Origin of the sequence: Flavobacterium sp. NKUCC04_CG (assembly GCF_019345525.1) — a bacterium.
Taxonomy (GTDB): domain Bacteria; phylum Bacteroidota; class Bacteroidia; order Flavobacteriales; family Flavobacteriaceae; genus Flavobacterium.
On sequence record NZ_JAHKRA010000008.1, the window covers coordinates 57,672 to 115,342 of the forward strand.

Below are 57,671 nucleotides of genomic sequence, written 5' to 3' on the forward strand. Positions count from 1 at the left end.
TTAGCGCTCGTTTAAATCTGTTTGATGGACAACGGCAATCGCAAAGAGAAAAGATTGCTCGCTTCGATATAGAAAATGCACAAATTTTAGTAGAGCGCCAGCGGCAATTTATTGAGACCGAATTGATGATGGCTTTTCAAACCTATTCTACCAATTTAGAACTGGTGAATTTAGAAGGAAAAAACGAGGAAATTGCAAAGCAAAATCTCGAAATAACTATGGATAAATTTGAAATAGGTACCATTACAACTATGGAATTTAGAACTGCCCAACTCAATTATGTCAATGCCGTTGTACGCAATAACAATGCACAATACCAAGCCAAACTATCCGAAGTTATTTTAAAGGTTTTGGTTGGTAAATTGGATATTTAACTTGACTGTTTCTATCGCTTAAGCCTGAGATAAATCTTATATTTATCATAAAACAAGGATAGCCCAGCTTTTTAGTCCGTCCTTTTAATATTTAAAATCTTAAATTTGTCCTATCTTATTTTATATTTAAAAATACATTCATGTTTCAATCTAAAATCTATTTAGCAGCCTTGTCACTAGCGTTTTTAAGCAGTTGTCAAGTTTCACAAATCCAATCTACAAAAACTAGCAATAAACGCGTAGTAAACGATATTGAATTAACCGGTAAGGTCTATTCTGCCGTATTTCATCAACGTGCTGCCGAATATCAAGCCTTATGTGTACAGGCTTTTAATGTGGCTACTACCCATTTAGATTGGGTGTTACAACAACAACATTCCAAACCCGTTGCTATAGTAACGGACATAGATGAAACCTTTTTAGACAACTCTCCTTATGCTGTAGAAATGGCTAAAAGAGGCCAGGTTTTTGATGAAGCAAGCTGGTTAGAATGGACGTCTAAGGGCGATGCCAAACCACTAATGGGAAGTCAGGACTTCTTTAATTATGCCGCTTCTAAAGGAGTAACCATCTTTTATATTACCAATAGAAATCAAAACGATAAAGCCGGTACAATTGCCAATTTAAAAAAATACAATTACCCAATGGCAGACGAAGAACACGTGATTGTACGCCAATCGGATTCCAGTAAAGAAACCCGCCGTCTAAAAGTTAGTGAAACACATGAAATCGTAATGCTTTTAGGGGATAATTTATCGGATTTTTCCAAAGCTTTTGATAAAAAAACCGAGGAACAACGTTCGGAAGCCGTTAGAAATAACGCCAAAGAATTTGGTAAAAAATTCATTGTATTACCCAACGTTAATTATGGAGATTGGGAGTCGGCCATATTCGATTATAAAAGAGATTGGACTCCTTCACAGAAAGACTCTATTTTCAACAGTAAACTAATAGGTTTTTAATTATAGCACTAAAAAAACGCAGACGACACGGAACCCCAATGGGTTCCGTGCTCTTTTAAAACGATCTGGTGGCATTATTCGATTTCAAAAATCGCCTGAATCTCCACTGCCGAATTAACGGGAATTGAGGAAGCACCAACAGTTGCGCGGGTATGTTTACCGCGTGATCCAAATACATCAATAACCAAATCGGACGCGCTATTCATTAGCGTGGCATGTTTCGAATAAGCTGCTGCAGTATTAAAGAATCCCGTAAGCTGCACGCATTGTTTAACGCGGTTTAAATCCCCACCAGTAGCATCCTTTAGTACAGCAATAACATTCAACATGGTTTGTTTGGTGGCTTCCTTAGCCTGATCTTCAGTTAAATCTTTTTCGATGATACCCGGATAGAGTATTTTACCATCTTTTAGTGCTACTTGATTAATGTAAACCAAATTTCCAGTGCGTACATAGGGAACATAACTTCCGGCTGGAGCCGGAGTAGCTGGCAAAGTGATATGTAATTCCTTTAAACGGCTTTCAACGCTAACATTTGCTGTATTCAAATTAGGTGTTTGTAGTTGCTTTTTAGTAGTCTCCATCGCTAAAGCAACAGCAACACGGGCCAAGGCTTCCCCTTGTAAACGCGCAAAATTTAGTTCGCTAGCAGTCGGTCTTTCGGCTGCCGGCATAGAAGCCAGACTCGTAGTTCCAAAAACCGTATTGCCTTGAGCGGTGTTTTTATCCATAGTGTCCATACCCATTATTCCCGTAGGAACTAAGATCATTCCGTGTACCGCTAGCGTACTCCAAAACGACATTACAGCTGCTTCACGACCTGCACCACTACCCGCACCCATAAATACCGTTGCGGGAACTCCTTCCAACTTCCGAGCTGTCCATATCTCTACAGATTGATCCAAAAAAGAACGCATAGCGCCACTCATATTGCCAAAGTGTACAGGCGAACCAAAAGCAATACCATCATACTGCGTCAAATCGCTTATTGTAGCTTCGGAAATATCGGTGTTTACATCTCTATTGGTTGTGGTAACTATTCGTTTTAATACAGCATGCGCCTTCGGGTTTGTATTAATTCCCTCAGCTATTGCTTGAGCTAATTTAAAAGTGGTTCCCTTTTCCGAATGAAAAAGTACCAGAATCTCCTTCTTATCTTGTGCCATAATCGTTGTAAAATTGAAGATAACTAAAGTTAATAGAATAAGGTTAAAACTTTTTTTCATGAATTATTGTGTTTCTTTTATAAGATACAATGATTACAAATACTTTGTACATCAATGTTTAGAAATACAAATTTCAACAATTTAACACGAGTAAACACTATGGAATTACGTCAATATATTATTCTAATGCGACAATGTAACCTACTGTTTTTTAATATAAAACAATTTACTATAAAAAAAAGTACAGTGTATAAACTAATAACACTCTTATAAAAAAATTAGACTTAGAAAAAAAACAATTTTAAAATGCAATTTTATTATATTTGAATATCTTCTTATAAATAAAAAACATGAAAGTTATCAGTAATAATATGAGTAGCTACGATTTCGAACAACCCGATTTTCTTTTAGCCGAAATCCCTATCAAAAACAATACGGTTAATGATGATCGTATTTGGGTTTATTGCAGTAAAACCTTTTCATTGATTGAATTTATACTTCAAGACGATTTCCTAGAGCGGACATATGTTGGTACACAAGCCTCTTTTATCTATAAAGATATTGATGGATACAAAGAAAACTGGATTGGAGTATACGTCCAAAACAATTGTGCTATGGTGGGTATTGATCAAAAGCAAAATTTAGTCGAGGCCTGGAAGTTTCTAGAAGAGTATTTTAAGTGGGAAGAGACTGAAGAAGAGATTTAAAAACCTTTTTTAGCCTTGAAAAATATAATTTGTAACTTTGTAAATAATATTTCGTGACGATATAATAATTCTAACTTTCACAACTAACTCACTTGCAAGTAAACCCCGATTTTTGCCATATTTCTGTCGACAAAAGTACCAAAGATGCTTTAGTGTGGCACGATTCTAATTGGAAATTTGGACAAAGTGCTCATCAACACAAAATGGGGCAATTGATTTATGTTCAAAGTGGATTTCAGTATCTCTACACTCGAGAACGCAGCTATTTATTACCACAAAATCACTGTGTTTGGATTCCTTCTAATTGTTATCATCACAGTACTTCTCCGAAGGAAAACGTTTTTTTAAGAACCATTTTCTTTGTTGTAAACGACCCGCGCGATTTTTACAAGGAAATTCAAGTTTTTCCAGCCCCAACTGTACTTAAAGAGATGATTTTATTTACGGAACGTTATTCCCGTATCGAAACATCCGATGAAATAGAAAACGCATTTTTAAGAGGACTCTTTCTGAGTTTACCCGATATGGTAGAAAGTACGATACCACTATCTATTCCTATAACTCAGGAAGTAAAGTTAAGAGAACTCCTCATTTATCTATTTGAACATCTAGACCAAACCATCAATTTTAGAAAACTTGCCATTGAATACGGATTTTCTTTGCGAACATTGGAGCGAAATTTTCAAGAAGAACTAGGTTTAACACCGACGAGCTACCTCCAAATGATTCGAATGATTAAAGCGATGGAATTACTGACCGATGGACATAAGCAAATAGGGGAAGTAGCTTTTCAAGTGGGATATAACAGTTTACCAACTTTTAGCAAAACATTTAAAGCCGTCTTTGGCCAATCGCCTAAATCCTATTCTTATCCACATAATACACCTGAGTTTTGAAATCGTTAATCCGTTTTAATTTTTAATAAATAAATACGATTCTAAAACAATATCCTTATTTTAGCTCTCGGTAATTTTTTGCCAACTTCTCTTTTTTATTTACAACAAATGAAGGATTATTACAAAATCTTAGGGGTTTCACGTACCGCTACAAGCTCTGAAATAAAAAATGCTTATCGTAAGCTCTCAATGTTGTATCATCCCGATCGCCATCATGGTGAAGAGAAATTCAATGGTTTATTTGTCGAAATCAATGAGGCCTATCAAACCTTATATAAGGAAGAACAACGAAGTCGTTACGACCTTTTATGGAAAAATAAAGACCGACCTAATCAATCCAGTTATCGGCCATATCAACAAGAACAGTCCTATATTCAACCGATAATTACGCAGTTTTTTGTCGATAAAATTTTCTTTACAACAGGAGATGTCGTTACCATAACTTGGCATACATTACATGCCGATTCTATAGAACTGCGCCCTTTTGGTTTTGTAAGTGCCCAGGGAATTAAAAAAATCAAGATCAATCATTCCAATCTCTTTTTAGAAATTGACATTATTGCTTTAAACAGCGTCTCGAAACGGTATTTTACAAGCAAAATTGTATTGGAAAATACCAGCCATCCCCAATCTAAAAATAAAGCAAAAAAAGAAAACCCATTATTTGACGATAAATATTCTTTGCGCAAAGAATTACTGTCCACAACAGGAAAGCTCGGTCGTTTCTCTTATTTTAAAAGAATGTTTTCTATAGTTTTTATTGCGCTTTTAATAAGTCCCGCAGTCGTTTTTCCCTTAGAACATTCCAGCATCCCCTTGACCATCTTAATTACCATCACTTTTGTTTTAGGTACCATTCAAAGTATTAAAAGACTTAACGCATTACAATGGAGTTGGTATTATTGTATCTTGTTTCTAATACCTTATGTAAATCTCTTAGCCTTGTTTTTACTAATTATAATCCCTAATTCTAAAAACAGCAAGTAATTTCCTATTGTTCGTTAAACAAAAAAACAGCAAAACCAATACTGATTTTGCTGTTTAAAAAATTATAACCTAGTTTTTTATAACTTTTTGCTAACTAACTAATTATTAATCATCAATTTTTCGGAATGAGTTTTTCCATTTACATCAAACTTTAAGAAATAAACACCATTGGCTAATGCCTGAACATTAATAGTATTTTCTCCTTTATTAATTTCAGTAGTTTTTATAACTCGTTTACCGAGCAAATCGTATAATTCAACTGTTGCATTACCATCAAGCTCTGCATTAATAAATACCGTTCCATTGTTAGCTGGATTTGGATATACTTTTAGACTGCTTGTAATTTCATTGGTACTAGCACTCATTCGCTCACCTATACCCACTGCATACCAAGCATTTTCTACAGCAATATATTCGGCAGAACTCTCTCCATATAAATCCTTAGCCGATAATAAAGCTCCATTATATGCATCCAAATAAGTAGCCTCACTAGTCAAATAAGTCGTGAGATTTCTATAAGCTATTCTTGCTGCCTTTTCTATGCCAATACCGTTAACGGTATAATTTTTATTTAAATCATTAACTCCACTTCCACCCTCAGTCAACAAATAAAACCAATGATTTTGAACACCACTGTTATAGTGAACACCGCCATAATCTTCATCAAGATTAGCAGGGTTAATCCAATATTGTCCTTGATACGTATTCGGATTGCGGAAAAGTTTTGGCTTAGACATACTACGCATAGCTCCTTCTCTAAGCATAATATTTTCACCTATAGTCCAATTGGGATTAATATTGACATAAAATTCTATAGCTGTTCCAAATATATCTGCGAACGATTCATTTAAAGCGCCTGATTCTCCATAATAGGCCAATCCACCTGTTCCGTTGTTTTCAACAACCATATGTGTAAATTCATGTCCTGCAACATCCAAACCAACTACTGGATTCATATAATTTGCAGTTCCGCGCCCATAAACCATCAGGTTATAAGGATGTGGAAAAGCCGCTGCGTTATTGGGAAAACCACTTTCAAACTGTTCACTTTCTAATACTACTGGGTTAAAGTAATTTTTTATAACACTTTGCTCACCATCATAGCTCAATCTATTAAACATCTCTTGATAATAATCATAGGTATGTTCCATACCCCAATGTGCATCTACTGCTGCATTCGATTCAAAATTACTCGTTGTACTAATAACATCTTTTGCTCCTGTTAGCAAACGACGCGGGCTATATTGTGCATCAGTTGCATCATAGGTTTCAATCTTCCGACCGTTATCTCTTAAGCGAAATCCTCCATCAAAACTATCAACTATAATATTCTGAACACCTTTATAAAAAGTTCTTCCCGTACCATTAACATCTGCATCATGAATTAAATTCACCTTCTTAATCACTTGACCTGTAGCATCATCAAGGTATACATTGACCATTACTAAAGGTTCAAATGAATCTATTCTAAGTTTTTTAACCAATTTAGCCTCTACTATTCCCTTGGCATTTTGAATTTTGGTAAAAACGCTAGTTATTGGATAATCTCCCTCAATCTCCTCTACTTTAAAAGCTGCTTTTGCTATAGCTAATGCACGCTCTGAACTCAATTTGGAAGTTGCATCTACATCTTTTAGGTCCATAACCTGACCGTTAATACTCTGAACAACATTAGCTTTTGTATGTACTAGTATCACGTCACCCTCTACAGCTACTCCTTTATAATAATGTTGAAATTGTGTACGGCTGTGTTTTAATTCGTCTGTACTTTCTTTGATTTGAACAAAAGTATGATCATCGTCTAAATCAAACATTTCCTTAAAAGAGCCGCTAACTTGATTAACCGTTAATTTTTGCCCAATCACACTCATTGAAAAAGATCCAAATCCATTAATTCTCAATGGTTTTTGCAACTTTAGCGTTGTTGTTGTTGTTGTTGTTGTGTGATTCACTGTTTCCAATCGATCACTTGCATGAGATTGTATAGGGCTAGCAAAGAACAAAAATGATATGTATAAAAAAGCTCCAACATTATTGAGCGATAAGTACTTTTTTTTCATGATTAGGACCAATTGTGGTATTTAATATTTTATATTTTTATTAAGTATTTATTAAAAAAAACTTCTTTTAAAACGCGATTATTCTAAGTTATTATAATTAAAAAACACACTTAACAATCATTTTGTATAAATGATGTTTTTACTACAATAAAATTACACTTATAAATAAAGTTTACCACTGCAATAACACTAATTAAATGTGAAATAAAAACAAAAAAAAGTTAAAGTTTATTATTACTTATTTATTTCACGTTCAGAACCTTATTTCTAAACTGTTTTTTTCACTGCACTACCGATTTACCTATAAGGAATCACGCTTTATTAGCTGTTATATTAAAAAAAACACTTGTAAAGTACCTTAAATCATTGCCTTTAACAATCCTAACTTAACATTGTTTACGATCAACACCAATACTTTCCATAAACAACAACTTATATAAATACTTCAATATTTTAAATAAAAAAACTAACTGAATCCTTATTTATATTTTAAAATTTTAAATATAAAAATACCTGATAAAAACGTAAATAAATTTATTTTAATAACAAAATGATAATAATCATAATACTTATCCATAATTAAAAAATAAGATATCACTATTTAACCAAAAAAAATATGTTATAAATAAAAAACAGTTTTGTACGAATTTTAACTAAAAAAATATTAACTTTATTGCTGTCAACGATAGGGAATCTATAAATTTTTTTTGGTGATTCGATTTTTTAAAAACAGGTTTACGACAATTAGTATGACTACATTTAGAAAGATTGCCTTGCTTTTTTTACTCCCCTCTGCATTAATTGCTCAAGCACAAACGGACTCTATTGCCCCCGTCAAAAAAAATTATCCTCAATTTCAGTTTAAGGGTCTATTTCAGGCACGATATTCCTCTGGTCTTAGCGAGGGAGTTGATTTAAATGGTTTGCATCATTCAGAAGGTGAAGTCACGCGAAATTCATTTGAAGTAAAAAGGATGCGGGTTCAAGTGAGAACGATTATTGGCGACCGCACCGAGGTTGTTGCATTGGTTAACTTGGCTGAATTTAAATCCGATCCGAAAAACAAAGTTTTAGAGAACGCCTATATTAAATATAGTTTTAGCAAAGCAGTTAGTTTTACCTTAGGTCAATTTCGTCCTTGGTTTGGAATTGAAGAAACCTATCCCGTTGACATCATCCGATCAATGGACTTCTCTAATCAATATTATGAATTTGGAAAACTCGGATGGACCAGTTTTCAAACGGGAATTTCAATGACTGGAACTTTAAACACCTCATATTTCCCTGTAACCTACGCTGTATCCGTAATGAACGGAAACGGTCGAAATCAAATTATGGACAGCGACAACGGCAAACATTATTCTTCTAGAGTCGTATTGGGGCTCTCCGAAAAATACAATATTAATTTCGGTATTAATGGTGGAATCGGAGAAGTAAACAAAAAACAAGTACACGCATACGGATTCGACCTCACAGCAGATTACAAATTTTCGGAACGCCTGATCCTAGAATCGCAATTTGTTGCCAAACAAGCCATCAACCAAAATATTTATTTTGCCATACCGGAAGTCGAAAGAAAAAATGCTTTAAGCGATTATCAACTGCGCGGATTCCATGTATTGCCTAATTTGAGATATGAAATTAAATATAAGAAATTGAGCGCGATCGAATTCTCTTGTCGCTATGAATATATAGATACCAATTATAAAGTCAATTCCAATTCGCGACAAACCATACTACCGATGTTTGGTTTAGAATTTTTAAAAGATTACGGCGCAAGAATACAATTGGGCATGCAAATCGACATTTACAAACACAACATACCCAACAGCACCACCTATGATAATAATCTATTGGTACTACAAGTTCAGAGTCGCCTGTAATATAAATAGTTATAACAAACGTATAAACCATGATGACCACCACAAACAACAACGGTATTCAAATGCTCTTGGCTCAATCCAGAAACAGATTTAACTGCTCTATGTCCAACGCGAATCGCCTAGTATTAATTGATAAAAACAGCATCTATGCAAACCTTAACTAGAAAAATCATTTTATGCTTTACAGGCCTATTTCTGTGTTTCTTTTTGGTGATTCACCTCTTGGGTAACTTACAATTGTTTCTACCCCCAGAAGAAGCGCATTTACAATTCAATGCCTATTCTCATTTTTTATCTGGAAATCCCTTGATTAAATTGGTGTCCTACGGACTATATGCCTCTATTATAGCGCATGTTGTTTATGCATTAATCATCACTGTACAAAATAAAAAATCAGGCGGTAACTATCAGAAAGACCAAAGAGGTCGTTCGAGCAAATGGTATAGTCGAAATATGGGTGTTTTAGGTACAATTATACTTGTTTTTTTAATTATACATTTTAAAAACTTTTGGTACGAATACAAGTTTGGAAGCCTTCCACTCGATGCAAATGGCAATCGAGATCTATATCAACTCGTAGTCGAAATCTACCAAATATGGTGGTATGTGATTATTTATGTTGTAGCGATGATCGCCTTGGGCTATCATTTACTACACGGTTTTTTTAGCGCCATCAGAACACTAGGAGTCTTTCATCCAAAATTTGTAAAAGGGATTCGATATTTTGGTATTTTCTATTCCTTAGCCATCAGTCTAGGCTTTGCTATCATTCCTATATATATCTATTTTACTAAATCCTAAAACCTAAACTTATTATTAAAGGCGGTTTAAAAAACACAAGCTTATGATATTAGATGCGAAAATCCCCACAGGTCCTTTAGAGGAAAAGTGGTCAAACTATAAAAAGAATGCCCAATTAGTTAATCCAGCAAATCGAAAAAAAATAGACGTAATAGTTATTGGAACTGGTCTAGCGGGTAGTTCCATAGCGGCATCACTCGGAGAAATGGGTTATAACATCAAGTCCTTTTGCTTTCAAGATAGTGCCCGACGAGCACACTCTGTAGCAGCACAAGGCGGAGTTAATGCTGCTAAAAACTATAAAAATGACGGTGATAGTATCTATCGAATGTTTGTCGATACTTTAAAAGGAGGAGATTTCAGATCCAGAGAAGCCAATGTATATCGTATGGCTGAATGCTCTTTAAATCTAATCGATCAAGCTGTTGCTCAAGGAGTTCCCTTTGGAAGAGAATACGGTGGTTATCTGAACAATCGTTCCTTTGGAGGTGTACAAGTAAGTAGAACCTTTTATTCCCGAGGTCAAACCGGCCAGCAATTACTGATTGGCGCCTATCAGGCTCTGATGCGTCAGGTCAACAAAAAGACGGTACAACTATACACCCGTCATGAAATGTTGGATTTGGTAGTTATTGACGGCAAAGCCCGCGGTGTTATCGTACGAAATCTCGATACGGGTCAAATCGAAAGGCACGCTGCACATGCTGTAGTATTAGCCACGGGAGGGTTTGGGAAAATCTACTATTTATCAACCTTAGCTATGGGATGTAACGGTTCAGCAATTTGGCGTGCACATAAAAAAGGTGCTTTGATGGCCTGTCCAAGTTGGACACAGATTCACCCTACCTCGCTACCGCAATCGGGAGATTATCAATCGAAGCTCACCCTGATGTCGGAATCGTTGCGAAATGACGGACGTATTTGGGTTCCTTTAAAGGAAAACGAAGAGCGCTTAGCCAATGATATACCCGAAGACCAACGCGACTATTATTTGGAGCGCAGATATCCGGCTTTTGGAAATCTAGCCCCTAGAGATATTTCTTCGCGAGCAGCCAAAGAACGCATTGATGCCGGATTTGGTATAGGCGCCTTAAAAAATGCCGTTTACCTCGATTTTTCTAAAGCAATAAAAGAACAAGGAGTTGGAAAAATCAAAGAAAAATACGGGAATTTATTTGATATGTATCATAAAATTACTGGAATTGATGCCTACAAAGAACCGATGATGATTTCGCCTGCAGCGCATTTTTCTATGGGAGGTCTTTGGGTAGATTACGAACTGATGACTACCATTCCGGGTCTATTCGCATTAGGAGAAGCGAATTTTGCCGATCACGGTGCCAACCGATTGGGGGCAAACTCTCTTTTACAAGCTTGTGTTGACGGTTATTTTATTGCGCCGTATACGATGGCCAACTATTTATCTACAGAAATTCACACCGGAAAAATTTCAACAGACCACCCTGCTTTTGCAGAGTCAGAACAAGCTGTCACCGAACAATTAAATCAATTTATTAACTGTAAAGGCAATAAAACGGTCGATTATTACCACAAGCATCTAGGGAAAATATTATATGATTATTGTGGACTAACTCGAAATGAAACCGGTTTAAAATCGGCTATTGAACTCATTCAAAAACTCCGCGCAGAATTTTATAAAAACGTACATATTCCCGGAGAGACTACTACAATGAACAACGAATTGGAAAAAGCCGGTCGCGTAGCCGATTATCTAGAAATCGGAGAACTGATGTGTTATGATGCCTTAACAAGAAATGAATCTTGTGGAGCGCATTTTAGAGAAGAATACCAAACTCAAGATGGAGAAGCCATGAGAAATGATGCCGATTTCCAATTTATCTCTGCCTGGGGATGGACTGGTAAAAATGCAACTCCCGAACTCAACAAAGAGCCTCTGGTTTTTGAATACGTACAACCCATTGTAAGAAGTTATAAATAATTTAATAAAAAGGAATTCGGAATCGTAATTTTCCTCAGACAAACTAAGGATGTTATGGGTCAATCCCTTTCAAAAATAATTACAATATGAAACTAAATCTAAAAATCTGGAGACAAAAAGATCAAGAATCAACCGGTAAACTTGTCGATTACCCATTAGAAGATATCAATCCGCATATGTCCTTTTTAGAAATGTTGGATACCTTAAATGAAAAATTGATATTATCCAATGAGGCTCCTGTTGAATTTGACCACGACTGCCGTGAGGGAATTTGCGGACAATGCGGCGTGATGATTAATGGCTTAGCTCACGGACCATTAAAAAATACGACAACCTGCCAACTGCATTTAAGGGAATTCAAAGATGGGGAGACCGTCGTTATCGAACCGTTCCGCTCTGGAGCTTTTCCAATAAAACGCGATTTAAAAGTTGACCGTGGAGCATTTGACCGCATCATTTCTTCTGGTGGTTATGTATCTGTTAACACAGGGCAATCACCCGAAGCGAACAGTATCCCTATTAACCATATCATAGCCGAATCCGCCTTCGATTCCGCAGCATGTATAGGTTGTGGAGCCTGTGTTGCTACTTGTAAAAATGGTAGTGCCGCCCTATTTACCGCGGCTAAAATCACCCACTTAGCCAAGCTACCACAAGGCAAAGAAGAACGCAATCAGAGGGTTTTAAATATGGTTTATCAAATGGACCAAGAAGCCTTCGGACACTGTTCAAATACCGAGGCTTGTGAAGTAGAATGTCCTCAAAGTATTTCAGTACTTAATATAGCACAAATGAACTACGAATACAATAGAGCTAAAACCCTAAAGCATTAAAGTAACACCATCAAAAAAGGCGAATAATTTTCGCCCTTTTTGATTAATAAAGTCTTTTTATAGGAATGTCTTGTTTATCAAAAAGAACATCATTCCAAAACTGATAGACACAAACCGATTATTGATTGACCTGATTCCCACTTTGGTCGCTTGAAAGCAATGCCTTTTCCGAGCTAATTCTAGCCGATTAACCCCCAACCTACCTCAAATCTACTTATTTATTAAATCCCTAACTCCTATTTAGCATAACGAGTAAAATCAGCCCCTAGCAATCGTGCTAAATAGTAATTTTTTCCCATTAAAAATTACTATTTTTACCTTTGAATTTATAGTTGTTAATGTAGTTTCCTTTTATAAAAAAAAGAAACGATAACCGAATTTAAAACTTTTAGAATGGAAGATCACTGGCTGAATAGATGGAACGACAGATATAAAGATGAAGAATATGCGTATGGAAAAGACCCCAATCTCTTTTTAAAGGAACAGTTAGATGGTTGTTCTCCATCTACAATCCTCTTCGCCGCAGAAGGAGAAGGACGTAATGCCGTTTATGCTGCAGCAAATGGCTGGAAGGTTTCTGCCTTCGACATCAGCGCAGAAGGTCAGAAAAAAGCATTACATTTAGCTAGACAAAACGATACCTCCATCGATTATAAAGTGGGTTATTTGGAAAAAATCCACTATCAACCTGAACAATTTAATGTTATTGCATTGATTTACGCTCATTTTCCCGCAGCTATCAAATCTTCCTACCACCAGCTTTTAAATACATACCTAAGCGTTGGAGGGTTAGTCATTTTCGAAGCTTTTAGTAAGGATCACCTCCAATATAACACCTCAAACCCAAAAGTTGGTGGACCTAAAGATATCGACGACTTGTTTTCGATAGCGGAAATTAAATCCGATTTCTCTAATTTCGAAATCTTATTGTTAGAGCAAAAGGAAATTGAACTCAGTGAAGGCCATTTTCATAACGGAACGGGTTCCGTCATTCGATTTGTGGGTCGAAAAAAAGCAGTGTAAATCACCTTTTCAATTACGGAAAATAATTTTTTAACCATAAGTGAACCGTGAAAAATAATTTTTTTTCGAGAAATCGAATCGATAGTACCCGATAACTTTCTAAAATACAACACAGACAATAATCAAAACAACTAACTGTTTTAAAACAGATTAACACATTCGCATAAAAGTAATCATTTAAAGTCTCGAGGTTTTGGTTTCCTCGAGACCGTTTGTTTTTTTGATTATAAAAGGGAAGTTGGACATACGTAATTAGACCTTTCTAACTGGGTAACTTTTTTAATAGCCTGATACCCGCCTATGACGTCTGCTACTCTGGTAAATCCGTTTTTCTTTAGAAGAGAAGCCGCAATCATACTGCGGTATCCACCTGCACAATAAATAAGATAGCAAACTTCTTTAGACAACTCTTTGAGCTGGCTTTCGAGTTCATTAAGAGGAATGGCTGCAGATAACAACAAATGCTCCGACTCGTATTCACTTTTTTTGCGTACATCTAATAAAATGGTATCCGAATACACAACGGTTTCATCGAACACATTGGTTTTAATCCGCTCCATAGTATCGCTTTTTAAGCCTGCAGCTGTCCAGGCTTGAAATCCATTTTCTAAAAAGCCAATGGCTTTATCATAACCCACTCTCGACAGTCGAATCAACGATTCTACTTCCTTACCCGGTTCGGTTACCAAAATTATTTTCTGATTTAGATCGCTAATCATTTCCCCAACCCAAACGGCAAAACCACCATTTAATCCTATATTTATACTGTTTGGTATATAGCCCTTAGCAAAAACATCCGCGTCTCGCGTATCCAAAATCAAAACTTCAGAATCAGCCGTTACTTTCTTAAATTCGAATACACTAAACGGCTGTTTTGCCTTACCTAAAACATCGTCTAATAATTCATAACCTTGAATATTCATCAAAACATTTTTAGGGAAATACTGTGGAGGCGCTGTTAATCCTTTTAAAACTTCCTCTACAAATTCATCCTCTGTCATGTCTGGACGCAAAGCATAATTTGTGCGCTTTTGATTACCGAGCGTGTCTATAGTTTCTTTACTCATGTTTTTACCACAAGCACTTCCTGCCCCATGATTTGGATATACGATGATATCGTCAGGCAAAGTCATGATTTTGTCTCGTAGTGAATGAAAGAGCTTTTTTGCCAAAAACGCTGCTGTGATATCTGAATTTACATATTGTACTAAATCCGGCCGTCCCACATCTCCAATAAACAAGGTATCTCCAGTTATAATAGCCACTTCCTTATCTACTTCATCCCAAATAAGGTAAGTACTACTTTCCATAGTGTGTCCGGGAGTATGCAAAAGCTGAATTCGAATTTTTCCCAAGTTAAAAAATTGTCCATCTTCGGCGATAATCGCAGCATAATGAGGTGCAGCTGTGGGACCAAAAACAATTTTAGCAGCTGTTTTTTCCATTAAATCCAAATGACCGCTTACAAAGTCAGCATGAAAATGGGTTTCAAACACATATTTTATAGCAGCTTGATCCTTATTTGCCCTGTCCAAATAAGGCTGTACATCACGTAAAGGGTCAAATATAGCGCATTCGCCATCACTTTCAATATAGTAGGCTGCATGTGCTATACAGCCAGTATAAATTTGTTCTATTTTCATAGGTCTGACATTTTTAAAGTATATAATCCATCGATTGCCCATTGGGAAATCCAATCTTGAAATTCTCTAAAATTATCACTATTGTAAGCTATTAAAAATGACATTAGTCATGGAATAATAAAAAGTCCTCAAAGTGTTATCTCAAAAGTCACTTCCATACTAAGTCAATCAACAACATCTAATATGAAAAGTTAATTATTTAATTTTATCAATCTAAACAGCAAGACAAGTAGTATTTTTGCCGATTGTAATTAATTGTTCTATTTATTAATATGCTTACACTCGCTTCTCCCCAACGAAAAAAAACGGCCACGCTTTTAGCTTTTATGCTTATACCCCTTTCCGGCTTGGTTACCGATATCTATTTACCATCATTTCCAGCTATGGCTAGAGATTTAGGACTTTTAGAAAAAAACATACAGTTAACACTTTCTTGTTTTTTACTCAGTTACGGTATAGGACAATTGTTTATTGGTAGTTTATTGGACAGCATAGGCCGCTATAAACCGAGTTTAATCGCTTTAATTATATTGGTGATATCCAGCGTACTAATAGGTATTTCACGAGATTTATTTGTCATTTGCTTTTTAAGAGTTGTACAGGGATTTTCAATCGCAGCCATAGTGGTTTCAAAACGGGCCTTTTTCGTCGATCTCTACAGTGGAGATCAATTAAAATACTATTTGAGCTACTTTACCATTGCTTGGTCTTGCGGCCCTATAGTTGCACCCTTTTTGGGCGGTTATCTCGAAAAAGCTTTCGGATGGCAATCGAATTTTTACTTTTTAGCACTTTACGCTTTACTTATGTTTGCCTTAGAACTGATTTACAGCGGTGAAACCTTAGCTACTAAGAAACCTTTTAAAGGTTTGGAGGTTCTTCAAGTTTATAAAATGATGTTAAGCTCTGGTAACTTCGTATTGGGTGTATTCATATTGGGATTAAGTTATTCCGTAGTTATGGTATTTAGTATGGCCGGACCTTTTATCATTGAACATACCTTTAATTTTAATGCAGTCACTATCGGTTACTGCGCGCTTGCCTTGGGCGTGTCCTGGATGATAGGAGGTTTATTAGGAAAACGATCAATTCATTGGAATTTTAGAGCTAAAGTAATCGGTTTTGCCTTTTTTCAACTGCTTTTAATCGCTCTAATGCTCGGTATTGGCCAGTACTATCAAAACTTACCCGTATTGATGTTCTTTGCTTTTATCATTCACATCTGTTCTGGATTTATTTTTAATGTATATTTTACCCGTAGCATGATTGCCTTCCCAAATAATGCGGGTATCGCAGGTGGTTTATTGGGAGGTTTAATATATGTATTAACCTCAATTTTGAGTTATGTTGTATCGTCAACAGGCTCTTTAAAAACGCAAAACGATATTGCCTGGCGTTATTTGTGTATGTCTGGGTTATTGTTTGTTGTTATCCTAGTGTGGATGCGAATTCGAACTAAAAAAATAGTAGATTAAAATCTTCGTATCCCCATCTAGAACCAACTTATAAAAGCACAGCTCCTTATTTTTAGGGAACTGTGCTTTTATAGTTAATTTTTATGCGTTAACTTTTCAATAGTCATAATTATTGACCCCTATTTGCAATTGCCCTATGCCTTGATGAGTGCGTTTATGGGTCTTGATTCCTGACGTTCTTACTGATATACAGAAAGCTAAACCCATCAAAATATTATAGTAGAAGTTTAAAACACAAGAGTTGGTGTATAAACGCTTTAAAGTAGCATTTTATTGATTAACTTTGCTCTTTAAACAGGTTTATGGAAGAAGAATTAAAAAATCCCTTACACGGAAAAACGCTGGTTTTTATACTTGAATACTTGGTAAATTATTATGAAGGGTTCGAAGGATTGAGCAAGGAGGTCAACATCAATTGTTTTAAAAAAGATGCCAGTATCAATTCTTCTTTAAAATTTTTACGCAAAATGCCTTGGGCACGTACAGAAGTTGAAAACTTATTCATTAAAATATATACTTACGAACTCAAAAAGGCTCAAAAAAACCTTTTAAAATAATCCGATATAAAAAAACCGACTCCTAAGTCGGTTTTTTTATATCTAAGCTATATTATCTCGTTTTTAACCAGCCGGTTATACTGTAGCGTTGTTGTTTAACTTTCTTCACTTCGTGTTCGATTGTTTTGCTATCAAACAGTGCCATACGCCCTGCCAAGGGTTGAATTTTTAGTTCGGATTGCTGACCGTTATCACCCTCTAAAAACAAAGCGAGTTCACCGCCATAATCGGCTTGCCAATTCTCATCATTTAGATAAAAAACCAGCGATAAGGTCCTTCTATTATCGTTTTGAAAAACGTCTAAATGCCGTTGATAAAAAGTACCTTCTGGGTAAATGGCGTAATGAAATTCACTTTCACAAATTCCCAGATAACAAGTGCGGTTTAAATAAGCAATTAAGTCGTTGATTTTTGCAAAAAACAGTTGCTCCACTTCATCGGCTTTTTCTTCCTCCATCCACAATATAAAATCACCCCGAACTTCCTTGATTACTTGTTCGTTAAAAAGCTTACCAATAGCGGCTTTTTTAAAATTCTCTTGTTCTTGTTTTAAAAGGAGGTGGTTGCGAAGAATTCGTACTTCTTCATCCGAAAAAAAGTGATCGGATATCGCGTATTTATGATTGACTAAATCGTCAATTATTAACTCGTAAACTGGATTTAAATCAAATCCTACCATATATATGTATAAAAAACCTATACAAATATAGTTTTTAGTAAAAAAAAACAATGCTGTAAAAGGCTTTTTTTTATTGTATAAAATGTTAAATTTTTCAAGTTACCAGGCTAATGTTAAAACGTCATTCGATTGTTGAATTATAGCCTCAAAATGCGGTATAATCACATCAAAAAAGCCAAAAAACCAACCAGACAGCTCAATCGAAAATTCCACCAGCCATGCAATTAGGGTTTCGCCAAATAACTTTTATATATTTTGAGATGTAAAAGCTATTGTTTTTTAGTGATAGTAAACTCCAAGGCATTTCAGTGCATAAAAAAGGGCTGTCTATTTAAGACAACCCTAATGGTAACAATGAATTAAAATTAACCGTTATGGCAATGCTTCGATAGCAGCTTCTAGGTCGGTGTAATTAGTCGTAGTAACCAAAGTACTACCAGGAACAGTATATGCCGCATTAGCACCTACCGTTATCGCTTGAATACTGTAGATAAAATTCCCTCCTTGTCCAGAAACAAAAATGATATAACACTCTAAACCTACCGGTACTAAACCAGCATGTTCTTCAAATGTATTCGTTGCATTATTAAATACATCAAATTGCGCCAACATATTATCTTCACCTTTAACGGCTAAATAAACCGATGAATTACTATCGTTAAAACCTGCAGGAGGTTGAACGGTAATAAATACGGGTTGTCCATTAAATCGAACTAGTTTATCGATATTACACCAACCAAAATTTCTAGAGTTATTTAGATTTACATTATAAAAATCACCTCTTGCTCCTTCATATACACTGCCCGAATTCTCGAAGGTCAAATCCTCACGCGATGCAGGTAACCAAGTCAAATTCTCATTATTATTAATATCGCCATTCCACAATACCATTCCCCTAGCTACAGCATCGGAGTTTGTATTATTGATACTAACTGTGATTGGACGTACAATTTCAACTTGCTCGCCACGATAGGTAATATCCAAGAAAAACTCCCCTCCTGTTTCCAATAGGGCACGATTGCCTTGTACTAACCCCATAGTCGGTTTGTTTGTCACTACCATTTTTGATTTATTGAAAATCTCAATATATACGATATCAATTTCTCCAGAAATGCTCTGTCCTCCACGAGTTCGGATTGAATGTGGTGGAATCACTATACTACTTTTTGACTCTGTTTGAAAAACCACTGCTTTATCTCCACCATAAAAAACACGCTTTCTTTGCGTTATATCGCTCAAAGCATGCTGTCTAAGTTCTCTAAATTCTTCTGTCACTGCCGAGGTAACAGGTTTTCCTAATTCATTTGTTGACTCTGTTTTAGAATCCGAATCGCAAGAAACAAACATTAACGACACCGTCATTAACATAAAAAAAACTTTTTTCATAAATTTAAATTTGTTGGTTATTAATTAATTTAATAATCACATGGTTATTATGACTATTACTGGCATAAATAATAGATTTTACAAAAAAATATTCCGGACTAAACTTATAAAATCAAAATTACTTTATAAATATATAAAATTTTAATTAAAAATTAACAAATTTATTTTAAAAAATAAATATAAAAAAATGGGTTTATAATTCCTTATATAATTAGGGGCAGCTTTGCCGATTATTCCCTACTTGAATCGCAATAAAAATTTATACTCAAATATTCGCTCTTACTATGTGGCAATACGGTTATAAAAAAAGGGCTGTCTCAAAAAGACAGCCCTATAGATAAAAGTCATTATACAAACCTTATTTAAGGTAATGCATCAATAGCCGCTTCTAACTGTGTATAATTACTAGTGGTAATTAAACTACTGTTAGATATCGAATACGAAGCACTAGGCCCCACGGTTACCGATTGAATACTGTAGATAAAATTACCACCTTGTCCTGAAACAAAAATGATATGGCATTTTAATCCCTCTGATACAAGACCACCATGTTCTTCAAATGTATTTGTTGAAGCATTAAATATATCAAATTGCGCGAGCATATTATTTTGTCCTTCTACGGCCAAATAAACAGAAGAGTTATGATCATCAAAACCGGCAGGAGGCTCTACGGTAATAAAGGACAAAGGCCCTTCAAAATCTACGAATACATCAATATTACACCATCCAAAATTACGAGACCGCGTTAGAACTACATCATAGAACTCATTTTTTCCTCCTTCATAAACAGCTCCAGTATTTTCAAATCTCAAATCCTCTGCAAAAGCGGGAATCCAAGTTAAATTCTCGTTGTTATTGATATCGCCGTTCCACAAAACCATACCTGTTGGTTCTGCATCGGAATTTGAAGTGCTGATATTTACTTTAATTGGACTAACAATGTCAACTTGCTGTCCTTCGTAAGTAATATCTAGATAAAACTCACCACCCGTTTCTAAAAGACGTCTTTCACCATCAACTAAACCCATAGTAGGTTTATTCGTAACTGCCATTTTTGATTTATTGAAAATCTCTATATAGACAATTTCGATGTTACCATTTATCCTTTCTCCATTATGAGCGCGAATTGCATCTGCAGGAATACTAATTTGAGTACTTGAATTCGTCTCAAAAACACCTCCCCGTTCAGAACTGTAAAACACCGTACTTCTTTGTGTAATATCCTCTAAGGCACGTTCTCGTAAAGCTCGAAATTCATCACTAATCTCAGAAGACACTTTCGCTCCTTCCTTATCAGAAGTTGCCGTTGTCGACTCCGACTCACAGGACACAAACATCAACGAGGCGGTCATAAACAATAAAAAAACTTTTTTCATAAATTTAAATTTGTTGGTTATTAATAAATTTAATAATCACATAGTTATTATGATTATTAATTAAATAAATAATGAATTTTACAAAAAAATATTCCGGACTAAATTCATAAAATCAAAATTACTTGATAAATATAAAAAATTTTAATTAAATATTAACAAATAGTTTTTAAAAAAGCGAATTTAATAATTGTGTATTATTTTAAAACCTCAAATACACTAGGGCTATCAAAAATTAACTATTAATATATTAATTTTAAAATATTCACAAAAAAAACCCATCTACTTGAATATTAATTTCAAATAGATGGGCTTTTTAACAACTAGCTATTTTACACCATACCTCATTTGGGATTGTGCACCAAAGCCTGTCTTTTAATTAAATTATAAAATTCCTATTGAATAAAAAGGAGGGCGAATACAAGTATAAAACCAATAAAGCGCGCTAGCTTTTACTAATACAAGGTAAATATCGAAAATGAAATTTCTGTCTTTTGGGGTATTCAACACCGATGAGCTTAGGACATGTATTTATAGTAATTTACGAATTTTACCTATAAAAACAGCTAGACAGTGCGAAAAATTTTTACATAAAACAAATCTCTTTAAAAAAGCCTAGTGCATCTTATTGCTGATAGGCTTGACTTCTAGAGGAAGATCAAAATACTTGATGTCAAATCGACCTCTTCGTACTCGATAGACATCATTATCAACGGTTTCGATATCAAACCAGAAATAACCGGAAATAATACGATTTGTTTTATCGATTTTAGTAATGGTCCACGCTCCTGTATTTAGATCGGTTGTAGTGTATTTTTGCCCCGATGCAGTCGTCATTTCCGCATGAGCTTGCCCTGCTTTGGGCGCTGCTAAAGGATAGGTTTTTCCTTGCTCTAAATTTAATTTTTTCGCAATCAAACTAATTTCTCCATCAAATTGGCTGTTCCTATATTCATATTCATTTGCTCTCCTATAGACCTTTGCAGAATCGCTTGAATAAAAACTACGATTGTCGTATTCGTGATTCTTTACAAACAATTCACCATTAACAACACATCCAAAAATGTCTTCTCCCTCTGTAGTAGCCGGTGGTAACACCAAATCATCAGAACATGTAAAGCACATACAAAACAAACTCATAAGCAACAACCCTGCTATTTTTCTCATATCAAAACCCTTATTTTTTATCGCAAAATACTTGCTCTTAAAATTTATTTCCCTTGTTTTTATACTACAGTACTTTTCGTTCAAGTAAACTGTTTATCAATTAAAAAGTTCTAGTCGATTTTATAAGATTTGTGCCATCCCAATCCAAAAACCAAGGCCGCACCAAAATAGTTATGCTTTGAAATAGACCCATATACCTTAACACCTATACTCGAACCAAAACCAACGGGTTCTTTTGCGCCAAAAAGTCGCGCAGGACCAAAGGGTTTTCTCTTATTTTTAAACAACTTAAAATTTAATTCAATCGGCATTCCCCAATACGATTCACCGTGTATATAAGGAGCATCATAACTATAAATGTCGTGAATTTTTCTTTGAATTGACGCATAAGACACCCCTGCCGAAACGCTTAAGGAAATACTGCTAAATACAAAACGCTGACCATACAACAAAGCGTGCTGATTGGTATTTCTTCTCTTTATAGGAATCAACGCATAAATATCAGTATCGTTTGTATTTCGTATATACTGGTAAGAGAAGAGATGACTTTTAAGCTGATAGTTTAAAGATAAACCATAACTCTTTTCTTCAAAAGATTCGTCAACTATTCCCGTAAATCCCTCTACAAAAATAATCGGATTTACTCTTGATTGAGTAATGGAATCGGGTTTCACCACTGCCGTTTCACCAAAGCTATTAGATAACTCTAAAGTTTGAGCATAAAAATTTCCTACTCCCAAAACAATACACCCTATTGCTATCAATTTCTTAATTTCCATAATTTAAAATATAAACACAAGCTTTTTGAAAACTAAAACTGAGAATTAAATATCAAAAAGCATTAATAAGTAAACAAAAACACAATAACAGCTACAAACAAACAATATTTACAACACTTATCCAACAAAATAATAAAAAAAAATCTTTTCACTAGTAGCAATACATCACACAACTATATGTTTCTATAATAACTTTAAAAAACAGTTAAATTAACTACTTTTTAAAGCTTAAACGAAGCATTTTTTGTCTTACAAAAAAAACATTTATGAACCTTTTTATAAACACAGCAACACAAACCCCAAAAACATCCCGTCTCGATTTCAAATAGGGAATCATAAACCGATTTCTTTACCTTACACAACCCTTAGGGGATTTTTTAATAAATTATTGATAAAATTAAAAACATAAGTCGCTGTCTTTTTTATAAATGGAGCATTTAGTAAGAAAATAGAGGCTATTTTTACACTAGGAAAATCATTTTGTATTTAAAAATACAGCATTTTTATTGTGAATTATTTTAAGGCAGAAATAAATGCTATTTAAACAGTTTATCCAGTATTTAATCATATAATACAATTAAATTATCAAAAGATAGTACATAAATAAAAGAAATAGCTATATTTAAAGCGTTTTTTTTAATCAAAAACAAAATTGCGAGTAATACAACTCATAAATATTCTTTATTAACTTTTTAAAATTGAAAAGATGAAAGCAAACAACGATTTAGGTCTTCTATTAATTCGAATAGTTATCGGACTTACCATGCTACTGCACGGAATTAACAAAATCATTCACGGACTTGATTACATTAAGGGTCTAGTCGATGGACACGGATTACCTACTTTTATTAGTTATGGTATTTATATTGGAGAGATTATAGCTCCCATACTGATTATCATTGGATTTCGAACTCGCATGGCGAGTTTAGCATTGGTTATTACTTGTATCTGCATTATTCTATTTGCTCACGTCCAAGACGTATTTTCTCTAAATTCAAATGGTGGACTAGCTCTTGAATTGATAATCATTTATCTCTTCACCAGCCTTGGACTATTCTTTACTGGAGGTGGAAAAATGTCGGTATCCAACAAAAACCGATGGGATTAAACCTCAATCTAAAAACCCCAAAATTCTTAAGCGATTTTGGGGTTTTTAATTTTAAACTATTGTCAATACACTTTAGTTAGATAAAAATAAGATTTGAATTAAACCGCCCCTATAAGCACCACCACAAACTCACTCCCCACACCATATTCGCTGTGAACAGCAATGCTTCCACCTTGGGCTTCTATAAATTCTTTACTAATCGCTAAACCGAGCCCTGTGCCTTCTCTATGGGTTCCTGGAACACGAAAATACCGATCAAAAACTTTAGATAAGTATTCCGGTGGAATACCGATTCCAAAGTCTTTAACACTAAAAACAACCGCATCCCCTTGAAGATAAACCTGAATTTGAATGTCGGATTGCTCGTGAGAATAATTGATGGCATTGGTTAGTAGATTAGTCATCACCCATGCAGTTTTTTCAGCATCAGCTAGAACGAGTAAATTTGCTATTTCTATTGTTTTTACCAGTTTTATTCCCTTTAAATCTGCCTGTGCCTGATTGGCCATTATGGCATAATCAACAATCTTATCCACCGCAGTATTATGAATGTTAAGCTGTATATTTCCACTTTCAACCTGAGTCATATTGAGCAATTCTGCTGTTATTTTTAGTAATCGGTTGGCATCGTCCTGAATACCTGTTACTAAATTTTGTTGCTCCTTATTTAACATACCTATTCGTTCATTTTCCAACAATTGCAAGCTGAGTTTCATCGAAGCAATGGGTGTCTTAAATTCATGAGATACCGTAGCTATAAAGCGGGTCTTAGCGAAATCCAATTCCTTGTATTCTGTAATATTTCTCAATATTAAAACATGTCCTACCAACTCCTTAAGCCATTCGCCTGTAGGTATCACTTCAATGTGAATTACCTCTTGAGAATAGTAACCTTCTTTGCCATTGGCCATGATTTTTAAGGTTTCGGCGGTTTGATCTCCTGATCGTTCCAAATTGCGCAATAGAAGTCGAATCAAGTCGTTTTCCAATGCCAAATCCCTACTGCTAAAACCAATCATTTGAAGCTCGGATAAGCCCGTAACTTTACATGCTTCTTCATTGGCAAAAATCACTTTCCAATTTTCATCCAAACCGATTACCGGATCTTGCATATTGTTGATTAAAGCTTCTATTCTCTTTTTTTGACGCATGAGTTGCGCCAGATTACTACTGTTGTATTCCTCCAACTTCTCTGCCATAGTATTAAAGGATTTGGCCAAATCACCAAATTCATTATGGTCTTCGAAATGCACGCGTTCATCATATTTAGTAGCGGCAATTTTTTGAATGCTGTGGGTTAATTCACTGATCGGATTTGAGATGTTTGACGGTAAGTTGACCAATAAGGTAAAAGCTATGATAAAACATGCCGTACCCGTAACGGCAATCCACACCGTAGCCCGATTGGCAGTATCTTGTGCAAACTGGCTTTTTTGTTCAATCGCCTGCATATTCATACTCATCAACTCTAAGAGTGAATTTCTGATTTTACTCAAGTTCGCAATTGACTGACCATTATTACGATATTCTTGGAAATGCTCGCGCAATTGTTTATTGATTTTCTGTTCCCCCTCCTCAGTAGCATTGAGTTCCTGAAGCTTTAATTCTTCTTCAAAATGAGCGAAATCTGGGGTGGCTTGACTTTCTATATCCTGCAACATCTGCTTGGAATAAATCACTGAATTATAATTGTCTAACAATATATTTTCGGTGTCATTTTTTAAAAAATGAATATAAATTGCCCCAACCAAACCCAACAAAACAATCAAAATAAACAGTAATCCCACTCCTAGGGTTAACTTGGTTTTAATTCTCATATATCTTTACTAAGGTATTTTTTCCCAATTACTTATCCAACTGTACGCATAAAACGAGGATCTGACCACTTCATTTATACTAGGACATAATGATAACATCTACAGCCGATGAAGATAACTTTTTTAACAACTGATTGAACACATTAGACGCTAAAATAATTTGATACAATTGCAATCTGGGTTTCCCGATACAAATGGTAGTTATTTTGCGCTCTTCTACCTGTTGTAAGATAGCTTGAGCAACACTGTTGTTTTCAACTTTAATAATTTCCGCCCCCAATTCAGTAGCCAGTTTTAGGTTGTTGATCAAATGTCTTTGTTTGGCCAAAGATATTTTATTGGGACTTTCCCGAGTTGTTTGTACATACAATACATACCACCTAGAATGAAAATAGTTGGCCAATCGAGCTGATTTTCTAATTACCGCCTTGGCCGTCTTCTCATTACTGCTAATACAAGCTAAAAAACGCGTCGGACGCGCGTGTATGGATGAACTTATTTCAGTCTCCACCTTTTTTTCTACATGTGATGCAACCTCCTTTAAAGCCAACTCTCGAAGTTGTAAAATATTGGACTTAGTAAAAAAATTCTTTAGAGCCGCGGCAATTTTATCATTTTTATAAATTTTGCCTTGAATTAAGCGTTCCATCAAATCGGAAACCGTTAAATCGATATTAACTATTTCATCTGCCTGAGCCAAAACCTGATCAGGAATACGCTCTTGTATATCAATTCCCGTAATCTCCTTTACCTCGGCGTTTAAACTTTCAATATGTTGAATATTAACCGCCGAAATCACATTGATTCCGGCGTCTAATATATCCATAACATCTTGCCATCGCTTATCGTTTTTACTACCGCTCATATTCGAATGAGCCAACTCATCAACGATTACGACCTCAGGTCTAATCGCTAATATCGCCTCCAAATCCATGTCTTCAACCTGTTTTCCCTTATAAAAAAACTGCTTTCTAGGAATCACGACTAAACCCTCAACCAAAGCTTCAGTTTCCTCGCGTTGATGCGTCTCTACAAAACCAACCTTGACCTTGACACCACTTTTCATCAAATCATGTGCCTCCTGTAACATGCGATACGTTTTTCCTACTCCAGCACTCATTCCGATATAAACCTTGAATTTACCGCGTTTAGAACGGCGAATTAATTTTAAAAACTCCTCGGCGGATTGGCGTTCTTCTTGCATAGTGTTGTTTTAAAATTTTATGGACAAACTGGTACTCGCAAAAGCATTAGTAGACACAGCACGCTCATTACTAGTAAAAATAGCGTCTTTACTGTCAAAATTACGCAGTTCGATGCGCCACAATACTTGATTTGTTATCCTATAATCAAAATTGACGGAATAACCCCAAGTTTGAAATCCGTTTTCAGTATCCGTAACTAATATCACTTGTTTTTTATCCGAATAATATTCGCCACGAAGACTCCAACTCCATTTGTCGTTAAAGGTATATTTCCCTATTAAACTCGGACTATACCACATATTATAGGATTTACTGTGTTTGTACTGCTGTTGAACTCCAATATCAAAACCCGCAATCAGTTGTATCTTTGGACTGATTTTTATTTGCGTATACAAATCGTGAAAGTACCGCATTTGTCTTAAGCTGTCCGGTGTATCACTACCGATAAAGGAACTGCTGTTAATCAGGAATTTCTCATGGGGTTGGTAGGTCAGTTGATGTCCAAATGCCAGCGTATGATTGCCGTCAACACGTTGCAGACGTTGCCATCCATTTAATACTAAACCACTTAAAAACCACTTTTGATTCGGTGATTTGTAGGAAATCTTAACTCCCGACGAAAAATAAGGCGAATTTTCAGCTGGAATACTTCGAGTCAAGGTCCATACATCCGCTCCCACAGCACTCTCATAACCGATATGTGAACTAAAAATACCTGCATCCAACCACAAATCCTTGGTCTCTGATAGTTTTAATCCCACATTGGCCTCATAAATGTTTTTTAATCCATCGGGTTCTGCTGCTAAGTTAGACGTGACATAACTGCCCGCCATTAAAGCTATTTTTCCACGAACCCGATCTTTTTCGTAAGTTGCTCGAATCATTCCAAAATTAAGACTGACTTCATTATGTCGATTAAACGAATACAAATACCCGGGTAGTTGGTTGTTCTTGGGCTGATTAAAGCTGTAACTATAATACAATTCGGCATAACCGTCAATAGTCAATGCCGGTTTGGATATCGTATCATGTTGTGCCACAGCAATAGCTACTCCACCGAGGAGTAGCGCTATACTAAATAAGTTTTTCATACTTGTTATTTGATTTGGTCTAAGGCAATATTCAAACGCAATACATTAACTTTCTCGGGACCAAAAATCCCCAATAAGGGACTTTCGATTTGGTTGTGAATTAATTGCATCACCACACTCTCTGAAAGATTTCTACTAGTGGCAATTCGAGCCACTTGAACCACAGCTGCTTGTACGGAATAGTTGGGATCCAACCCACTACCGCTTGCCGTTACTAAATCAACGGGAATATCTTCTTTTTTAACCCTAGGGTTCTTGTCCATAAATTCGTCGATACGCTGTGACACCTGAGCTAAATATTCGGGATTGGTAACGGCTTTATTACTGGCACCAGAACCCGCAGCATTATAATCGACAGCGGAAGGCCGCGATGAAAAATACTTCTCGGAAACAAAAGCCTGTCCGATATTCACATAATAGGCCTTGCCGTTATGTCTCACCAATTCGCCCTTACCGGCGTTCGGTGAAAACTGAGCAAATCCCCAAACAATTAGTGGATATACCACAACTAATAACAACATGGTTCCACCTGTAAGCAATAGGGAAGAAAGTATATTTTTTTTCATTTTTATTATATTTTAAACCTTGTTTTTAAACACATTAAAACACGGTACTTAAAGTTAAAATTTAAATATAGAACTAAACAAATAGTGCAACAAACAAATCGATTAACTTGATACCAACGAAGGGAACCAAGATACCGCCGAGACCGTATATCAATAAATTTCGTCTCAATAAAGCACTGGCACCAATTGGTTTATATGCAACCCCTTTTAAAGCCAGAGGTATTAAAATCGGGATGATGATGGCATTGAAAATCACTGCGGATAGTATGGCACTTTCGGGACTGTGCAATTGCATAATATTCAATCCATTTAAAGCGGGTATGGCCGTGATAAAAAGTGCTGGAATCAAAGCAAAATATTTGGCAACATCGTTAGCAATACTAAAGGTGGTTAAGGTGCCACGGGTCATCAACAACTGTTTACCGATTTCAACAATTTCGATCAGTTTGGTCGGATCATTATCCAAGTCAACCATATTACCCGCTTCCTTAGCCGCTTGAGTACCGCTGTTCATCGCTACCCCAACATTGGCCTGAGCCAAAGCCGGTGCGTCATTGGTACCATCGCCCATCATAGCAACCAGTCGACCTTCGCTTTGTTCCTTTTTGATGTAATTCATCTTATCTTCAGGCTTGGCTTCCGCTATATAGTCAGCAACACCCGCTTTTTCAGCTATAAAACGCGCCGTTAAAGGATTATCTCCGGTAACCATTACTGTTTTAATACCCATCATTCGCAATCGCGCAAAACGCTCCTGAATGCCCGGTTTCACGATATCCTGCAATTCTACTACACCGATAATTTTTTCGTTTTCCGAAACGACCAAGGGCGTTCCTCCATTATTAGCGATTTTCTCGACGATCTCCTGAATTTCCAGTGGATAGCTATTTCCTTTTTCCTCACACAGTTTTCGAATAGCATCAGCGGCACCTTTGCGGATGCGCAGCCCGTCAAAATCAATTCCAGAACTCCGTGTTTCAGCGGTAAAAGGAATAAAAACCGGATTGCTAATCCCGTAGCTTTTCGGGTCTTTACCCGCTAATTCTATAATGGATTTTCCCTCTGGGGTTTCATCACTCATCGAACTCAATACGACCGATTTCTGAAAATGTAGCGGATCAACGCCCTCAGCCGTATAAAATTGAGTCGCTTTTCGATTTCCAATCGTGATGGTTCCCGTCTTATCCAGTAGTAAAACGTCAATATCTCCTGCTACTTCCACTGCTCTTCCACTTTTGGTAATCACATTAGCGCGTAAGGCTCTATCCATACCCGCTATTCCAATCGCGGACAACAAACCTCCTATAGTCGTTGGAATCAAACAAACGAACAACGAAATAAATGCGGCAATGGTAATGGGTACTCCTGCATAATCTGCAAAGGGTTTTAAAGTCACGGTAACAATAATAAAAATCATCGTAAATCCAGCCAACAATATGGTTAATGCAATTTCATTAGGTGTTTTTTGTCTGCTGGCTCCTTCTACCAAAGCGATCATTTTATCCAAAAAACTATCTCCTGGTTGTGTTGTTACCAACACTTTAATTTGGTCAGACAGTACTTTAGTACCTCCGGTAACCGAACTTTTATCTCCACCAGCTTCGCGAATTACCGGCGCGCTTTCACCTGTAATTGCACTTTCATCAATGGTTGCAAGTCCTTCCATAATTTCTCCATCAGCAGCTATGATATCACCCGCTCTACAGATAAAGACACTCCCCTTCTGCAAGCTAGAGGAAGATACTATCGTACCGTCTTCTAAAGTAGCTGGTGTTTCCTCTCTGGTTTTACGCAAACTATCCGCCTGAGCTTTTCCACGAGCCTCCGCTATGGCTTCGGCAAAATTGGCGAACAACAAAGTGAATAAAAGCAAGATAAATATGGTTAAATTATACCCAAAACTCCCTTGACTTTTTTCGCCTAATAAAATCCAAATACAAACCAAAAACAGTACAAAAGCACCAATTTCTACCGTAAACATCACCGGATTTTTAATTAAGGTTCGCGGATTGAGTTTTATAAAGGATTGTTTTATTGCATCATAAAATACTCTTTTATCAAAAAGAGATTTGTTATTTGTATTCATATATAATCGTGTTTTTAAATATAGGTCTCTGCAATCTCCTTAGCTATTTGATCAGTACAAATTCTAAATAAGAATGCAAACCATAATTATTTATTGGTGTAGGGTAAAATATTCCGCGATAGGTCCGAGGGTTAATGCCGGAAAAAAGGCCAAAGCAGCAATGATCAAAATAATGGTCAATATCAGAACCCCAAAAGTCGCTGTATCGGTTTTTAATGTACCTGAGCTCTCGGGGATATAAGCCTTTTGCGCCAACAAACCCGCAATAGCCACCGGTCCAATAATCGGTATAAATCGCGCTAATAATAGTACGATTCCCGTACTGATATTCCACCATGGTGTATTATCTCCCAAACCTTCAAACCCGCTTCCGTTATTAGCAGAGGACGATGTATATTCATAGAGCATTTCTGAAAAACCGTGAAACGAAGGATTATTTAGAGTTTCTTGCGTCCATTCGGGTACTGAAACTGCCAATGCCGTTCCTACTAAGATTAGCAACGGATGAACCAAAGCTATAATCAGCGCTATTTTAATCTCTCGAGCTTCGATTTTCTTTCCAAAAAATTCAGGTGTACGTCCAACCATTAACCCGCTGATAAACACCGCTAATATCACAAATATGAAAAAGTTTAAAATACCGACTCCAACACCACCATAAAAACTGTTGATCATCATGGCTAACAACTCATTCATACCCGAAAGCGGCATCGAACTATCGTGCATTGAATTGACCGATCCCGTAGAAATCACCGTAGTTGCAATACTCCAAAAACCAGAAGCCGCCGCTCCAATACGCGTTTCTTTCCCCTCCATAGCCCCGGCATCCATATTGATTCCCATTCTTTCAATTGCAGGATTCCCAGCACTTTCCATCACGATATTTGGAATTACCAGACATAAAAACCCGACTGTCATAACTCCAAAAATCATATAGGAGAAACGTTTTCTGTTGATGTAAATACCAAAGGCAAAAATCATCGCAAAAGGAATGATTAATTGCGCAATCATTTCCACCATATTAGTGGTGTAATTCGGATTTTCAAACGGGTGAGCTGAGTTGGTTCCAAAAAAACCTCCTCCATTGGTGCCCAAGTGTTTGATCGCTATAAATGCGGCAGCCGGTCCACGAGACACTTCTACACTTTGACCTTCCAAAGCACTCATAGTATCTTTACCTTCAAAAGTCATCGGTGTGCCATTAAAAACCAAAATAAGCGCTACAAGCACGCTAAGAGGTAATAATATACGCGTAATCGATTTGACAAAAAACACATAAAAATTGCCTAAATGCTGCGCTGTTTTATGTTTAAAAGCCTCAAAAACCACCACAGCCGCCGCCATACCACTTGCCGCACTGACAAATTGTAAAAACATCAAAACCAATTGCGACAAATAACTGACCCCGGTCTCACCGGAATAATGCTGCAAATTGCAATTAACCACAAACGATATCACGGTATTAAAAGCTAAATCTGCCGACATATTCGGATTATTATCTGGATTTAACGGTAAGTACTGCTGGGTCATCAGCAATACAAACACCATCACAAACCAAACGAGATTTATGCAGAGCAAGGCTTTTAAATGTTGTTGCCAATTCATCGAACTAGTTGCATCAATACGACTCATTTGGTAAAGGCGTTTTTCCAAAGGATTGCAAATGAAATCCAAAAAAGTACGGTCTCCCGCATAAACTCTGGCAATATACTTGCCTAACGGAATAGCTATGGCGACAGCAAGTAAAAACATCGCGATAATTCCCAGTATTTCTGTATTCATATATATTAAATTAAACATTTACATAACATTATTTATCTACTTATAAAAAAACATGTTACACTAAATATATTTACATTTATAATTGGCTTTAAAATTTTTCAGGGTGTATTAAAACGTAACACATATATCCAAAAACGGCCAGGGCCAAAAGCAATAAAAAAATCATATTTTAAAGGTTTTTAAATTAAATAGAACTAAAAAAATCAATGCTTTTGTAGCAAATCACAAAGCCGACTAAACCGACTAAAAGCAAGAGTAGTGCAATCATCATCGGGAATTTTTAAATAAAATAATTGGAATTAATTGAACGGTATCCGTCTTGCTACGCATTGGAACTGCGGTAGTTTTGATTCCTAAAATCGGATTGGGCTGATCGTTTTTCGACAGCAATACCACTTTGAGAAAGTGGTGTGTAAGGAGCTTAATAGGTTGTTGTATGTTCATGGTGTATAAATTTGATATACACACTATAGCCAATTCCCATACCAATAAAACAGCAATAGCTATAACTCCCTGTAAGACAATACGCTTAAACCAAAATCGAATTGTGTACAAACAAAAAACCCTTTCAAAATGAAAGGGTATATTAGCATAACGATAGGGGTGTTTACCCCAAGCGGTATTCTTCTAATTTTCTATAGAGTGTAGTTAACGCTATTCCGAGTAGTTCAGCTGTTTTGGTCTTATTGCCGTTGGTGTATTTCAACACGGATAAAATATGGTTTTTTTCTGCGTATGCCAATTCAAAAGAACTTATTGTCTTAGCCGATACTGAAGCATGCTTTTGAAATTCGATTGGCAAATCAATCAGTTCCAACACATCTCCGTTATTCATTATTATAGCGCGTTCTAAGGCGTTTTTTAATTCGCGTATATTTCCAGGCCATGCATGTGCTTTTAATGCTTCTAAAGCCTCTTTAGATGGCTTTAAAGTTTTCTTACCCGACTGTAGTGTCATCATTTTTAGAAAATGGTCTACCAGTTCAGCTATATCTGAAATTCGGTTGCGCAAGGCTGGTAGTTCTATAGGAAAAACAGATAAGCGGTAATACAAATCCTCTCTAAAATTACCCTGTTGAATCTCTTTGGTTAGATCGCGATTTGTGGCTGCAATAATTCGAATATCCACCGTTGTTGGTTTGGAATCCCCAATTTTTAAAAAAGTACCGGTTTCCAAAACGCGTAACAACTTAGCTTGTAAGTCCAAAGGCAACTCTCCTATTTCATCTAAAAAAATAGTTCCCAAATGCGCTTCTTCGAAAAGTCCCTTTTGATCTTTTATAGCGTTGGTAAACGAACCTGCTTTATGTCCAAACATTTCACTTTCCAATAAATCTTTGCTAAAAGCAGCACAGTTTATCGCTACAAAAGATTGTTTTTTACGGCTACTTTCATGATGAATCGACTGTGCAAATACCTCCTTACCCGTTCCGGTCTCGCCGGTTAATAAAACCGTTGTAGCTGTTGTAGCAACGCGTTTTGCCAATTGAACAGCCTGTAAAAGTGCTGCCGATTTGCCTATGGTTTTATCAAAGGAGTATTTTTGTTCCAATTGACTCTCTAATTTTTCTACTCTTTTATTGAGCTTGACCTTTTCCATGGCTCTATACAGCAATGGAATAATTTTATTATTGTCTTCCCCTTTGATGATATAGTCGTAAGCACCGTTTTTAATTGCTTGTACTCCATCTGGAATGTTGCCATATGCCGTCATTAAAATCAACTCAACCAAAGGAAAGCGGTCTTTTACTTTTTTGCTAAAATCCACACCACTTCCGTCAGGTAATTTTACATCGCATAAAACCACGTCAAATGTATGCTGTTCTAACTTTTTAAAACCCGTTTTTAAATCAGATGCTTGAACTACTTCAAAGCCCTCTAATTCCATAATTCGAGCCAATAAACTTCGGAGTTTTACCTCGTCATCAATAATTAAGATGGGATTCATAATCCGTTTGATTTTAAATGTATCTACAAATCATTAAGCCAACAACTTAATCGTTATTGGCTTGGTAATTGTACTGTATAAAGGGCAACCAAAGTGCGTTATTTTTTCCACTTGATTACGATATATTCTCGTTGATATTCCGTCTGCTTATCCGTTTGCTCATCAAAATCGGAAGAAACCAGTATGAGGTATAAAGGGACTTTCGCCTTGGATACATTGACTAACTTGTCTTTAAACACATAATTAAAATTGTCAACGGTACGCGTACATTCCCAAATATCCTCTTTTAATATGCAATCGTCAAATCGGTGTTCTTCGGTATTGTCAAAAAACCAATAACTCGGGGCCGACTCTTCTATTATAATGCTCTCCGAAGGATTATACAATTCCTCAGCCATACCTGTTTCCATTGTCGGTATTTGAGAAAGCGGTTTCCCTGCGACTATATCTTTATACGTTTGGTCTTTAAATGAGGCGTGAACCAGTATCCCCATCGGATTATCAAATAAAAATTTAAGTTGAAAAGTAGTCGGTTCCAACTCAATAGCATGATTTTTCACCACCACTTCTTTTCCATTTTGGAAAATTTTAAACTTAAACTTGTTTTCTCCTATTCCAGGACTTGCTTTCATCGAAATGCTTCCTAAACACAAACCTAAAAAAATCACCAAAACGCCTAATAATGACCCGTTGTTTTTCATCGCTTTTTTGTTCAAATGTAAAGCAAAAAACAATGCGATTTACAAAATCAAACAGTATTTAGCACTAAGCAATCGCTGCCTTGTTTATTTACATAACAACACATACTTTAGATTTTTAGGTGAATATTATAAACGGTATAGGGATATATTTTTACCGTAATCCACTTGGTCAATGGTGCCAGAATCAATAACGGAATAAATAAAGTATAATCGCCAAAAAGGCCACACACCAAAAATATAGCGGTAAAAGGTGCATGCAAACTGGCGCTTAGAACCAAGGCAATACCCAATATCATAAAATTTAGGGGAAGCAAAGTTGTACCAGCAAAGGTATTGGCCAATGTAGCAATCAATATCCCCAGAAAGGCTCCTGCAAATATACTGGGTGCAAAAACACCACCGTCACCCCCACCTCGTAAGGTAATTGCTGCCATAATTGGCTTTAGGAACAACAGCAAAACCATGTTTAAAAATACCCAACCCGTCGTCAATGTAGGTGAACTTAATTGATTTTTAATAGCATGGTAACCGTCTCCGTACAATTCCGGAAATAGCCAAATAAACAAACTAAGGAATGCCGCGCACAAAACCACATTTAAATACGGGCTTTTTTTAATCGGAAAACGAGACTTAATCAGCAAAACCGATTGGGTTAAATACACCCCATAAACCGATGCTACTATAGATAATATAAGGAAATATGGAATGGCTTCATATTTCCATCCTTGTAATTGGGTTTGAAACAACGGAGGTTCATCGACAATAAACAACATGCCCCAGGCCACTGTTACCGAAACCAAATGCGTGACTATGATGATTTTAGAACGGCGTTTTAGAATGTTTTCATAGGAGAAAAACAAACCCGCTAACGGACTGTGAAACAACACGGTTACTCCAGCAGCAATCGCAGCACCCATCCATTCGTTTTTATATTTTTTTAGAAAGTGTTTTTTACGTGCAACCATCCCACCTAAAGCTGCTGTACTCACGACAGTAGAAACTTCAATTCCGGTTGATCCACCAAAAATGACCGTTAAAAAACCGTTGATAAAATGAGAAGGTATTTTATATAAAGGCAATTTTTTTGTTGAAGAAGTCGCGTCGAGCACTTCGCGAATCCCCTTGTTTTCCTTGTTTTTAAACAAATACTTACGCAGTATAAAAATAACGCTTAAGCCCAAAATTGGAAAAAGGGCTATTAGATAATTATTCTCTTGTGTTTTCAGAAAAAAACGCGCTTCGAAATTCTCCGTCAAATGTTTTAAAATCAACCCGATAAAACCGGATAGAAAACCAACTAAGGCCGATGCGAATAAAATAGTTGCCCATTTGGACGAGTAATATTTGTTTTTAGAGGTCATTGAAACTAAAACTATGGAGATTTATGCAGATATTTCGCGTTAGGGATTGAAACGGCATCTTTTCTTGAGCTTTTTTTGCTCAAGAAAAATATAGTGGAAAGCCCGCCCGATAGGGAACGCCCAAATAATACGCCTATTGCTTTTTCTTTTTTCGATATTCAAAAATCTTCATATACAATATGGTCTGCATTTTGCGAGATTTGTCTTTGAGTATTTCAGCATTGGGACCTTCAAAATGCGTATTGATTGTTTGCAACCAATAAAACAACCAAGTACCGAAATGATAAGGAGTAATACTCTCCTGCTGTTGTTGATCTACCAGTTGGTGAGCCAAAACGGGATTTCCGGTATAAGCCTTGGTACCAAATAGATGCATGGCCCAAAAATCGGTTATTTTCTCCAAATGCTCGTCCCATTCCGTAATAATCTCATTAAAAATAGGACCAAGCTCAGCATCCTGACGTACAGCATCATAAAAAGTACTGACGATAAAGAACAATTGATGGCGGTCAGTTACGTCGGGTAAGCGTTTTTCTATAGGGGTCATTTTAATTTCATTTTCAACAAAGGTAGTGTTTAATACAAGCTTGTTTTTATGATTGTAATCATAAAACTACCTATAGATTTTTCGTTGAATGATTTGAAGTTTACCTTCTTTTTCCAATTGCTTGATCGTTCTAATCACGGTTTCGACGCGTAATCCCGTGAGGTCAGCCAATTGCTGTCGGGTCATCGGTATTAAAAAAGGCGTGTCGTCCAAAGGATTTTCACTGTGATTTTTGATATAATCCATCAGAGCTAAAAGCTTTTTCTCGGGTTCTTTAGCGGATATTTCCGGTGCCATAACCGCTTTAAAAAACAAACGTCGCGCTAAACTTCTATTTACAGCTATAGAAACTTCCGGATGTTGATACAACATCACAAAAAATTGTTCCTTGGATATTTGCAACAAGCTAATAGCCGTTAGGGCAATTGCATTAGCAGGATAGGGTTCATCGATAAACAACGGTGGTTCCCCAAAACTTTGCCCAGCTGTAAAAATATTCTGTATAAATTCTTTGCCACTTTCCGAATAATTATTCATTTTGACTTTCCCTACAACGATCTGATAGTAAAACTTTGGATAAGTTTTGGCTTCAAAAATCACAGTCCCCTTAGGATAGTTTTTTTGTTCAGCCCCCGACTGGATTAGCGTTGCAACATCAATCATTGTTTTGGATGAATTTTAAACTGAAAATAATTTTCACAATTATACTTCTACTGTTGGTTTCAACCGATTATTTTGACCTGCTAGAAAGATTCTGATTTTAACGCGATACCTCCAATACAGTAATACAGAGGAAGTTAATAAACCGAGACTAAGTCCGTACCAAATTCCGATAACGCCCCATTTGAATACAATTCCCATCACGTAAGCCGCTGGCATACCAACGATCCAATACGCAAAAAAAGTAATAAATGTCGGAACATTGACATCGCCAATTCCTCTTAATACACCAAGTCCCACCACCTGTACACCGTCGAACAATTGAAATAAACCAGCGATGATCAACAATTGTGCAGCTATGGTAACTACGGCTATATCTTGAGTGAATATATAGGGCAAATACTGATTAAATACTGCAAATAGCGTTGCCGTACAACACATAAACAAAATCACGAGATGGTATGACGAAATCGCATAGCGTTGCAAACGCACAAAGTTGCCATTTCCAAAACTGTTTCCGGTTTTTATAGTCGCTGCAGTAGCTATACCGCTTGCCATCATATAGGTTAGAGACGCCAATTGAATACCTACTTGATGAGAGGCTTGCTCAGTGGCTCCGATGGTTCCGGCGATTAGTGCCGCTCCAGCAAAGGCGCCAATTTCAAAAACATATTGCATAGCAACCGGTGCTCCAATTTTTAGTATTCGAATGCACTTATCCCATTCTACCTTAAACAATTGAAAATATTGTATGTAGACACGAAACACTTTTCCTTTAAAAACGTAGATTCCCATGGCTATCATCATCATAACTCGGTCGATTAAAGTACTATAACCAACCCCGCTGATTCCCATAGATTCAATACCAAACATTCCTTTAACAAATACAATTGCCAAAATGATGTTCAATACATTTCCCCATATCGAAATATTCATAGCTTGTTTGGTGAAGCCCAATCCTTCTGCAAACTGCTTGAATGCATTAAAAATCATCAACGGAATTATGGATAAACTCAAAATAAACAAGTAGGGTTTTGCTACCTCTACTACTTGTGGATCTTGATCGAGATGCTCAACGGCAAATACCGACCCGTAATATACGAGCAAAAAAAGTAAAATACTCGTTATAAGATTTAACCAAAGGCTATTGGCCAATAGGGTTGCGCATTCTTGTTTATCCCCTCTACCGTTAGCTTGAGCTATTAATGGAGTAATTCCATATGCGATTCCCAATCCGATGACCAATACCACCATAAAAACGGAATGGACTAAAGATACAGCAGCCAAGGGTATGGTGCCTAAAAAATGTCCAACCACCACACTATCTGCCATGTGCACTAAGGTATATCCCAATTGAGATATGATTACTGGACCGGCCAATAAAAAGGTGCTTTTATAATAAGGTTTTAGCCTTTTGAATTTAGATAATATCATCAGTTAAGGATTCTATAGTGAAAAAAGACTGCAAATTTACGCTTATTAATTTATTTAAATTGACTATATTTTGTTAAAGCATCTTTTAATTCTGAATTTACATAGGCATCACTTACGCTTTAAAAACCTAATTAAGGAATAAAACCCTTTATTACTATCTTCTTTAAATTTCATCACTTCTAAAGTAGTACTGCTTTAAAACAAATGAAAACCGTTAACAGTATCCTATTAAAAAAAGCAATCTACAACACAATGAAAATAAAAAAACACATAACTTACTACCAATATTAACTAAATATGCAGACAATAGCATGAAAAACAACAACTCATAATAATATTAATATAATTTTATATATTTGAAGCGAATTAATTAATCATAAATTTATGAAAAAAATATTACCTTTTTTTGTTATTATTCTGATGCTATCAACAGCTTGTTCCAAAGATGACTCTGGAGATTCTAGCAGTTCTTATGTGAAATTTAAAATTAACGGCACCTCAAAAAACTTCAAGCATGTGGAATCCGTCAAATCAGAGTCATCTGAATCTGATAGTAATACATGGCTTCAATACAGTATTACAACTAGCGAAGGAGCAAATCGTTTAAATCAAGTCGATTTTAGCTACACCGTAATACCACAAAACAACTATATAGGTGATTTTTCTATTACTATCGAAGGAATTACCTACGAGACCATGGGATCCGTTGACCCTTTAAATTTTACTATCGAAATATCGGAAAGCAATAAAGACTTTATCAAGGGCTATTTTGCAGGAAAGTTATACATCAAAAATTACAAAAACGAAGACTCTGAATCTGTGACTATAGAACAAGGAACATTTGAAATACAACTTTAAGGTATTGCAAATTATAGACTTCAAAACACAAGAGGCTGTCTCATAAAGACAGCCTCTTTTATGTTTTTATTGCAAACAGTCACAGTAGTCCCACTTCAATAAGATTGATACTGATAGTCACCATAGAGACCGTGTTTATACAATAGATATTTTTTTACTTCCTCTTTAGTGATCATCAGATCAGTCATTCGCGTCATTTTTTGATTTACTTGATATTTCCTACGCAAATATATTTTAATTCGACATAATCATCAATGCCATAGTGCGATCCTTCTCTACCCGATCCAGAGTATTTAACCCCACCAAAAGGTACGCTTTCCGACGAAATGATGCCTTCATTGATTCCTACAATTCCATATTCTAAAGCCTCACTCACTTTCCAACTGCGCGTTAGATCCTTGGTATAAAAATAGGAAGCCAAACCGTAAATGGTGTCGTTTGCCATTTGAATCGCTTCTTCGTCTGTTTTAAACTTAAACAAGGGCGCAATAGGTCCAAATATCTCTTCTTTAGCAAATTCCATATCAGCGGTTGCATCACCGATTACAGTGGGTAGAAAAAAATACTCATTTTGTTTTTTCCCTCCCAACAAAACCTTTCCGCCTTTTGAGATTGCATCAGCAACGAATTTTTCATTGCGTTCGATAGCTTTTTTATTGATTAGCGGACCAAAGTTAACTCCGACATCGAGCCCATTTCCGACTTTTAGTTCAGACACAACCTGAACAAATCGTTCGACAAAAGTATCGTAGATCTTCTCGTGTATCAATATTCGATTTACACAAACACAGGTCTGCCCAGAAAATCTAAATTTTCCTGCAACAGCACCTTTAACGGCTGCATCGATATCGGCATCTTCAAAAACGATAAATGGGGCATTACCACCTAATTCCAAACTCAATTTCTTTAAAGTCGATACGCTTTGATTACTCAAGATTTGCCCGACGCGTGTCGATCCCGTAAACGAAATCTTTGAAACCAGTGGGCTTTCACATAGAATTTTACCGGTTTCTGCGGCATGCGTTCCCACAACCACATTGATTACTCCCCCTGGGAAACCCGCTTGATCGGCTAAAGCGACCATGGCCAATGCGGAAAGAGGTGTTTCTTCACTGGGTCTAACAACCACAGTACAACCCACCGCTAAAGCTGGTCCTAATTTACGCGTAATCATCGCCAAGGGGAAATTCCAAGGCGTTATCACCCCGACTACACCTATGGGTTGTTTGATGACCATAACCCGACGATCAGCTGTAAATCCAGGTATAATATCGCCATTGGCGCGTTTCGCTTCCTCGGCAAACCACTGTATAAAAGAAGCACCATATTCAACCTCTCCACGACTTTCACTAAGTGGCTTACCACATTCCAAAGTCATTAAAATAGCCAGTGGTTCCTTGTTTTTTATCAGCAATTCATACCAGCGATACATAATGGTCGAGCGCTCTTTTGCCGACAAGGCTTTCCATGCGCCCAAAGCTTGATGTGCACTATCGATAGCATCGTTGACCAAAAGGGTATCCCCATCATAAACCGTAGACACCAAAGTTCCGTCGGCAGGATTCCTTACTTTAAATTTGTCCGTTCCCCCGGCAACCCATTGTCCGTTGATGTAAGATTGATCAAATATTAATTCTTTAAAATTTTTCATCGTTTCTTATTGTATTTTGAGGTGAGCAATGACTCCCCTTTTTTATCCGTTTCCGTTTATATAAAAATCCGTATTCAGCTCTGGAATCTGATGGTATTAGTCAAAAACAATGACTTGACGAATGCCTTCACCCTTGGCTAAACGTTCAAAACCTTCATTGATGTCTTCCAATTTTATTCTATGCGTAATCAGCTTATCTACAGCCAATCGTCCTGTTTTATACAATTCGAGATAGGCTGGAATATCTCTTAAGGGAACACAGCTACCGAGATAACATCCCTTTAAACTCTTTTCTTGTCCGACTAAAGTCAGCGGATTTAAACTCAATCTAGCATCGGGATGCGGCAATGCTCCGGTTACGGTAGTTCCCCCTCTTTTGGTCGCATTAAAGGCATAATCCAATGCTGGCATGGCTCCGGCAAATTCCACCGATATATCAACACCACCAGCTGTTAGTTTTTGCAATTGCTCTAAGGCATCTGTATCGGCAGAGTTAATCACCTCTTGTGCTCCAAATTCCTTAGCCATCTCCAATTTATACGGACTGATGTCTGCCGCAATTACTTGTGAAGCACCAGCAGCTTTAGCTCCCAAAATTGCCGATAAGCCTACACCACCAAGTCCCACCACCAAAACCGAATCACCCATTTTTAACTGAGCCGTATTGACTACCGCTCCAACTCCTGTCATCACAGCGCATCCAAAAAGTGCGGCTATCTCAAATGGAATAGTCGGATCGATTTTAACCAACGAATGTATCGATGCAACGGCATATTCTGCAAATCCTGAAACACCTAAGTGGTGATATAGGTCTTGACCGTTTTGATGCAAGCGGTGATGCCCACCTAAAAGTGTCCCATCGCCATTTGCCTTTGCTCCCGGTTCACAAAGCGCTGTTCGTCCCGTTTGACAATAAATACAATGTCCACAGGATGGCAGAAATGCAAACACCACATGATCACCGACTTTAAAGTTCTTTACTTTAGGTCCTACTTCAACAATAACACCTGCAGCCTCATGCCCTAAAACCATCGGTAACGGACGCGGTCGATTTCCATCAATAACCGATAAATCGGAATGACACAAACCCGCCGCTTTTATTTGTACACATACCTCTTCTTCTCCAGCTGCGTCTAATTCTACTTCTTCTATGGTTAGGGGCTTGGATTGCGTATACGGTCTTTCCGCACCCATTTTTCTCAGTACTGCTGCTTTTATTTTCATTTATTTGGCGTCTTAATTATAAAATTCGGGTGCGTGTTTAAACGTTCCCCACTTCACCGGATCATGTCCTGTAACAACCATAGCATCATTTTGATCGGCTAGGAATCGCATTTTTGCGACAGAACGCACCGAATCAACAGCTGAGGCTAAGAAACCTGGCAATACTTTATCATCCCAATGTTCCGTTGTATAAGCCGCATCAATAGCTAATAAAATCGAACCTGAATTAGGCAAAGTCACTAGAAAACTCGAATGACCTGGCGAATGCCCCGGGGTGAATATAATCTTAAGTGTACCATCTCCATAAAAATCGTAGATATCGGTTTTCTGTCCGTCGAGAAACTGCCATTTTAGATTGGGCTTATTAAAGTCTTTCTTAATATACCCTCCTGCAGCAAACCAATCTGCCGTAAACGCGTATTCGTATTCAACGCGTTGAACAACATGAGTTGCGTTGGGAAAACGCCCTATGGCCCCTGTGTGATCCAAATGCAAATGGCTTTGAATCACATATTTTATACTTGCCGGATCAACTCCAAGCTTTTTAATTGCATTATAACAACCTTCCTCTTCCGTCATAACAGGCCAATACACCTGTGTGATACCTCCCCAATGTCCAACTGGATCTGTTGCGCATTCTACTGCATTTCCTCCATCGATGATGATATTCCCTTTTGGATGTATGATTAAATACCAAGGCACGGGAATTTCATAAGGATCGTTGGACGCATTCATTTTAATGTTGTTTTCCTTACATTTCAAAACTCCAGTCTGAAACATATACAAGCGAATTTCATCTGTCATAATAGTAGTTTTTTTGTGGTTTTTCAAAATTAAAGTCGAACGAATAACCTAGTTAAAAGTTCTTTTTAATGGAATAACAATTTAATGAGAAAAAACTAAAAAAACTAAAAAATCGCATTTCAAAAATGTTAATCCTTTCATAATTAAGAACTTTGAACGCGGCATTCATCTTCACAAACAGTATTGGAACACCATTCATTAATTAACTGTTGCAAATTTTCAGTACCAATTAATATATAGTCAGCTGTATTTTGAATTGACTGCTCGGCCCAATTGACCTACAATCCTTTTCATCTGTACTGAGGCTTGGTATCAAACAAAAATCCCGATTTGAGTTCAAATCGGGATTTTTGCCTTAGTTATAATTTCAGTAATATGATGTTATTTTCTTTTAGACACCGGAGGTAATTCCATATTTTTATAAGCTACAAATTTGGTTTTTTTAGTCCATTTATAACCAAACCAAATAATCAAAAAGATCGGTAATCCAACATAAGTTGCCACAACGCCAACCCAATCGATTTTATCGTTTAAAAAAGCTTGATAGTTTTGACCTAAAGTAATGACCAAACACACAAAAAAGGCAAAGAATGGTCCGAATGGAAACAGTTTTGCTCTATAGGGTAAGTCTGCAATATCTCGTCCTTGAGACACATATCCCCTTCTAAAACGGTAATGGCTAATCGCTATACCCAACCAAGCGATAAACCCGGTCATTCCCGAGGTATTTAATAACCACAAATAGATTTGTTGATTGGGAAATAAGGAGGTTAAAAAACACAATGCTGCCATTAAAGTCGTTGCTATTAAAGCATTTCTAGGTACGCCACCAGCGGTGATTTTTGAAAATATTTTTGGTGCTTTTCCTTCCCTAGCCAACGAGAAAAGCATTCTAGTAGATGCATACATACCCGAATTTCCAGCAGAAAGCACCGATGTTAAAATCACGGCGTTCATCACTGAGGCTACAGCCAGTAATCCGGCATTTTCGAAAATCAGCGTAAACGGACTAATACTGATGTTTCTAATGTCTTCGTTTAACAAACGCACATCGGTATAAGGAATAATACTTCCGATTATAATGATTGAGAAAACATAAAAAAGTAGAATTCTCCAAAATATTTGCTTGGTAGCCTTAGGTATATTTTTCTCTGGGTTTTCAGATTCTCCTGCGGCTATCCCGATAAGCTCTGTTCCCTGAAACGAAAAGCCAACGATCATAGCAACACCAATTAATGAAGCAAATCCACCGGAAAAAGGCGCGCCATTAGACGTCCAATTTTCTTTTACATGCCCAGCTCCTTCGAGTATGCCGACAATCATCAGCAACCCTATTCCTATAAATAAAACAACCGTAACGACTTTGATCAATGAAAACCAAAATTCCATCTCTCCAAAATTTTTCGTAGAGATTACGTTGATTGCAAAGAGTAAGGCCAAGAAAATCGCACTCCATATCCACGGGTCAATATCGGGTAGCCAATAACTCATAACCAATTGAGCGGCTACCAAGTCGACCGCAATGGTGATTGCCCAATTATACCAATAGTTCCATCCCAAGGCAAAGCCAAATCCCTCTTCGACATACTTCGCTCCATAGGTTGAAAACGACCCTGATGTTGGCATATAAGCCGCCAATTCACCCAAACTCGTCATCAGAAAATACACCATGACACCGATAAAAAGGTAGGACAATAACGCCCCACCGGGTCCTGCCTGGGCAATAGTAGCACCGGAAGCGACAAACAGCCCCGTACCAATCGAACCCCCAATCGCAATCATCGACAGGTGTCTTGCTTTTAAAACTCTTTTTAATCCTTGTGAATTTTCGTCTTGAACCATATTTATTTTGTTGTATTTAATGGTATTTGTCTTTTAAAACCATTTAATTAATCGATTTTTTTAATTTATAGTTCGCTCAAAAACAAACCCAATACTAGCAGTAGTGCGGGCACACTAATCCATAAAAAAGATTGAGTGGTTTTGGTTTCCCTCGCCTTAGACTTTAAATATAAAGTAGCAATCGCTAAAAACAAATTAAAAAAGACTAAAAATAGAATTACCGCCATTAAATAATACAAATAAGCTAAATCATATCCCCCTCCACCGATTGAGGCATTCGAACTATTCCATTGATCGCTAAAAAAAATTATAAAAATAACCAAGTTGGAACTCAAAAAAAGCAACAATAATTTTATAAAAGATTTCATATTCTATTTTTAATTATATCGTAAAATCAATGCCGATAAAAGTAAGTTAATAATCTCAAACTGCCCGTAAATTGGAGCTTTTTTCTTTATTTAAAATTAAATAAAGGAAAAAATAATGCAATTTGTATGGTATGTCCGATACTTTATAGTAGTTTTAAAACTTTTAATACAAAAACATCTGTATGGATTTTACCAACCCCTTAGTATATGGTACACCTTGTTTTTTAGCATTGATTTTACTGGAGCTCAGTTATAGCAAACACACCGAAAAGAAAGATTTATACCACTGGAAAGATTTGTTTTCCAGTTTATCCATAGGATTGGGATCTGCGATACTAGCAGCCTTACTCAAAACAGTAACCGCCATATTGGTTTTTACAACCGTTTACGAGCTTTTTAATCCAATAGTTGACGGTGTACGCACCAATATCATGGGATGGCAATCATTTAGTTATGCTTGGTATGTTTGGATACTGTGTCAGCTCGCAGACGATTTTAGTTACTATTGGTTTCACCGCCAAAATCATATGGTACGCTTTTTTTGGGCAGCACATATAGTACATCATTCTTCGGACAACTTTAACCTGGGTACTGCTGTACGTAACGGTTGGTTTACGCTGTTTTACAAACCCTTGTTTTATTTGTGGATACCAGCCATCGGTTTTCCACCAGAAATGCTGATGGTTTGCCTGGGAATTGAATCTCTCTGGCAATTTCAATTACACACCAAATACGTTCCAAAACTCGGTTTTTTAGAAAAAATCTTTAATACCCACACCATGCATCAAGTTCATCACTCTAAAAATCTGGAATATATGGACAAAAATCACGGTGGTTTTTTAAACTGTTTCGATAAGATGTTTGGAACTTGGAAGGAATTGGATGACAATATCGAGATAGAATTTGGCGTAACCACGCCTCCGGATTCGTACAACGTATGGAATATTCTAATGCACGAATACGTCAATATTTGGGAAGACACTAAAAAGTCGCCAAAATTTAAAGATAAGTTTATGTATGTCTTTGGTCCTCCAGGATGGAGTCACGACGGCAGTAGCAAAACAGTCAAACAGATTCGCAAAGAAATGCGAGAGCAAGCGATAGCTGTTACCGATAAAATATAAGAATAAAAAAATGCGATTCGGCTTGTTCGAATCGCATTTTTTTATTGGTTTTCTAGTGCGATTATTAATTGAACAACGAGCTACTATATCAAAGGAGTGCTCTCTTTATTTTCAGGTATTAACAACTTCCCCCATTCGTTTAAGTCCCACAGTACTTTAACCAAACCCTGACCCAATTCGGTCAAACTGTATTCAACTCTTGGAGGTAATTCGTTAAAACTCTCTTTGGTAATTAACCCCGTTTCCATCATCTCTTTGAGTTGCTGGTTCAGCACGCGCCGATCTACTTTAGCAATTCCACGTAGAAATTCACTCGGTCTTTTCTCGCCCAAATGCATTTGCCAGATGATTGGAATTTTCCACTTTCCACTGATTGCTTTTACCGCAAATTCCAACGGGCATTGTTTTTCTATAAGCTCGTAATCCTTAGTCTTCATAATAGTGACTTTTTTATCCCTTAGGGTTGTAATTATGCGGTATTGTGAGGAATTAATTAAGCGATTAAGTTTGCCAAAAATAACCTTTATTAATACTGCAAAAAGATGTCAAATTTAGCGAAACAAATAGAAATTCTAAACAAAGAATTATCCAAACAATTGCCTGACGAAATCAACGAGCTGTTTGCGCAATCCATCAAAGATTTAAAAGATCAAAAAATAGAAGAAAAAGCGATGACGGTTGGAATGAGTTTACCGCCATTTTCATTGATGAACAGTGAGAGCCAAAAGATCGATTCACAGCAACTACTGGGGCAGTACGATAAGGTGGTCTTATTTTTCTTTCGCGGATCTTGGTGTCCCTATTGCAACTTGGAATTGAGAGCCATTCAAGAACTCTTAGTAAATAATCAACTCGACCGCGTAGGAATACTGGCGATCAGCCCACAACTGACTACATACAGCAAACAATTAATCGCCGAAAACAACTTGGCGTTTGAACTGTTGTTCGATCAAAACAATGAATTGGCTAAAAAACTTGGAATTGCTTTTACCTTACAAGACTATGCACAAGTCGCATACAGCGGATTGGGGATCGACCTTTCCTCGTTTAATGGGAACAACAGTAATGAACTCCCTATACCAGCGGTTTTTGTAGTCGATAAAAACGCCATCATCACCTATTCCTTCGTTGATAGCAACTATACCAGCAGAATAGACATAGACCTTCTACTTAAACAACTCTAATGGAGTGACGATTGTGTTATTACAACAATGATCCGGTACCTTAAATTGAGATACCAAAGAGATGCTATGCCAAATCGATAAGTTTATCAAACTTCATATCTACAATATTACCATCCATAAACGATTGGTTGAAAAAAATGAAGAAGCATTTAGAAAAGATGGTTTAAAACAGTAAAAGATCAACACAGTCCCTTTATGTATGGAAACGCATCGTTATAAAAATGAAATCTCAATCATAGCATTTCTAAATCAATAATTCTATATGATCTTTTATAAATATCAAATTAGTACGGTTTCCCGTATTAGTTTGATAATAAACTTTAATATGTTCGCATCAATTTTACGAAAACTTTGTTTAATTGACTTTTTACAGGTAAAAGGATAGGGACTCTTGAATAAATTATGTTACACTACATTTTAAATGAAAACAATGACACCAAAAGAATTAAAAAATATAAGAGACGCTTTTGATTCGATATTAAGAGCAGATTATATAACACTCGACCAAATAAATGAGCTTGAAAATTTAGAGGATTACTATGTTGATTTTTTTGGAATTATGCAAAGCCTTTTACAAAAACAGGACAATTTTATTGCTGGTCGAAGAGGTACTGGCAAAACAACTAATTTATTAAGGGCATATTATGAATGCTTAAAAACAATTTCACCAAAACTTAAAGCTAAAAAGTCTGTTTTTGATCAAGAAAAAGTATTACCAATCTATATTGACTTAAGCACTTGTAATGATCTATTTGACAGTGAAGATAATTTACAATTAATAGAAGTACACTTTATAAGACAAATAATTGAATCACTAAAAAAACAATTGGAATTAATGTTTGATGACAATTTTTTAGTAGTCTTCAAAAAAGAAAATCCTGCTCTCGAAGATTTAGAGTTTATAGAAAAGGTACTTGTTGAAGGTATCTCCTTAAGAAATCAAACTACTACAACCATTTCAACAAAAATGACTCAAAATGAGCAAACTGAAATAAATCAAAAACTTAGTTTGATAAATGCAGAATTAGGAGGTAAAATAAGTACAGGCGCTTCTATTGAAACAGCTAATACATATAATCAGCTTAGAGGCATAAATGTACAAGATTTTCTAAATAAGGTAAATATTATAAAGAGAAAAGCAAAAATTGACAACATATACATCTTTATAGACGAATATTCTGATTTATCTACTAATTCACAACTTAAATTCTCAAATTTACTAAAAACTTTTTTGGGTTCTAGAATTGGAATGTTCTTTAAAGTAGGTGTGATTACTGATCGATATGATTTTGGTGACAAGATAATAATTGGTCGTGATATTTTTCCCGTTCCTTTAAATTTTAATGATTATGTTGATAGATATGGAGGTGCAATGGCAGCTATTAAGAAGATGCAAGAGTTTGTTGAAATTCTAATTACTAAACGTATTTCGATTTTTGGTAATGGTTTAAAAACTCAAGATGTATTTAAAGCGTCAATAGAGCAAATATTTTCTAGAATCACTAAAGAAGCAATTGGTGTACCTCGTACTATCGGTATCATACTACAACAAGCTTTTATACAAGCACAAACAAATTCATCAGATAATAAAATTGGCTTATCAGAAATAAATTATGGTATATCATCAGCTAGAAAGACATATCAACGTCAATTTGAAGGTAGTATAAAAAGGAAACTTATACCAGGATTTTATATGGATATGTGGAATGCAATAATAACTAAGGCGGTAAGTGAAAAAAATAAACATCCCGATAGACCCGCAAGTCACATTTTAATTGACCCAATAAGAAAAGATTATCTAAATATTTTGTGCGAAAACTTTCATTTACATTTCCTTTCAGAGAATATTGCATCTAAATATGGAGGAACTTACAATTTATACAGTATTGATTTTGACATTTGTAATGAGTTCAATATCAAATATGCAGATGAAAAAGATGAGTATACAGCAGTACGATTCGTTTATGACAATGTTGTTAAGGAATTTGATCCTTATTTTAGTAGAGGAAAATCTAAGAGCTATCGCTGCCCTAATTGTGGTAAAATTTATGAAGAAAGCGAAGTAGTAAAATCTAAAGTCAAAAGATGCTTCGAAGATGATGAGATTTTAGAGGAAATAATTCATATGGAAGCCCCGATAACAGAAGGCAATTATGCTGAAGTTGAAATAAAAATTTTAGGTCAAATCTCATCGTTATCCTTAGATGAAGCTATGAATGCAAGAGAAATTGCTGATGCTGTGGGTTGTACCTATCAAAAAGTTTCATTATGGGGCTCAAGAGTGTTAGCAAAAAAAGGCCTTATAAATATAGATCAACGTAAAAAAAATTATTATTATTCAATTGATTAAAAACAGTTGTTCATTAGGCAGTGCCAAAAATGGGGTTTATTGTTAAAAATTATAATTTTCACATATTTTTAATTCGATTTCTGATTAAATTTCAACATTTTGATCTTCGCCTTATCTCAGCATAATTATCACACAAACCAAAAATTGAAGAATATGTTTTAAGCAAAAACGACAAAAGTCCAATATGATTTATTTTGAATTTCGAAAATAATATTAACACTTCTTCTTTTAGAACAACAAATTTAATTAATGTTGCAAATATGTTTACTACAACTCCAAAGTAACTACTGCGGGGCTTTAAAAAAACCACAGAGTATCTACTATATTACTGCGGAGTGTGCTTATTCAAGAAAAAAGTTTACCCATGCTGGATTAAATAATATAAAGTCTTATTATTGGAAAATAAAAATGATCAGCCTCGCCATTAATATTATTGTCACCATCAAATCGATTGTGCTACATTGGATTTATAAATCCGGTATTAAACCGGATTTATTTTACATTAAATAAATTCCGCTTCAATCAAACTGGAATTCACCATCGCGCCCGCTAAGGAACCGGTAGCAACTGCTGAGGCAACAGATCGGTGCGACGAATTATCTCCACATGCATATAAATTGGGTACCGTGGTTTGACGTGACTCATCTACCTTTAAAAGGCCTTGGGGCGTGAATTCCGCACCTAAATGCAAAGGAATATCCGACTGTTGTTTGACCGGAGGTCGCATATAAACTACCGCTGTGCTGTGTGAGCTTCCATCCCTTAACCTTATTTCGCTAATCAAACCGTTTTGTTCTTCAAATCGCTCAATTTCAGTTTCTACAACCTTTATTTGGTTGCGTTCTAGCAATTGCGCCTCTTCGTAAGTCAAAGTACTAGGCCCATTCGTAAAAAGTGTGATTTTTTTTGACCAATTCGATATGAGTTTAACCAAGCCGACTCCTGTAGTGCCGTTACTAAAAACCCCAGTCTCTTGATTCTTAAACTCATATCCGTGACAATACGGGCAATGTATTGTCGAAATACCCCAGCTTTCTTTTACCCCCGGTATCTCTGCTAATAAATCCTCTAATCCCGTTGCCATAATTAATTTTTTGGTATGAAATACGTTTCCTGTTTGGGTTTGTAGTTTAAAACCGAAATCGATTATTGTAGCAGACTCAGCAATATCGTCTTTAAATTGAACCGTGTCGTATTTCAGCAATTGTGTCCTTGCTATTGAGGCCAATTCGGCGGGTGCAAAACCATCGCGTGTTAAAAAATTATGCGAATGGGGCGTTTGCCGATTACAAGGTCTATTGCTATCGATGATTAAAACCTTACGCAATGATCTTGCTAATGATAAAGCTGCGGACAGTCCGGAATAACTTCCACCAACAACGATTACCTCATATAAATTATTTTCTTGCATAATAAAAACTGTTATTGTTCAAAATGAGTGTTTTACAAAAACAAAAGCACATTACTTTTGAGAATATTTTTTTCCTATGAATAGGATTCCCTACTTTTGACAAATATACTATTTATTCCACTAATGCGACTTTGTCGCGTTACAATTTTTTTAAAATGAAGAAAAACACACGGAATACCAAAGCACAAACTTTGATTTTAGATTCTATTAAGACCAGTAAAAAGGCAGTTAGTCACGATTTTTTACAAGGTCAATTACAGCAAGAAATCGACCGTGCAACGATATACAGGGTGTTAAATCGATTTTCGAAGGATGGGATTGTACATAAAATAATTGGCGACGACGGTAAGCAATACTTTGCGTATTGCATCAATTGTTCCGAGAAAAAACACAAACATCAGCACTTTCACTTTCGCTGTTTGCGCTGCGACACTGTTGAATGTTTAGAACAAGAAATCAAAGTAAAACTTCCTCCCGGTTATACGGCAGATAACTTTAATGGTTTTATATCGGGATATTGTGCAAGCTGCACAACGGCTTTAGAAACAGCGTTAATTTAAAATTAGGGGTAATTGACTTTATATCGGTGACTCCAATACTTTCATATGTAGACCGATTCGATTTCCTTCAGAATCTTGAAATTCAGCCACGTATCCCCAAATTCCATTGGAGGTTTTGGGATATAAGATTTTGGCTCTTTGCTCCACAACCAGCTGAAGGCTGGCCTCGATATCGTCTGTATTAAAATAAATCAAGGTCCCATTTAAAGACGGGATATATATTTCTCCTTTTACTAAGGCTCCTGAAATACCTCTTAATTTATCGAAAAATGGAAAAATAGCCATCTCATTATGGTCGATATAATCAATTTCAAAATCGAAATCAAAAATGGCCTTATAAAAAGAAATGGCTCGATTGATATCCCTAACCGGAATCTCAAAATACACTACGGCATTGCAATTGGAACTCATTTCTTTACTATTTATTAAACACAAGATTATTTATTTAAAATATAAACGCTAACGTTCCCAAGATAAAGATTCAAAAGCCCCTTCGTCACTTGTTTTAATCGCAATAATCTGATAAGACAATTCACCGTTTAACACATAGTCAAAAGTCGCATAATACGGTGTGTGGTATTGACCATCGGGATATACACCTACTCGAATTAATTTTAGATGTTTTAACAACTGAAGCTTAAAATCGCTCGCTTGAGCATCTAACCCAAATTGACGGGCTAAAGCATCCAGTCCAAAGCGATTGCAATTGAAATCAATATAGGAATGTACCTGCCCATTATTGGAAAAATCATCTTCCAAGACCTCTCTATTTGCCGCTTCATACTTTTCCAAGTTAAACACAAAATTCTTTAGTTTACCCTGTTTCGACTCTTCAATTGTTTTTTTTCTAAAATTCAGTTCCAAACTATAAGGTTGACCATCGAATTCCATCATCACTTGATAATATACTTCTAAATCATCGCCTTTTATCACTCCGACATTTAATAGCTTAAACTCTCCCATCTACCTCTTTTTAAAAATCATTTTTTGTATTCTATTGAAAAAATGCTACTTAATTTTCTATTAAGATCCATTTTTATTAATTAAAATAATTAGATTTCATGAAATACAATATTCAAAAATAACAAATTTGTTAAACATTTTACATTATTTCAGATTAAATTTCAGTTATCATTCCTTACTACATATCAAAAATTCTAGCAAAAATCAACAAAAACAGCCAATTATCAATATATATTAACTACAAAAACCGAATAACCACCTTATTAATATTTAAATCTAAAAATAAAAACTACCCACAGATTTATTTAAGAAATAAAAGCACTAACCTATACTTCTCGATTGAATATTTAACCGACCTATATCTGATAAAAAAATAAATTACTCCTTAAAAAACAACATATGATGTACTTTTATACATATAAATAGACTGGTATATGCCTTATTACATCAAGAATTCATCCCTATTAAATAATGTTAAAAAATTAAGAACAGCTTGTGTTGAAAATAAAAAAACATAAATTACAGCTTAAAAAAAAAACCATGAAGTTTATTTATATCAGCATAGTATGCCTGCTTATGGTGAGTTGCCAATCGCCAAAACCTACCAAGCCTATCGTTAAAATGCTTGCATACGAGGAATTGGAAAAGACGATTAACCAACAAGACGATCTATTATATGTCGTTAATTTTTGGGCTACCTGGTGCAAACCTTGTATAGAGGAATTACCGGATTTTATGGCTATCAATGAAAAGTATAAAGACCACAAAAACTTTAAAATGGTATTGGTCAGTTTAGACCGTGCCAAAGATTTTGAAACGGTGATGAAGCCATTTTTAGTCACGCAAAACATCACAACAGATGTTTACCTACTCGATGACAATAAGCGTATGAATACATGGATACCGGCCTTCGACCCCAACTGGTCGGGAGCCATACCGGCGACATTTCTTTATAAAAACGGAAAAAAACTAGTATTTAAAGAGCAATCCCTATCCAAAGACGAACTTGAAGCATTAATAAAAACTCATTTGTAATATCCATTTAAATCCAATATTTAAACTCCTTTTATGCTCCTTTGAGCGATTTTTAAAACAATCAATAACAACGTAAATATGAAAAAAATTGTACTAATAGCCTTGGCTATTATCGGTTTAACAGCTTGTAAAAAGGCAGAAACCACAGCGGAAACAGCGGTTGCTCAAACCCCGACAGCGAATGTTAGTCCCACAGCAGACGAAACCGCCATCAGCGGTTACACCATTGGTTCAGAAGCTATGGATTTTTCGTTAAAAAATATCGATAACAAAATGGTGTCTCTAGCCAATTATCCCGATGCAAAAGGATATATCGTTATTTTCACTTGTAATCATTGCCCGTATTCGAAGGCCTACGAAAATCGCATCATCGCTTTAAACAAAAAGTTTGAAAAGATGGGATATCCCGTAATTGCTATAAACCCCAATGATCCTGCAGTACAACCACAGGACAGTTTTGAAAAAATGCAAGAACGCGCCAAAGAAAAGAGATTTAATTTTCCCTATCTAATCGATGAAGGTCAGAAAATCTACCCGGTTTATGGCGCAACCAAAACGCCGCATGTGTATATCTTAAACAAAGAAAACGGTAAAAACATCGTCAAATACATCGGAGCCATTGACAACAATTACGAAAATGAAAACGATGTTAGCGAGCGTTATGTCGAAGATGCTGTTAATGCATTATTAGCAGGAACGCCGATTAAAACCCAAAAAACCGTTGCAATTGGATGTACCATCAAAGTTAAATAGATTTCAAAATACCCTGATAACTGGAGCCATTCGCTCCAGTTATTTTTTTATATAAACTAGCATCCCACCCAAAATTAAAAAGCCATAAAAATCCCGTAGGGATGAAATAAAGAAATGATTGTAAAATGAAAAAAAAACAAAAGATCTTGATTATAACCAATCCCGTAGGGATGAAACAACTATAAAACATCCCGATTCCAAACAATCCCGTAGGGATGATACAATTTTAGAATGAAATAATTATAAAACATCCCGATTCCAAACAATCCCGTAGGGATGATACAATTTTAGAATGGAAATGATTATCGAATGATAATGGTTTTCAAATGAAATGGTTAAAAACAATACGATTTCAAACAATCCCGTAGGGATGAAACAATTATAAAATTAAAAAAAATCATACGAACATTTTCATAACAAAAACAATCCCGTAGGGATGAAACAATTTTAGAATGATACAATTATATAATGAAATAATTACAAAACATCCCGATTCCAAACAATCCCGTAGGGATGAAACAATTATAAAAAATCACACGAACATTTACATAACAAAAACAATCCCGTAGGGATGATACAATTTTAAAATGAAACAATTATATCTAAAACATAAAACAATGGCAAATACCTATTCCCGAATTTATATTCAATACGTCTTTGCAGTAAAAAGAAGACAAAAGCTTTTAAATAAACAATGGCGCGAAGAAGTCTTCAAATACATCGCGGGTATCATTAGCTCCAAAGGTCAGAAACCCATCATCATAAACGGTACTGAAGATCATGTGCACATTTTTGTAGGAATAAAACCTTCCATGTGTATTTCAGATTTAGTGAGAGATATTAAAAACAATTCTTCTAAATACATCAATGAACAAGGATGGTTAAATCAAAAATTTTATTGGCAAGAAGGTTATGGTGCGTTTTCTTACGCTCACTCGCAAATTGACAGCGTATATCAATATATATTAAATCAAGAAAAACATCATCGCAAAAAGACATTTGAAGAAGAATATATCGAATTTTTACAAAAATTCCAGGTTGAACATAACGACACCAATTTATTTGATGAAAAAACCTAATCACGATGTTGATCACAAATTTAATCCACGATGTTGATTACGATGTTAATGACGATGTTGATTACGTTAATCTATAATTATGTCAGCCCTACGGGCTTGTGTGGTGAAAATGAATAAATTTGGAACGATAATGCCTAATCCCATTGTGATGGTAATGATGCCGTTAATCATGGCGTTGATTGTGATGTTAATCGCGATGTTAATCTATAATCATGTCAGCCCTACGGGCTTGTGTGGTGAAAATGGATAAATTTGGAATGCTTTATTAGAATTACCGTATTAAATAAAATTTTATTTATTGTGATTTTTATTTTGTAATTCTTGGTATATCGATTTTATAAAATTATAATTTTGCCAAATTATATAAAATACTTATTTTTACTATAAAAATCATGAGATTACTTAGCTTATTTTTGTGCTTATTCAGCTTTATTAACCTGAGCTATGGGCAAGAGTCGGTTTATCTATTACAGCATAAAACCGAAAAATCACGTATCGATCAAAGGGCTTTCAAAAAATTGGAAGCGGATCAATTGAGATCTAAAAACCAAATTGTAGAAGCCTTTTCCAAACCTTTAAAAGGTAAAAACGACGTCTACTGCTTGATGGCTACCTATCAAGGGAATTCGTTTGATGGAACAATTAAAACGTTTCACGACTATATGGTTCTCGAAGTAGATCCAAAAACACAACTGATCAAAGACGGTTATCAATACACTTTAGAATGGACCGATTCACCTTTTGTGGATTTGTACCGCATCCGTAACAAAAATATCGTGCTACAGGACGGTGTGACTATCGATCAACTCGATTTTCGTTGTTTATCATTAAAACCTTCTGATTTACGCTATTTGCTTAAAGATGCGGGTCGAATAGAACTAAAATAATCTCAAACCATACTTACAAGTTCGCTATTTAACTCCCCAACGAGCTTTAATATCCTCGTTAATATAAAAGGACGCAAGTTTTAGCAGTCTGCAAAGCTCACACCGTAGCAATTGACATTTTATAGCAAAACTGCATCGAAATTGCACCGTCGTACCGCCAAAAATTCATCGAGACCAGAACAATCAACAGCGGTAAAAATCAAGGGATATGACAACGACAGGCTTGGGATTAAGGTTGTTTTTTAAACTTTTTCCCTTTGTAAACCCGTTTACCCGACAATGCATTTCCATCTTCTCTTTTGAGATTCAAAAATATTAGCGACGACAAAATCGTCATGATTCCCATCACTAAAAAGGTATATCGGAATACAGTGATATCCTGACTGTGGTCCAACCACTCGCTATTTTTAAACAAGACTAAAATCATCGCGGCTATCGAGATCCCCAAACTCAACGACAATTGCTGCGTAACCGACAGCAAACTATTCCCTTCACTCGAGGTCTCTTTGTCCAAATCAGCTAGCGAGATGGTGTTTAAAGATGTAAATTGAATGGCACTGA

The 57,671-nt window shown here is 36.0% G+C and carries 55 protein-coding genes (2 of these 55 cut by a window edge); 23 read left to right on the top strand and 32 right to left on the bottom strand.

Annotation, left to right across the window (positions count from 1 at the left end; translation table 11 throughout):
* Window positions 1-374 carry the end of a TolC family protein gene (locus tag KO524_RS08020; protein ID WP_219292752.1) on the top strand. The gene continues 943 nt to the left of window position 1, outside the view, so the window shows 374 of its 1,317 coding nt (coding positions 944-1,317); its start codon lies beyond the left edge, outside the window; its stop codon occupies window positions 372-374.
* 140 nt (window positions 375-514) lie between these two features.
* Window positions 515-1,336: a 5'-nucleotidase, lipoprotein e(P4) family gene (locus tag KO524_RS08025; RefSeq protein ID WP_219292754.1), complete on the top strand. Its 822-nt coding sequence runs from the start codon at window positions 515-517 to the stop codon at window positions 1,334-1,336.
* A 74-nt stretch (window positions 1,337-1,410) separates the two neighbouring features.
* Here KO524_RS08025 and KO524_RS08030 read toward each other — a convergent pair whose 3' ends face one another.
* Window positions 1,411-2,562, bottom strand: a complete 1,152-nt coding sequence (locus KO524_RS08030; protein WP_219292756.1) for an Atu1372/SO_1960 family protein — start codon at window positions 2,560-2,562, stop codon at window positions 1,411-1,413.
* Window positions 2,563-2,852: 290 nt separating this feature from the next.
* On the opposite strand from KO524_RS08030, the gene KO524_RS08035 reads away from it, so the two are divergent.
* The 3 genes from KO524_RS08035 to KO524_RS08045 all read left to right on the top strand — a co-directional run bounded on the left by KO524_RS08035 (window position 2,853) and on the right by KO524_RS08045 (window position 5,092).
* Window positions 2,853-3,209, top strand: coding sequence for a hypothetical protein (locus KO524_RS08035; protein ID WP_219292758.1), 357 nt, complete (start codon window positions 2,853-2,855; stop codon window positions 3,207-3,209).
* Between the two features lie 92 nt (window positions 3,210-3,301).
* Complete coding sequence (locus KO524_RS08040) at window positions 3,302-4,105, top strand: AraC family transcriptional regulator (RefSeq protein WP_219292760.1); 804 nt, start codon at window positions 3,302-3,304, stop codon at window positions 4,103-4,105.
* Window positions 4,106-4,213: 108 nt separating this feature from the next.
* Window positions 4,214-5,092 carry a DnaJ domain-containing protein gene (locus tag KO524_RS08045; RefSeq protein WP_219292762.1) on the top strand — a complete coding sequence of 293 codons (879 nt, stop codon included), beginning with the start codon at window positions 4,214-4,216 and terminating at the stop codon, window positions 5,090-5,092.
* Window positions 5,093-5,190: 98 nt separating this feature from the next.
* On the opposite strand, the gene KO524_RS08050 is transcribed toward KO524_RS08045, so the two are convergent.
* Entirely contained in the window at window positions 5,191-7,152 is a 1,962-nt protein-coding gene (locus KO524_RS08050) for a M4 family metallopeptidase (protein ID WP_219292764.1), read from the bottom strand.
* 749 nt (window positions 7,153-7,901) lie between these two features.
* Here KO524_RS08050 and KO524_RS08055 point away from each other — a divergent pair.
* From KO524_RS08055 to KO524_RS08075, 5 genes are all read left to right on the top strand, one after another.
* On the top strand, window positions 7,902-9,035 hold the full coding sequence (locus KO524_RS08055; protein WP_219292766.1) for a porin: 1,134 nt from the start codon (window positions 7,902-7,904) through the stop codon (window positions 9,033-9,035).
* A 147-nt stretch (window positions 9,036-9,182) separates the two neighbouring features.
* Window positions 9,183-9,836, top strand: coding sequence for a succinate dehydrogenase cytochrome b subunit (locus KO524_RS08060; RefSeq protein WP_219292768.1), 654 nt, complete (start codon window positions 9,183-9,185; stop codon window positions 9,834-9,836).
* A gap of 43 nt (window positions 9,837-9,879) precedes the next feature.
* Complete coding sequence (locus KO524_RS08065) at window positions 9,880-11,796, top strand: fumarate reductase/succinate dehydrogenase flavoprotein subunit (RefSeq protein WP_219292770.1); 1,917 nt, start codon at window positions 9,880-9,882, stop codon at window positions 11,794-11,796.
* Window positions 11,797-11,882: 86 nt separating this feature from the next.
* Window positions 11,883-12,629 carry a succinate dehydrogenase/fumarate reductase iron-sulfur subunit gene (locus KO524_RS08070; RefSeq protein WP_219292772.1) on the top strand — a complete coding sequence of 249 codons (747 nt, stop codon included), beginning with the start codon at window positions 11,883-11,885 and terminating at the stop codon, window positions 12,627-12,629.
* 393 nt (window positions 12,630-13,022) lie between these two features.
* A complete protein-coding gene (locus tag KO524_RS08075; RefSeq protein WP_219292774.1) occupies window positions 13,023-13,652 on the top strand; it encodes a bifunctional 2-polyprenyl-6-hydroxyphenol methylase/3-demethylubiquinol 3-O-methyltransferase UbiG in 630 nt (209 codons plus the stop codon).
* Between the two features lie 224 nt (window positions 13,653-13,876).
* Here KO524_RS08075 and KO524_RS08080 read toward each other — a convergent pair whose 3' ends face one another.
* Entirely contained in the window at window positions 13,877-15,295 is a 1,419-nt protein-coding gene (locus KO524_RS08080) for a rhodanese-like domain-containing protein (protein WP_219292776.1), read from the bottom strand.
* A 272-nt stretch (window positions 15,296-15,567) separates the two neighbouring features.
* Between KO524_RS08080 and KO524_RS08085 the strand changes: the two genes are divergently transcribed.
* Both KO524_RS08085 and KO524_RS08090 read left to right on the top strand, forming a co-directional pair.
* Window positions 15,568-16,770, top strand: coding sequence for an MFS transporter (locus KO524_RS08085; protein ID WP_219292778.1), 1,203 nt, complete (start codon window positions 15,568-15,570; stop codon window positions 16,768-16,770).
* A gap of 302 nt (window positions 16,771-17,072) precedes the next feature.
* Complete coding sequence (locus tag KO524_RS08090) at window positions 17,073-17,327, top strand: VF530 family DNA-binding protein (protein WP_219292780.1); 255 nt, start codon at window positions 17,073-17,075, stop codon at window positions 17,325-17,327.
* 52 nt (window positions 17,328-17,379) lie between these two features.
* Here KO524_RS08090 and KO524_RS08095 read toward each other — a convergent pair whose 3' ends face one another.
* The 5 genes from KO524_RS08095 to KO524_RS08115 all read right to left on the bottom strand — a co-directional run bounded on the left by KO524_RS08095 (window position 17,380) and on the right by KO524_RS08115 (window position 22,711).
* Window positions 17,380-18,006 carry a 2OG-Fe(II) oxygenase gene (locus tag KO524_RS08095; RefSeq protein WP_219292782.1) on the bottom strand — a complete coding sequence of 209 codons (627 nt, stop codon included), beginning with the start codon at window positions 18,004-18,006 and terminating at the stop codon, window positions 17,380-17,382.
* Window positions 18,007-18,378: 372 nt separating this feature from the next.
* Window positions 18,379-19,392 carry a hypothetical protein gene (locus tag KO524_RS08100; protein ID WP_219292784.1) on the bottom strand — a complete coding sequence of 338 codons (1,014 nt, stop codon included), beginning with the start codon at window positions 19,390-19,392 and terminating at the stop codon, window positions 18,379-18,381.
* Window positions 19,393-19,754: 362 nt separating this feature from the next.
* Complete coding sequence (locus tag KO524_RS08105) at window positions 19,755-20,768, bottom strand: hypothetical protein (RefSeq protein ID WP_219292786.1); 1,014 nt, start codon at window positions 20,766-20,768, stop codon at window positions 19,755-19,757.
* 612 nt (window positions 20,769-21,380) lie between these two features.
* Window positions 21,381-21,932, bottom strand: coding sequence for a DUF6252 family protein (locus KO524_RS08110; RefSeq protein ID WP_219292788.1), 552 nt, complete (start codon window positions 21,930-21,932; stop codon window positions 21,381-21,383).
* 110 nt (window positions 21,933-22,042) lie between these two features.
* Entirely contained in the window at window positions 22,043-22,711 is a 669-nt protein-coding gene (locus tag KO524_RS08115; protein ID WP_219292790.1) for a hypothetical protein, read from the bottom strand.
* A gap of 706 nt (window positions 22,712-23,417) precedes the next feature.
* Here KO524_RS08115 and KO524_RS08120 point away from each other — a divergent pair.
* Window positions 23,418-23,819, top strand: a complete 402-nt coding sequence (locus tag KO524_RS08120; protein WP_219292792.1) for a DoxX family protein — start codon at window positions 23,418-23,420, stop codon at window positions 23,817-23,819.
* Between the two features lie 98 nt (window positions 23,820-23,917).
* On the opposite strand, the gene KO524_RS08125 is transcribed toward KO524_RS08120, so the two are convergent.
* The 14 genes from KO524_RS08125 to KO524_RS08190 all read right to left on the bottom strand — a co-directional run bounded on the left by KO524_RS08125 (window position 23,918) and on the right by KO524_RS08190 (window position 39,017).
* Window positions 23,918-25,636, bottom strand: coding sequence for an ATP-binding protein (locus KO524_RS08125; protein ID WP_219292794.1), 1,719 nt, complete (start codon window positions 25,634-25,636; stop codon window positions 23,918-23,920).
* A gap of 79 nt (window positions 25,637-25,715) precedes the next feature.
* Window positions 25,716-26,840: a sensor protein KdpD gene (locus tag KO524_RS08130; RefSeq protein WP_219292796.1), complete on the bottom strand. Its 1,125-nt coding sequence runs from the start codon at window positions 26,838-26,840 to the stop codon at window positions 25,716-25,718.
* Between the two features lie 9 nt (window positions 26,841-26,849).
* Window positions 26,850-27,932, bottom strand: coding sequence for a porin (locus tag KO524_RS08135; protein ID WP_219292798.1), 1,083 nt, complete (start codon window positions 27,930-27,932; stop codon window positions 26,850-26,852).
* A 5-nt stretch (window positions 27,933-27,937) separates the two neighbouring features.
* On the bottom strand, window positions 27,938-28,498 hold the full coding sequence (locus KO524_RS08140) for a K(+)-transporting ATPase subunit C (protein WP_219292800.1): 561 nt from the start codon (window positions 28,496-28,498) through the stop codon (window positions 27,938-27,940).
* A 73-nt stretch (window positions 28,499-28,571) separates the two neighbouring features.
* Window positions 28,572-30,584, bottom strand: coding sequence for a potassium-transporting ATPase subunit KdpB (gene kdpB / locus KO524_RS08145; protein ID WP_219292802.1), 2,013 nt, complete (start codon window positions 30,582-30,584; stop codon window positions 28,572-28,574).
* 90 nt (window positions 30,585-30,674) lie between these two features.
* On the bottom strand, window positions 30,675-32,366 hold the full coding sequence (gene kdpA / locus KO524_RS08150) for a potassium-transporting ATPase subunit KdpA (RefSeq protein ID WP_219292804.1): 1,692 nt from the start codon (window positions 32,364-32,366) through the stop codon (window positions 30,675-30,677).
* A gap of 88 nt (window positions 32,367-32,454) precedes the next feature.
* Window positions 32,455-32,532 (bottom strand): K(+)-transporting ATPase subunit F, encoded by a 78-nt coding sequence (gene kdpF / locus KO524_RS15565; protein WP_219292946.1) that lies wholly within the window; start codon window positions 32,530-32,532, stop codon window positions 32,455-32,457.
* A 101-nt stretch (window positions 32,533-32,633) separates the two neighbouring features.
* The gene (locus tag KO524_RS08160) at window positions 32,634-32,921 is read right to left on the bottom strand and encodes a hypothetical protein (RefSeq protein ID WP_219292806.1); all 288 of its coding nucleotides are present in this window, start codon (window positions 32,919-32,921) and stop codon (window positions 32,634-32,636) included.
* A 52-nt stretch (window positions 32,922-32,973) separates the two neighbouring features.
* Entirely contained in the window at window positions 32,974-34,314 is a 1,341-nt protein-coding gene (locus KO524_RS08165) for a sigma-54 dependent transcriptional regulator (RefSeq protein WP_219292808.1), read from the bottom strand.
* 98 nt (window positions 34,315-34,412) lie between these two features.
* Window positions 34,413-35,015, bottom strand: a complete 603-nt coding sequence (locus tag KO524_RS08170; RefSeq protein WP_219292810.1) for a hypothetical protein — start codon at window positions 35,013-35,015, stop codon at window positions 34,413-34,415.
* A 107-nt stretch (window positions 35,016-35,122) separates the two neighbouring features.
* Window positions 35,123-36,376: a chloride channel protein gene (locus tag KO524_RS08175; protein ID WP_219292812.1), complete on the bottom strand. Its 1,254-nt coding sequence runs from the start codon at window positions 36,374-36,376 to the stop codon at window positions 35,123-35,125.
* Between the two features lie 133 nt (window positions 36,377-36,509).
* Window positions 36,510-36,923 (bottom strand): group III truncated hemoglobin, encoded by a 414-nt coding sequence (locus tag KO524_RS08180; protein WP_219292814.1) that lies wholly within the window; start codon window positions 36,921-36,923, stop codon window positions 36,510-36,512.
* Between the two features lie 66 nt (window positions 36,924-36,989).
* Entirely contained in the window at window positions 36,990-37,586 is a 597-nt protein-coding gene (locus KO524_RS08185) for a Crp/Fnr family transcriptional regulator (protein WP_219292816.1), read from the bottom strand.
* A gap of 39 nt (window positions 37,587-37,625) precedes the next feature.
* Window positions 37,626-39,017 (bottom strand): MATE family efflux transporter, encoded by a 1,392-nt coding sequence (locus KO524_RS08190; protein ID WP_219292818.1) that lies wholly within the window; start codon window positions 39,015-39,017, stop codon window positions 37,626-37,628.
* A gap of 384 nt (window positions 39,018-39,401) precedes the next feature.
* On the opposite strand from KO524_RS08190, the gene KO524_RS08195 reads away from it, so the two are divergent.
* The gene (locus KO524_RS08195) at window positions 39,402-39,875 is read left to right on the top strand and encodes a hypothetical protein (protein ID WP_219292820.1); all 474 of its coding nucleotides are present in this window, start codon (window positions 39,402-39,404) and stop codon (window positions 39,873-39,875) included.
* A gap of 205 nt (window positions 39,876-40,080) precedes the next feature.
* Here the strand turns inward: KO524_RS08195 and KO524_RS08200 are convergent, their stop codons facing one another.
* From KO524_RS08200 to KO524_RS08220, 5 genes are all read right to left on the bottom strand, one after another.
* Window positions 40,081-41,526, bottom strand: coding sequence for an NAD-dependent succinate-semialdehyde dehydrogenase (locus tag KO524_RS08200; RefSeq protein WP_219292822.1), 1,446 nt, complete (start codon window positions 41,524-41,526; stop codon window positions 40,081-40,083).
* A gap of 96 nt (window positions 41,527-41,622) precedes the next feature.
* Window positions 41,623-42,750 carry a zinc-dependent alcohol dehydrogenase family protein gene (locus KO524_RS08205; protein WP_219292824.1) on the bottom strand — a complete coding sequence of 376 codons (1,128 nt, stop codon included), beginning with the start codon at window positions 42,748-42,750 and terminating at the stop codon, window positions 41,623-41,625.
* Window positions 42,751-42,762: 12 nt separating this feature from the next.
* Complete coding sequence (gene attM / locus KO524_RS08210) at window positions 42,763-43,554, bottom strand: N-acyl homoserine lactonase AttM (protein ID WP_255555199.1); 792 nt, start codon at window positions 43,552-43,554, stop codon at window positions 42,763-42,765.
* 381 nt (window positions 43,555-43,935) lie between these two features.
* Window positions 43,936-45,396, bottom strand: coding sequence for an amino acid permease (locus KO524_RS08215; protein WP_219292826.1), 1,461 nt, complete (start codon window positions 45,394-45,396; stop codon window positions 43,936-43,938).
* 65 nt (window positions 45,397-45,461) lie between these two features.
* The gene (locus KO524_RS08220; RefSeq protein WP_219292828.1) at window positions 45,462-45,764 is read right to left on the bottom strand and encodes a hypothetical protein; all 303 of its coding nucleotides are present in this window, start codon (window positions 45,762-45,764) and stop codon (window positions 45,462-45,464) included.
* A 182-nt stretch (window positions 45,765-45,946) separates the two neighbouring features.
* Between KO524_RS08220 and KO524_RS08225 the strand changes: the two genes are divergently transcribed.
* Window positions 45,947-46,888, top strand: coding sequence for a sterol desaturase family protein (locus tag KO524_RS08225; RefSeq protein ID WP_219292830.1), 942 nt, complete (start codon window positions 45,947-45,949; stop codon window positions 46,886-46,888).
* Window positions 46,889-46,971: 83 nt separating this feature from the next.
* Here KO524_RS08225 and KO524_RS08230 read toward each other — a convergent pair whose 3' ends face one another.
* Window positions 46,972-47,325, bottom strand: a complete 354-nt coding sequence (locus tag KO524_RS08230) for a helix-turn-helix domain-containing protein (RefSeq protein WP_219292832.1) — start codon at window positions 47,323-47,325, stop codon at window positions 46,972-46,974.
* A gap of 105 nt (window positions 47,326-47,430) precedes the next feature.
* On the opposite strand from KO524_RS08230, the gene KO524_RS08235 reads away from it, so the two are divergent.
* Both KO524_RS08235 and KO524_RS08240 read left to right on the top strand, forming a co-directional pair.
* Window positions 47,431-48,072, top strand: a complete 642-nt coding sequence (locus KO524_RS08235) for a peroxiredoxin-like family protein (protein WP_219292834.1) — start codon at window positions 47,431-47,433, stop codon at window positions 48,070-48,072.
* Window positions 48,073-48,493: 421 nt separating this feature from the next.
* Complete coding sequence (locus KO524_RS08240; RefSeq protein ID WP_219292835.1) at window positions 48,494-50,422, top strand: hypothetical protein; 1,929 nt, start codon at window positions 48,494-48,496, stop codon at window positions 50,420-50,422.
* 502 nt (window positions 50,423-50,924) lie between these two features.
* On the opposite strand, the gene KO524_RS08245 is transcribed toward KO524_RS08240, so the two are convergent.
* The gene (locus tag KO524_RS08245) at window positions 50,925-51,833 is read right to left on the bottom strand and encodes an NAD(P)/FAD-dependent oxidoreductase (protein ID WP_219292837.1); all 909 of its coding nucleotides are present in this window, start codon (window positions 51,831-51,833) and stop codon (window positions 50,925-50,927) included.
* 155 nt (window positions 51,834-51,988) lie between these two features.
* Here KO524_RS08245 and KO524_RS08250 point away from each other — a divergent pair, with 155 nt between their 5' ends.
* The gene (locus tag KO524_RS08250) at window positions 51,989-52,393 is read left to right on the top strand and encodes a Fur family transcriptional regulator (protein WP_219292839.1); all 405 of its coding nucleotides are present in this window, start codon (window positions 51,989-51,991) and stop codon (window positions 52,391-52,393) included.
* Between the two features lie 18 nt (window positions 52,394-52,411).
* Here the strand turns inward: KO524_RS08250 and KO524_RS08255 are convergent, their stop codons facing one another.
* Together KO524_RS08255 and KO524_RS08260 are read right to left on the bottom strand one after the other, a co-directional pair.
* Window positions 52,412-52,804, bottom strand: a complete 393-nt coding sequence (locus KO524_RS08255) for a VOC family protein (RefSeq protein ID WP_219292841.1) — start codon at window positions 52,802-52,804, stop codon at window positions 52,412-52,414.
* A gap of 48 nt (window positions 52,805-52,852) precedes the next feature.
* On the bottom strand, window positions 52,853-53,356 hold the full coding sequence (locus tag KO524_RS08260) for a DUF2004 domain-containing protein (protein ID WP_219292843.1): 504 nt from the start codon (window positions 53,354-53,356) through the stop codon (window positions 52,853-52,855).
* A gap of 540 nt (window positions 53,357-53,896) precedes the next feature.
* On the opposite strand from KO524_RS08260, the gene KO524_RS08265 reads away from it, so the two are divergent.
* The 5 genes from KO524_RS08265 to KO524_RS08285 all read left to right on the top strand — a co-directional run bounded on the left by KO524_RS08265 (window position 53,897) and on the right by KO524_RS08285 (window position 57,110).
* Window positions 53,897-54,391, top strand: coding sequence for a TlpA family protein disulfide reductase (locus KO524_RS08265; protein WP_219292845.1), 495 nt, complete (start codon window positions 53,897-53,899; stop codon window positions 54,389-54,391).
* Between the two features lie 78 nt (window positions 54,392-54,469).
* Window positions 54,470-55,144 (top strand): thioredoxin family protein, encoded by a 675-nt coding sequence (locus KO524_RS08270; RefSeq protein ID WP_219292847.1) that lies wholly within the window; start codon window positions 54,470-54,472, stop codon window positions 55,142-55,144.
* Between the two features lie 617 nt (window positions 55,145-55,761).
* Window positions 55,762-56,223 carry an IS200/IS605 family transposase gene (gene tnpA / locus KO524_RS08275; protein ID WP_219292849.1) on the top strand — a complete coding sequence of 154 codons (462 nt, stop codon included), beginning with the start codon at window positions 55,762-55,764 and terminating at the stop codon, window positions 56,221-56,223.
* A 79-nt stretch (window positions 56,224-56,302) separates the two neighbouring features.
* Window positions 56,303-56,473, top strand: a complete 171-nt coding sequence (locus KO524_RS08280; protein ID WP_219292851.1) for a hypothetical protein — start codon at window positions 56,303-56,305, stop codon at window positions 56,471-56,473.
* Between the two features lie 142 nt (window positions 56,474-56,615).
* Window positions 56,616-57,110, top strand: coding sequence for a hypothetical protein (locus tag KO524_RS08285; protein ID WP_219292853.1), 495 nt, complete (start codon window positions 56,616-56,618; stop codon window positions 57,108-57,110).
* A 229-nt stretch (window positions 57,111-57,339) separates the two neighbouring features.
* Here KO524_RS08285 and mdtD read toward each other — a convergent pair whose 3' ends face one another.
* On the bottom strand, window positions 57,340-57,671 hold the final stretch of the coding sequence (gene mdtD / locus KO524_RS08290) for a multidrug transporter subunit MdtD (protein ID WP_219292855.1). The gene runs 1,108 nt beyond the window's last position; the window shows 332 of its 1,440 coding nt (coding positions 1,109-1,440); its start codon lies off the right edge, out of view; it ends in the stop codon at window positions 57,340-57,342.

Excerpts from the sequence above, each read along its gene's own strand:
- KO524_RS08025 (WP_219292754.1), top strand. The coding sequence starts at position 515 with ATGTTTCAATCTAAAATCTATTTAGCAGCCTTGTCACTAGCGTTTTTA.
- KO524_RS08030 (WP_219292756.1), bottom strand. The coding sequence starts at position 2,562 with ATGAAAAAAAGTTTTAACCTTATTCTATTAACTTTAGTTATCTTCAAT.
- KO524_RS08035 (WP_219292758.1), top strand. The coding sequence starts at position 2,853 with ATGAAAGTTATCAGTAATAATATGAGTAGCTACGATTTCGAACAACCC.
- KO524_RS08045 (WP_219292762.1), top strand. The coding sequence starts at position 4,214 with ATGAAGGATTATTACAAAATCTTAGGGGTTTCACGTACCGCTACAAGC.
- KO524_RS08050 (WP_219292764.1), bottom strand. The coding sequence starts at position 7,152 with ATGAAAAAAAAGTACTTATCGCTCAATAATGTTGGAGCTTTTTTATAC.
- KO524_RS08055 (WP_219292766.1), top strand. The coding sequence starts at position 7,902 with ATGACTACATTTAGAAAGATTGCCTTGCTTTTTTTACTCCCCTCTGCA.
- KO524_RS08060 (WP_219292768.1), top strand. The coding sequence starts at position 9,183 with ATGCAAACCTTAACTAGAAAAATCATTTTATGCTTTACAGGCCTATTT.
- KO524_RS08065 (WP_219292770.1), top strand. The coding sequence starts at position 9,880 with ATGATATTAGATGCGAAAATCCCCACAGGTCCTTTAGAGGAAAAGTGG.
- KO524_RS08070 (WP_219292772.1), top strand. The coding sequence starts at position 11,883 with ATGAAACTAAATCTAAAAATCTGGAGACAAAAAGATCAAGAATCAACC.
- KO524_RS08075 (WP_219292774.1), top strand. The coding sequence starts at position 13,023 with ATGGAAGATCACTGGCTGAATAGATGGAACGACAGATATAAAGATGAA.
- KO524_RS08080 (WP_219292776.1), bottom strand. The coding sequence starts at position 15,295 with ATGAAAATAGAACAAATTTATACTGGCTGTATAGCACATGCAGCCTAC.
- KO524_RS08085 (WP_219292778.1), top strand. The coding sequence starts at position 15,568 with ATGCTTACACTCGCTTCTCCCCAACGAAAAAAAACGGCCACGCTTTTA.
- KO524_RS08090 (WP_219292780.1), top strand. The coding sequence starts at position 17,073 with ATGGAAGAAGAATTAAAAAATCCCTTACACGGAAAAACGCTGGTTTTT.
- KO524_RS08095 (WP_219292782.1), bottom strand. The coding sequence starts at position 18,006 with ATGGTAGGATTTGATTTAAATCCAGTTTACGAGTTAATAATTGACGAT.
- KO524_RS08100 (WP_219292784.1), bottom strand. The coding sequence starts at position 19,392 with ATGAAAAAAGTTTTTTTTATGTTAATGACGGTGTCGTTAATGTTTGTT.
- KO524_RS08105 (WP_219292786.1), bottom strand. The coding sequence starts at position 20,768 with ATGAAAAAAGTTTTTTTATTGTTTATGACCGCCTCGTTGATGTTTGTG.
- KO524_RS08110 (WP_219292788.1), bottom strand. The coding sequence starts at position 21,932 with ATGAGAAAAATAGCAGGGTTGTTGCTTATGAGTTTGTTTTGTATGTGC.
- KO524_RS08115 (WP_219292790.1), bottom strand. The coding sequence starts at position 22,711 with ATGGAAATTAAGAAATTGATAGCAATAGGGTGTATTGTTTTGGGAGTA.
- KO524_RS08120 (WP_219292792.1), top strand. The coding sequence starts at position 23,418 with ATGAAAGCAAACAACGATTTAGGTCTTCTATTAATTCGAATAGTTATC.
- KO524_RS08125 (WP_219292794.1), bottom strand. The coding sequence starts at position 25,636 with ATGAGAATTAAAACCAAGTTAACCCTAGGAGTGGGATTACTGTTTATT.
- KO524_RS08130 (WP_219292796.1), bottom strand. The coding sequence starts at position 26,840 with ATGCAAGAAGAACGCCAATCCGCCGAGGAGTTTTTAAAATTAATTCGC.
- KO524_RS08135 (WP_219292798.1), bottom strand. The coding sequence starts at position 27,932 with ATGAAAAACTTATTTAGTATAGCGCTACTCCTCGGTGGAGTAGCTATT.
- KO524_RS08140 (WP_219292800.1), bottom strand. The coding sequence starts at position 28,498 with ATGAAAAAAAATATACTTTCTTCCCTATTGCTTACAGGTGGAACCATG.
- kdpB (WP_219292802.1), bottom strand. The coding sequence starts at position 30,584 with ATGAATACAAATAACAAATCTCTTTTTGATAAAAGAGTATTTTATGAT.
- kdpA (WP_219292804.1), bottom strand. The coding sequence starts at position 32,366 with ATGAATACAGAAATACTGGGAATTATCGCGATGTTTTTACTTGCTGTC.
- kdpF (WP_219292946.1), bottom strand. The coding sequence starts at position 32,532 with ATGATTTTTTTATTGCTTTTGGCCCTGGCCGTTTTTGGATATATGTGT.
- KO524_RS08165 (WP_219292808.1), bottom strand. The coding sequence starts at position 34,314 with ATGAATCCCATCTTAATTATTGATGACGAGGTAAAACTCCGAAGTTTA.
- KO524_RS08170 (WP_219292810.1), bottom strand. The coding sequence starts at position 35,015 with ATGAAAAACAACGGGTCATTATTAGGCGTTTTGGTGATTTTTTTAGGT.
- KO524_RS08175 (WP_219292812.1), bottom strand. The coding sequence starts at position 36,376 with ATGACCTCTAAAAACAAATATTACTCGTCCAAATGGGCAACTATTTTA.
- KO524_RS08180 (WP_219292814.1), bottom strand. The coding sequence starts at position 36,923 with ATGACCCCTATAGAAAAACGCTTACCCGACGTAACTGACCGCCATCAA.
- KO524_RS08185 (WP_219292816.1), bottom strand. The coding sequence starts at position 37,586 with ATGATTGATGTTGCAACGCTAATCCAGTCGGGGGCTGAACAAAAAAAC.
- KO524_RS08190 (WP_219292818.1), bottom strand. The coding sequence starts at position 39,017 with ATGATATTATCTAAATTCAAAAGGCTAAAACCTTATTATAAAAGCACC.
- KO524_RS08195 (WP_219292820.1), top strand. The coding sequence starts at position 39,402 with ATGAAAAAAATATTACCTTTTTTTGTTATTATTCTGATGCTATCAACA.
- KO524_RS08200 (WP_219292822.1), bottom strand. The coding sequence starts at position 41,526 with ATGAAAAATTTTAAAGAATTAATATTTGATCAATCTTACATCAACGGA.
- KO524_RS08205 (WP_219292824.1), bottom strand. The coding sequence starts at position 42,750 with ATGAAAATAAAAGCAGCAGTACTGAGAAAAATGGGTGCGGAAAGACCG.
- attM (WP_255555199.1), bottom strand. The coding sequence starts at position 43,554 with ATGACAGATGAAATTCGCTTGTATATGTTTCAGACTGGAGTTTTGAAA.
- KO524_RS08215 (WP_219292826.1), bottom strand. The coding sequence starts at position 45,396 with ATGGTTCAAGACGAAAATTCACAAGGATTAAAAAGAGTTTTAAAAGCA.
- KO524_RS08220 (WP_219292828.1), bottom strand. The coding sequence starts at position 45,764 with ATGAAATCTTTTATAAAATTATTGTTGCTTTTTTTGAGTTCCAACTTG.
- KO524_RS08225 (WP_219292830.1), top strand. The coding sequence starts at position 45,947 with ATGGATTTTACCAACCCCTTAGTATATGGTACACCTTGTTTTTTAGCA.
- KO524_RS08230 (WP_219292832.1), bottom strand. The coding sequence starts at position 47,325 with ATGAAGACTAAGGATTACGAGCTTATAGAAAAACAATGCCCGTTGGAA.
- KO524_RS08235 (WP_219292834.1), top strand. The coding sequence starts at position 47,431 with ATGTCAAATTTAGCGAAACAAATAGAAATTCTAAACAAAGAATTATCC.
- KO524_RS08240 (WP_219292835.1), top strand. The coding sequence starts at position 48,494 with ATGAAAACAATGACACCAAAAGAATTAAAAAATATAAGAGACGCTTTT.
- KO524_RS08245 (WP_219292837.1), bottom strand. The coding sequence starts at position 51,833 with ATGCAAGAAAATAATTTATATGAGGTAATCGTTGTTGGTGGAAGTTAT.
- KO524_RS08250 (WP_219292839.1), top strand. The coding sequence starts at position 51,989 with ATGAAGAAAAACACACGGAATACCAAAGCACAAACTTTGATTTTAGAT.
- KO524_RS08255 (WP_219292841.1), bottom strand. The coding sequence starts at position 52,804 with ATGAGTTCCAATTGCAATGCCGTAGTGTATTTTGAGATTCCGGTTAGG.
- KO524_RS08260 (WP_219292843.1), bottom strand. The coding sequence starts at position 53,356 with ATGGGAGAGTTTAAGCTATTAAATGTCGGAGTGATAAAAGGCGATGAT.
- KO524_RS08265 (WP_219292845.1), top strand. The coding sequence starts at position 53,897 with ATGAAGTTTATTTATATCAGCATAGTATGCCTGCTTATGGTGAGTTGC.
- KO524_RS08270 (WP_219292847.1), top strand. The coding sequence starts at position 54,470 with ATGAAAAAAATTGTACTAATAGCCTTGGCTATTATCGGTTTAACAGCT.
- tnpA (WP_219292849.1), top strand. The coding sequence starts at position 55,762 with ATGGCAAATACCTATTCCCGAATTTATATTCAATACGTCTTTGCAGTA.
- KO524_RS08280 (WP_219292851.1), top strand. The coding sequence starts at position 56,303 with ATGTCAGCCCTACGGGCTTGTGTGGTGAAAATGAATAAATTTGGAACG.
- KO524_RS08285 (WP_219292853.1), top strand. The coding sequence starts at position 56,616 with ATGAGATTACTTAGCTTATTTTTGTGCTTATTCAGCTTTATTAACCTG.